General features: G+C 73.7%; 36 protein-coding genes and 2 pseudogenes. 28 read left to right on the forward strand and 10 right to left on the reverse strand.

The genetic code is table 11. From position 1 onward, the window contains the following. Window positions 1-337 (forward strand): amidohydrolase family protein (locus BU198_RS12045; RefSeq protein WP_188296838.1); only part of this gene is annotated, 337 nt, incomplete at its 5' end. A 74-nt stretch (window positions 338-411) separates the two neighbouring features. Here BU198_RS12045 and BU198_RS12050 read toward each other — a convergent pair. Next, window positions 412-1,464, reverse strand: coding sequence for an aldo/keto reductase (locus BU198_RS12050; RefSeq protein ID WP_317620080.1), 1,053 nt, complete (start codon window positions 1,462-1,464; stop codon window positions 412-414). A 94-nt stretch (window positions 1,465-1,558) separates the two neighbouring features. Between BU198_RS12050 and BU198_RS12055 the strand changes: the two genes are divergently transcribed. Further along, window positions 1,559-2,560 carry a methyltransferase gene (locus BU198_RS12055; RefSeq protein ID WP_188296840.1) on the forward strand — a complete coding sequence of 334 codons (1,002 nt, stop codon included), beginning with the start codon at window positions 1,559-1,561 and terminating at the stop codon, window positions 2,558-2,560. Next, complete coding sequence (locus tag BU198_RS12060) at window positions 2,557-3,300, forward strand: glucose 1-dehydrogenase (protein ID WP_317620081.1); 744 nt, start codon at window positions 2,557-2,559, stop codon at window positions 3,298-3,300. The genes BU198_RS12055 and BU198_RS12060 overlap by 4 nt, the downstream gene beginning before the upstream one ends. 63 nt (window positions 3,301-3,363) lie before the next feature. Here the strand turns inward: BU198_RS12060 and BU198_RS12065 are convergent, their stop codons facing one another. Together BU198_RS12065 and BU198_RS12070 are read right to left on the reverse strand one after the other, a co-directional pair. Beyond that, entirely contained in the window at window positions 3,364-4,128 is a 765-nt protein-coding gene (locus BU198_RS12065; RefSeq protein WP_188296841.1) for a GntR family transcriptional regulator, read from the reverse strand. A gap of 77 nt (window positions 4,129-4,205) precedes the next feature. Beyond that, on the reverse strand, window positions 4,206-4,961 hold the full coding sequence (locus tag BU198_RS12070) for an alpha/beta fold hydrolase (protein WP_188296842.1): 756 nt from the start codon (window positions 4,959-4,961) through the stop codon (window positions 4,206-4,208). 189 nt (window positions 4,962-5,150) lie between these two features. Between BU198_RS12070 and BU198_RS12075 the strand changes: the two genes are divergently transcribed. The 6 genes and pseudogenes from BU198_RS12075 (at window position 5,151) to BU198_RS12100 (ending at window position 11,630) form a co-directional block, all read left to right on the forward strand. Further along, on the forward strand, window positions 5,151-6,620 hold the full coding sequence (locus BU198_RS12075; protein ID WP_188296843.1) for a fumarylacetoacetate hydrolase family protein: 1,470 nt from the start codon (window positions 5,151-5,153) through the stop codon (window positions 6,618-6,620). A 44-nt stretch (window positions 6,621-6,664) separates the two neighbouring features. Next, window positions 6,665-7,585 carry a 4-hydroxy-tetrahydrodipicolinate synthase gene (gene dapA / locus BU198_RS12080; protein ID WP_188296844.1) on the forward strand — a complete coding sequence of 307 codons (921 nt, stop codon included), beginning with the start codon at window positions 6,665-6,667 and terminating at the stop codon, window positions 7,583-7,585. A gap of 26 nt (window positions 7,586-7,611) precedes the next feature. Further along, the gene (hpaE, locus tag BU198_RS12085) at window positions 7,612-9,135 is read left to right on the forward strand and encodes a 5-carboxymethyl-2-hydroxymuconate semialdehyde dehydrogenase (RefSeq protein ID WP_188296845.1); all 1,524 of its coding nucleotides are present in this window, start codon (window positions 7,612-7,614) and stop codon (window positions 9,133-9,135) included. 24 nt (window positions 9,136-9,159) lie between these two features. After that, complete coding sequence (gene hpaD / locus BU198_RS12090; RefSeq protein WP_188296846.1) at window positions 9,160-10,182, forward strand: 3,4-dihydroxyphenylacetate 2,3-dioxygenase; 1,023 nt, start codon at window positions 9,160-9,162, stop codon at window positions 10,180-10,182. A gap of 181 nt (window positions 10,183-10,363) precedes the next feature. Then, window positions 10,364-10,933, forward strand: a pseudogene (locus BU198_RS12095) (MarR family winged helix-turn-helix transcriptional regulator); the annotation flags it as partial. 106 nt (window positions 10,934-11,039) lie between these two features. Then, window positions 11,040-11,630, forward strand: coding sequence for a polysaccharide deacetylase family protein (locus BU198_RS12100; protein ID WP_317620082.1), 591 nt, complete (start codon window positions 11,040-11,042; stop codon window positions 11,628-11,630). 1 nt (window position 11,631) lies between these two features. On the opposite strand, the gene BU198_RS12105 is transcribed toward BU198_RS12100, so the two are convergent. Next, window positions 11,632-12,882, reverse strand: coding sequence for a class I SAM-dependent methyltransferase (locus tag BU198_RS12105; RefSeq protein ID WP_188296848.1), 1,251 nt, complete (start codon window positions 12,880-12,882; stop codon window positions 11,632-11,634). A 249-nt stretch (window positions 12,883-13,131) separates the two neighbouring features. Here BU198_RS12105 and groES point away from each other — a divergent pair, with 249 nt between their 5' ends. The 3 genes from groES (at window position 13,132) to BU198_RS12120 (ending at window position 16,358) form a co-directional block, all read left to right on the forward strand. Further along, on the forward strand, window positions 13,132-13,437 hold the full coding sequence (groES, locus tag BU198_RS12110) for a co-chaperone GroES (RefSeq protein WP_014136232.1): 306 nt from the start codon (window positions 13,132-13,134) through the stop codon (window positions 13,435-13,437). A gap of 135 nt (window positions 13,438-13,572) precedes the next feature. Continuing rightward, window positions 13,573-15,198, forward strand: coding sequence for a chaperonin GroEL (groL, locus tag BU198_RS12115; RefSeq protein WP_188296849.1), 1,626 nt, complete (start codon window positions 13,573-13,575; stop codon window positions 15,196-15,198). 161 nt (window positions 15,199-15,359) lie between these two features. Then, window positions 15,360-16,358 carry a LysR family transcriptional regulator gene (locus BU198_RS12120; protein WP_188296850.1) on the forward strand — a complete coding sequence of 333 codons (999 nt, stop codon included), beginning with the start codon at window positions 15,360-15,362 and terminating at the stop codon, window positions 16,356-16,358. Between the two features lie 99 nt (window positions 16,359-16,457). On the opposite strand, the gene BU198_RS12125 is transcribed toward BU198_RS12120, so the two are convergent. After that, window positions 16,458-16,784, reverse strand: a complete 327-nt coding sequence (locus BU198_RS12125; RefSeq protein ID WP_188296851.1) for a WhiB family transcriptional regulator — start codon at window positions 16,782-16,784, stop codon at window positions 16,458-16,460. Window positions 16,785-17,346: 562 nt separating this feature from the next. On the opposite strand from BU198_RS12125, the gene BU198_RS12130 reads away from it, so the two are divergent. The 4 genes from BU198_RS12130 (at window position 17,347) to BU198_RS12145 (ending at window position 22,156) form a co-directional block, all read left to right on the forward strand. Beyond that, on the forward strand, window positions 17,347-17,958 hold the full coding sequence (locus BU198_RS12130; RefSeq protein ID WP_014136228.1) for a response regulator transcription factor: 612 nt from the start codon (window positions 17,347-17,349) through the stop codon (window positions 17,956-17,958). A 338-nt stretch (window positions 17,959-18,296) separates the two neighbouring features. Further along, entirely contained in the window at window positions 18,297-19,013 is a 717-nt protein-coding gene (gene shbA, locus BU198_RS12135) for an RNA polymerase sigma factor ShbA (RefSeq protein WP_188296852.1), read from the forward strand. A gap of 277 nt (window positions 19,014-19,290) precedes the next feature. Beyond that, window positions 19,291-20,793 (forward strand): IMP dehydrogenase, encoded by a 1,503-nt coding sequence (gene guaB / locus BU198_RS12140; protein WP_188296853.1) that lies wholly within the window; start codon window positions 19,291-19,293, stop codon window positions 20,791-20,793. A gap of 235 nt (window positions 20,794-21,028) precedes the next feature. After that, complete coding sequence (locus tag BU198_RS12145; RefSeq protein ID WP_188296870.1) at window positions 21,029-22,156, forward strand: GuaB3 family IMP dehydrogenase-related protein; 1,128 nt, start codon at window positions 21,029-21,031, stop codon at window positions 22,154-22,156. Window positions 22,157-22,542: 386 nt separating this feature from the next. On the opposite strand, the gene BU198_RS12150 is transcribed toward BU198_RS12145, so the two are convergent. Beyond that, window positions 22,543-23,106, reverse strand: a complete 564-nt coding sequence (locus BU198_RS12150; protein ID WP_188296854.1) for a hypothetical protein — start codon at window positions 23,104-23,106, stop codon at window positions 22,543-22,545. 253 nt (window positions 23,107-23,359) lie between these two features. On the opposite strand from BU198_RS12150, the gene BU198_RS43320 reads away from it, so the two are divergent. Then, window positions 23,360-25,279, forward strand: a complete 1,920-nt coding sequence (locus BU198_RS43320; protein ID WP_188296855.1) for a serine/threonine-protein kinase — start codon at window positions 23,360-23,362, stop codon at window positions 25,277-25,279. A 2-nt stretch (window positions 25,280-25,281) separates the two neighbouring features. On the opposite strand, the gene BU198_RS12160 is transcribed toward BU198_RS43320, so the two are convergent. Beyond that, complete coding sequence (locus BU198_RS12160; RefSeq protein ID WP_188296856.1) at window positions 25,282-25,803, reverse strand: SHOCT domain-containing protein; 522 nt, start codon at window positions 25,801-25,803, stop codon at window positions 25,282-25,284. Window positions 25,804-25,860: 57 nt separating this feature from the next. On the opposite strand from BU198_RS12160, the gene BU198_RS12165 reads away from it, so the two are divergent. The 8 genes and pseudogenes from BU198_RS12165 (at window position 25,861) to BU198_RS44230 (ending at window position 38,463) form a co-directional block, all read left to right on the forward strand. Next, the gene (locus BU198_RS12165) at window positions 25,861-26,991 is read left to right on the forward strand and encodes a protein kinase domain-containing protein (RefSeq protein WP_188296857.1); all 1,131 of its coding nucleotides are present in this window, start codon (window positions 25,861-25,863) and stop codon (window positions 26,989-26,991) included. 161 nt (window positions 26,992-27,152) lie between these two features. Next, the gene (locus BU198_RS42050; protein WP_223244278.1) at window positions 27,153-28,925 is read left to right on the forward strand and encodes a serine/threonine-protein kinase; all 1,773 of its coding nucleotides are present in this window, start codon (window positions 27,153-27,155) and stop codon (window positions 28,923-28,925) included. A 97-nt stretch (window positions 28,926-29,022) separates the two neighbouring features. Next, the gene (locus tag BU198_RS12175; protein ID WP_188296858.1) at window positions 29,023-30,654 is read left to right on the forward strand and encodes a succinic semialdehyde dehydrogenase; all 1,632 of its coding nucleotides are present in this window, start codon (window positions 29,023-29,025) and stop codon (window positions 30,652-30,654) included. A 117-nt stretch (window positions 30,655-30,771) separates the two neighbouring features. Beyond that, window positions 30,772-32,619: a GMC oxidoreductase gene (locus BU198_RS12180; RefSeq protein ID WP_188296859.1), complete on the forward strand. Its 1,848-nt coding sequence runs from the start codon at window positions 30,772-30,774 to the stop codon at window positions 32,617-32,619. Between the two features lie 119 nt (window positions 32,620-32,738). Then, window positions 32,739-34,652 carry a hypothetical protein gene (locus tag BU198_RS12185; protein ID WP_188296860.1) on the forward strand — a complete coding sequence of 638 codons (1,914 nt, stop codon included), beginning with the start codon at window positions 32,739-32,741 and terminating at the stop codon, window positions 34,650-34,652. 989 nt (window positions 34,653-35,641) lie between these two features. Beyond that, window positions 35,642-37,237 carry a glutamine-hydrolyzing GMP synthase gene (gene guaA / locus BU198_RS12190; RefSeq protein WP_188296861.1) on the forward strand — a complete coding sequence of 532 codons (1,596 nt, stop codon included), beginning with the start codon at window positions 35,642-35,644 and terminating at the stop codon, window positions 37,235-37,237. Window positions 37,238-37,452: 215 nt separating this feature from the next. Then, window positions 37,453-37,968, forward strand: a pseudogene (locus BU198_RS44225) (DoxX family membrane protein); the annotation flags it as partial. A 210-nt stretch (window positions 37,969-38,178) separates the two neighbouring features. Further along, a complete protein-coding gene (locus tag BU198_RS44230; protein WP_411293179.1) occupies window positions 38,179-38,463 on the forward strand; it encodes a Rieske (2Fe-2S) protein in 285 nt (94 codons plus the stop codon). A gap of 47 nt (window positions 38,464-38,510) precedes the next feature. Here the strand turns inward: BU198_RS44230 and BU198_RS12200 are convergent, their stop codons facing one another. After that, on the reverse strand, window positions 38,511-38,720 hold the full coding sequence (locus BU198_RS12200; RefSeq protein ID WP_188296863.1) for a hypothetical protein: 210 nt from the start codon (window positions 38,718-38,720) through the stop codon (window positions 38,511-38,513). Next, the gene (locus BU198_RS12205) at window positions 38,717-40,174 is read right to left on the reverse strand and encodes a PspC domain-containing protein (protein WP_188296864.1); all 1,458 of its coding nucleotides are present in this window, start codon (window positions 40,172-40,174) and stop codon (window positions 38,717-38,719) included. Before BU198_RS12205 ends, BU198_RS12200 begins: the two co-directional genes overlap by 4 nt. A gap of 263 nt (window positions 40,175-40,437) precedes the next feature. Between BU198_RS12205 and BU198_RS12210 the strand changes: the two genes are divergently transcribed. From BU198_RS12210 to BU198_RS12220, 3 genes are all read left to right on the forward strand, one after another. Then, window positions 40,438-41,769 (forward strand): PspC domain-containing protein, encoded by a 1,332-nt coding sequence (locus tag BU198_RS12210; protein ID WP_411293180.1) that lies wholly within the window; start codon window positions 40,438-40,440, stop codon window positions 41,767-41,769. Next, complete coding sequence (locus BU198_RS12215; protein WP_188296866.1) at window positions 41,762-42,466, forward strand: LuxR C-terminal-related transcriptional regulator; 705 nt, start codon at window positions 41,762-41,764, stop codon at window positions 42,464-42,466. Before BU198_RS12210 ends, BU198_RS12215 begins: the two co-directional genes overlap by 8 nt. A gap of 95 nt (window positions 42,467-42,561) precedes the next feature. Beyond that, on the forward strand, window positions 42,562-45,243 hold the full coding sequence (locus tag BU198_RS12220) for an ATP-dependent DNA helicase (protein WP_188296867.1): 2,682 nt from the start codon (window positions 42,562-42,564) through the stop codon (window positions 45,241-45,243). 4 nt (window positions 45,244-45,247) lie between these two features. Here the strand turns inward: BU198_RS12220 and BU198_RS12225 are convergent. After that, the coding region (locus BU198_RS12225; RefSeq protein ID WP_188296868.1) for a M23 family metallopeptidase at window positions 45,248-45,735 on the reverse strand (488 nt) is incomplete at its 5' end.

Here is a 45,735-nt window from a genome sequence, read left to right on the forward strand (position 1 = left end):
GCTGGCCGCCGGGGTGCGGCTGTGCCTGAGCAGCGACGCGCCGGTGCTGGCGCCGGACTGGCGGGCGTCGGTGGCCGCCGCCGTCACCAGGGCCGGGGTGGACGGCACCGTCCACGGCCCCGGGCAGCGGATCGCGCTGGCCGAGGCGCTGTACGCCTGCACGGCGGCCCCGGCCCGGCAGGACGGGGCGGAGGCGTGGAAGGGCACCCTGGAGGCGGGCAAGGTCGCCGACCTGTGCGTGCTGGGCGCCGACCTGCGCGGGGTCGAGCCGGCGGCGCTGCCCGAGGTGCCGGTGGTCATGACGGTGGTCGACGGGACGGTGGTGCACGAGGCCTGACGCCGGGCCGGCCGCCGCACGCGGCGCGCCCCGGGCCCCGCCGCGTGCGGGGTCCGGGGCGCGCCCTCGGCGTGTCAGGCGGGGACGTCGGTGCCCCAGGAGGCGCCGGGGGCGACCACGTCGCGGTCCAGCCACAGGTGCTCCACCGCGGCGCGCAGTTCGTCGCCGTGCCGGGCCAGCAGGTCCAGCGCTCCCAGGTTGCTCTCGAACTGGGCGGCGCTGCTGGCGCCGAACAGCACGCCGGCGGCGGCCGGGTGGGTGAGGCAGAACGCCACCGCGAGCTGGGCGGCGGTGGCGCCGAAGCCCTGGGCGATCCGCAGCACCTCGGGGTGGCTGGCGCGGATCGCCTCCCGGATGCCGCCCGGGTCGGCGCCGATCTTGCGCTGCGGGTGCAGCCGGCCCGCCAGGATGCCGCCCTCGAAGACGTCCGAGGCCTGTAGCCCGAGGCCGTCGGCGAACAGCCGGCCGTACGGTTCGCCCTCGGGCACCGAGCGGCGCGCCAGGCTGTACTTGAGCTGGGCGAAGACGGGTTCGGGCATGCCCTCGGCGCGGGCGAAGCGCACGGCCTCGCCGAGGGCCCGCGCGGACCAGTTGTTGACGCCCCAGGCGTCGAAGCGCCCCGCCCTGATCAGCTCGGCCACGTCGGTGACCACGGCGGCCACGTCCAGCTCGCCGACGTAGTCGCCGGCGACCATGAGGTCCGCCCGGTCGGTGCCGATCCGTTCCAGCGAGACGTCGGTCTGCCCGGCGAAGGAGGCGGCCGGGTAGTCCCAGAGCCACAGCTTGCCGCAGAGCAGGTAGTCGGAGCGCTTCAGGCCCGCCCCGCGCACCGCCTCGCCGAACAGGATGTCGGTGACGGCGTTCTCGGCGTGCGGGCCGAAGTTGTAGTGCGCGACGTCGAACAGGTGGACCCCGTGCGCCACCGCCCGGTGCACCAGCTCGGCGGCCTCCTCGGTGGTCATCCGGTCCCAGGTGTTCCAGGAGCCGAGCCCGAGCACGGGCACCTCGGGGCCGCGGGCGCCGAGCCGGCGGCGCGGCACCGCGGCCGCGGTGCCGGGGGCCGTGCCGTCCGCTCCCCCGCCGTCCGCCGCCGCACCGTCGGGGGACACCGTCTGCGAGAAATCCACGCCAACCTCCTCGGATGGGATGCCGTACGGCCCTGGCCGCCGACCCCCGAATCGTATAGCATCCAGCATATTCTTTTCGTCAAGGAGGCATGCGATGTCCCTGCACCCGGACTCCCCGCCGGCGGCCGACCCGACCCCCATCATCGGGACGGCCATCGGATACATGGCCGCCAAGCAGCTGTTCGCCGCCGCCGACGCGGACCTGTTCGCCGCGCTGGCCGACGGCCCGCTGGACGTTCCCGGCATCGCCGCCCGCACCGGGCTGCCGGAGCGCACCGGCCGCATCCTCGCCGACGCGATGGCCGGCCTCGGCCTGCTGGAGCGGGTCGAAGGACGGTACGCCAACTCCCCCGCGACCGCCACCTACCTCGCCGGCACCGGCACCGGCGTCGACCTGCGCCCCTTCCTCGGCTTCCTCGACTCGATCAGCTACGGCCACTGGCTGGGCTTCGGCGAGACCAGCCGCACCGCCGAACCGGCCGCCCTCGACCTCTCCGGCGACCGGATGCCCGCCTTCCTGGCCGGCGTGATGACCTACAACGCGCTGCACGCCCGGCAGCTGGCCGAGCACTTCGACTTCACCCGCTACCGGCGGGTGCTGGACCTCGGCGGGCTGTCCGGCTCGTTCCTGGCCGAGGCGCTGGCCTCGGCGCCCGGGCTCACCGGCACCTTCCTGTCCGCCGGGGAGCTGGTCGGGCACGCCCGCGGCGTCCTGGAGGCGGCCGGGGTCGCGGACCGGGTGGAGATCGCCGAGGGCGACGCGACCGCGGGCGAGGTGCCCGGCGGCTTCGACCTGGTGCTGCTGGAGCACGTGGTGCACCGCTTCGACGCCGAGCAGAACCGCGCCATCGTCCGCCGGGCCCGCCAGGCGGCGGCCGAGGGCGCGACCCTGGTGCTGCTCGACTTCTTCCTGGACTCCGACGAGCACCAGCGCACCATCGACGCCCTGCACGCCGGCGAGTACCTGGTGATCGACGGCACCGTGGTCTACCCCGAGGACGAGGTGCGCGGCTGGCTGCGCGAGGCCGGCTGGGAGCCGGTGGAGACCCGCGCGCTGCCCGGCAGCCCGCGGATCATCATCGCGGAGGCCCGGTGAGCACCGGGCGCGTGGTCCTGGTCACCGGGGCCGGCAGCGGGATCGGCCGCGCGGTCGCCGAGGCCTTCGCCGCGGCCGGCGACCGCGTGGTGGTCGCCGACCTGGACGGGGCGGCGGCACGGCGGGTGGCGGCGGGCATCGGCGCGGCGGCGCTGGCCGTCACCATGGACGTCGCCGACCGGGCCTCCGTGGTCGCGGCGGTGGCCGAGGCCGCCGACCGCTTCGGCCCGGTCGAGGTGCTGGTCAACAACGCCGGGCTGGCGGGCGGCGGCGGGCCACTGATCGACCTGCCGGCGGAGGTCTTCGACCTGGTGCTCTCGGTCAACCTGCGCGGCACCTTCCACGTCACCCAGGTGGTCGGACGGCAGATGGCCGACTCCGGCCGGGGCCGGGCCATCGTCAACATCAGCTCCATCGGGGCCCGCCAGCCCACCCCGGGGCTCGGCCACTACGAGGCCACCAAGGCCGCCGTGGACGCGCTGACCCGCACCGCGGCCCTGGAGCTGGCCGGCCACGGCATCCGGGTCAACGGCGTGGCCCCGGGCCCCGTCCACACCCCGATGACCGCCCCGCTGATGGACGACGCGGCGGCCCGCGCCGCCTGGGAGGCCCGCATCCCGCTGGGACGGATCGCCGAGACCGCCGACCTGACGCCGCTGGTGCTCTTCCTCGCCTCCGACCAGGCCCGGCACATCACCGGCGCGGTGGTCCAGGTGGACGGCGGCCAGCTGCTGGTCTGACCCGGACGGCGCAGGGGGCGGGGAGCCGGTGGCTCCCCGCCCCCTCCTCGTGCGACGGCCTTGTCAGCTACCGGACTTGGCCTGGTGCAGCGCCTCGGCGGTGGCCGTCTTGTGGGCGCAGGCGACCCGCTCGATCTCGGCCGCGTCCGCGCCCTGCTCGATCAGGTCGAGGATGTTCTCGTGCTCCACCACCGAGAGCCGCGCCCGGCCCGGCACGTAGGTGAAGGTGGAGCGGCGCATGTGGTCCAGCCGCGCCCACTCCGCCTCCAGCAGGGAGCGCAGGTGCGGGTCCGGGCAGTGCTGGTAGATCGAGAAGTGGAAGGTGCGGTTGAGCGCGGTGAACGCGGCCGGGTCGAACCCCTCCAGCGCGGCCACCATCCGCTGGTTGATCTCGCGCGAGGCCGCGATCTGGTCCGCCGTCAGCAGCGGTGCGCTGACGGCCGTCGCGTACCCCTCCAGCCTCGCCAGGATCTGCAGGGAGTGCTCGACCTGCACGGCCTCGAAGACCGCCACCCGGGCGCCGATGTTGCGCACCACCTCGACCAGGCCGTCCGACTGGAGGCGGCGCAGCGCCTCGCGCAGCGGGATGGTGCTGACCCCGGCCTCCTGCGCCAGCTGGTTGATCACCAGCCGGTAGCCGGGGCCGTACGTGCCGTCGAGGATGCGCGCGCGGAGCAACTCGTAGCTCTGCTCGGCCTTCGAGCCGGCCGCCTTCGAGGCCGCCCGTTTCGAAGCCGCCTCTTCGGATGCGGTCTTTTTCGAGGCGGCCCGCTTCGGAGCCGCCGTCTTGGAGCCGGCGGCCCCGGACTGTTCCTTCGCGGAACCCAACGCCCTTCCCTCACTTCTCCTCGCCGCGCTGCCCGCCCCCGTCGCGGGCCGCAGCGCGGCCCGCGCGCCCGGGGCTGTCAACGTTCCAACGCCTTCCGCACGGTGTCACGGAAGGCGGTCCCCGTCAGAGCGCCGAGGTGGTCTCCGGGAACGGTGACCAGCTCCGCCCCGTCAAGGGAAGCAACGATACCGTCGATGCCCCGGGTCATCGCGTCGTCCGCGCCGACCACCACCAGGGGCGCCGCCGCGCGGGCCCAACTCCCGGGCGCGAAGGGGGTCCTGGCCAGGCCCTCGACCAGACGGGCGAGTCCGGCGGCGCGTTCGCCGTGCGTGCGGACCAGGCCGGCGACCATCGCGGTGAGCGGGTCGGCGGGCTCGGTGCCGTCGGCCACCGCGCGGTGCAGGGCCTGCGTGTCGAGCGCCGCGAAGGGGTCGGCCGGGCTCAGCCCGCCGAGCACCACCCGGCCCACCCGCTCGCCGGCCACGGCCGGGAACTCCCAGGCCAGCCGGGCGCCCAGGGAGTAGCCGACCACGTCGAACCCGGCCACCCCGGCGGCGTCCAGCGCGGCCAGCAGCCTGGTCACCAGTGCGGTGGCGCCGGCCTCGGCCGGGTCCTCGGGCGCCGGGGAGGCGCCGTGGCCGGGCAGGTCGGGCACCAGCACCGTGCGTCCGGCGGCGGCGAGTTCGGCGGCGGTGCCCGGTGCGATCCAGTCGCGCTCGCCGTCCGAGGCGAAGCCGTGCAGCAGCAGCACCGCGGGCGCGCCGTCCACGGCCTGGCGGCCGACGTCGGACGGCGTGACGATCCGTACGGCCAGGCCGGTCAGCTCTCTCATGCCCGGTACACCTCTCCCTGTTTTCGCATACGATTTTTGATAGTACGGCACGCGCCCCTGCTCGCCGGACTCCCGCCGAGGGGTGCTTGCGCCAGCAGATCATGTACGAAGTCGTATCGGATAGACCATGGTCAGCTCTTCTTCGCTCCGCTATCGTGCATGATTGCGTATACGATTATGGAGGGCAACATGGCGCACCCCCTCGGCCTCGCACCGGGAAAGATCGTCGCGGTCCATCTCAACTACCGCAGCCGCGCCGCCGAACGCGGCCGCACCCCCGAGGTCCCCTCCTACTTCCTGAAGCCGCCCTCCTCGCTGTCCTGGGACGGCCGGCCGGTGGTCCGGCCCGCGAACTGCGAACTGCTCGCCTTCGAGGGCGAGATCGCCGTCGTCATCGGCCGCCGGGCGCACCGGGTCGGCCGCGAGGAGGCGCTCTCCCACGTGGCCGGCTACGCCGCCGCCAACGACTTCGGCGTCTACGACCTCAAGCACGCCGACCTCGGCTCCAACCTGCGCGCCAAGGGCCGCGACGGCTACACCCCGGTCGGCCCGGTCCTGCTCACCGACGTGGACCCCGCCCGGCTGCGGCTGCGCACCTGGGTCAACGGCGAACTGGTCCAGGACGCCTCCACCGAGGAGCTGCTGTTCCCGATCGACCTGCTGATCGCCGACGTCTCGCGCTCCACCACCCTGGAGCCCGGCGACCTGCTGCTGGTGGGCACCCCGGCCGGCTCCACCGTGGTGCGCCCCGGCGACGTGGTCGAGGTCGAACTGGCGGACGGCGGACGGCTGCGCAACGAGGTCGTCGCCGAGGAGCCGGGCGTCACCGAGTACGGCGTGCTGCCGCGCGTCACCGAGGAGGTCCGCCGCGCCGCCCACGGCTCCGCCCGCCCGGCCCCGGCCGCCGGGGACGCCGCCGGGGAGGCCTCGGAGGACGCCGCCGGGGAGCCCGTGCCGGTCCCCGGGCTGGACGCGCGGACCGCCGAGCTGCTGCGCACCGTCTCCACCGCCACCCTCTCCGCCCAGCTGCGCAAGCGCGGCATCGACCACCACTTCGTCGAGGGCGTCCGCCCGGCCCGCCCCGACCTGCGGATGGTCGGCACCGCCCGCACGCTGCGCTACCTGCCGCTGCGCGAGGACGTGTTCGCCGCCGTCGGCGGCGGGATGAACGCCCAGAAGCGGACCGTCGAGGAGCTCCAGCCCGGCGAGGTGCTGGTGATCGAGGCCCGCGGCGACCACGGCGCCGGCACCCTCGGCGACATCCTGGCGCTGCGCGCGCTGCGCCGCGGCGCGGCCGGCGTGATCACCGACGGCGGGCTGCGCGACAGCCCCTCCTTCGCCGGCCTGGACCTGCCCTCCTACTACGGGGTGCCGCACGCGGCGGTGCTCGGCCGCCGCCACGTGCCGGTGGACTCCCAGCTGCCGGTCGCCTGCGGAGGCGTCCTGGTGTGCCCGGGCGACGTGCTGGTCGGCGACGCCGAGGGCGTGGTGGTGATCCCGCCCGCCCTGGCCGCCGAGGTCGCCCGCGACGCCGCCGCGCAGGAGGACGAGGAGCGCTTCGTCCTCCGCCAGGTCGACGCCGGCGCCTCGGTCGACGGCCTCTACCCGATGGCCCCGCACTGGCGCGCCCGCTACGAGGAACAGCGCCAGGACTCCTGAACCACCCCCGCTCCCCCGTCCCGCCCCACCCCGACGGAGAACCGATGAAGTTCCGAAGCGACCCGGCCGCGATCCGCGGCTCCCTGGCCCCCGTGGTCACCCCCTTCACCGAGGACGGCGCGGTCGACCACGACTCGCTGCGCTCCCTGGTGCGCTGGCAGCTCGACTCCGGCTCGCACGGCATCTCGCTGGGCGGCTCCACCGGCGAGCCGAGCGCCCAGAGCACCGCCGAGCGGATCGCCGCGATGCGCACCGTCGCCGAGGAGGTCGGCGACCGGGTCCCGTTCCTGCCCGGCACCGGCTCCGCCAAGCTCGACGAGACCCTCGAACTGACCGCCGCGGCGGCCGAACTGGGCGCCGACGCGGCCCTGGTGATCACGCCCTACTACGCCCGCCCCACCCAGGAGGGCCTCTACGACTGGTACGCCACGGTGGCCCGGGAGTTCCCCGACCTGCCGCTGGTGGTCTACAACGTGCCCTCGCGCACCGCCGTGGACATCGACCCGGAGACGGTGCGCCGGCTGTTCACCGACTTCGACAACGTCGTCGGCGTCAAGGAGACCACCAAGGACTTCGAGCACTTCTCCCGGGTGATCCACGCCTGCGGCCCCGACCTGCTCGTCTGGTCCGGCATCGAGCTGCTGTGCCTGCCGCTGCTGGCGCTCGGCGGGGCCGGCTTCATCAGCGCGGTCGCCAACCTGGCGCCCGCCGCGGTGGCCCGGATGTACGAGCTGTGGGAGCAGGGCGACCACGCCGGCGCCCGGGAGCTGCACTACCGGCTGCACCCGCTGGTGGACCTGCTCTTCGTCGAGACCAACCCGGCCCCCGCCAAGTGGGTGCTCGCCGAGCAGGGCCGGATCGCCTCCGCCCGCGTCCGCCCGCCGCTGTCCTCCCCCACCGAGGCCGGCCTCACCCGGATCCGCGCCCTGCTCGCGCAGGGCGGCGACCTCACCCGGCAGCCGTGACCCCCCACCGCAGCACAGGAGACGAGATGACCACCACCGCCGAGGCCCCCGCCGCCTCCCCCGCCCGCCCGGCCGCGCTGCCGGACCGGATCGACCACTGGATCGGCGGGCGCACCGCCGCCTCCGCCGACGGCCGCACCTTCGAGGTCGCCGACCCGGTCTCCAACACCGTCTACGCCACCGCCGCCGCGGGCGGCGCCGCCGACGTGGACCGCGCCGTGGCCGCCGCGCGGGCCGCCTTCCCCGCCTGGTCCGCGCTCGGCAACCGCGAACGGGCCACCGTGCTCAACCGGATCGCCGACGCGGTGGAGGCCCGCGAGGAGCAGCTCGCGGCCTTCGAGTCCTTCGACACCGGGCTGCCGATCACCCAGGCCCGCGGCCAGGCCCGGCGCGCGGCCGAGAACTTCCGCTACTTCGCCGACGTGATCGTCGCGCTCGGCGAGGAGTCCTTCCGGGTCGGCACCCAGCAGCTGAACTACGTGGTGCGCACCCCGGTGGGCGTCGCCGGGCTGATCACCCCGTGGAACACCCCGTTCATGCTGGAGAGCTGGAAGCTGGCCCCCGCCATCGCCTCCGGCTGCACCCTGGTCCTCAAGCCCGCCGAGTGGACCCCGCTGTCGGCCTCGCTGTGGCCGGACATCCTCGCCGAGGCGGGCCTGCCGGCCGGCGTCGTCAACATCGTCCACGGCATCGGCACCGAGGCCGGGCAGGCCCTGGTCGACCACCCGGACGTGCCGATCCTGTCCTTCACCGGCTCCACCGCCACCGGCCGGCACATCGTGCGCTGCTCCGCGGACCGGCTCAAGACGGTCTCCATGGAGCTGGGCGGCAAGTCCCCGGTGGTGGTCTTCGCCGACGCCGACGTGGAGGCCGCGCTGGACTCGGTGGTCTTCGGGGTCTTCTCGCTGAACGGCGAGCGCTGCACGGCCGGCTCCCGGGTGCTGGTCGAGCGCCCGCTGTACGAGGAGTTCACCCGCCGCCTGGCCGAGCGCGCCGAGCGGGTCCGGGTGGGGCTGCCGGGCGACCCGGCCACCGAGGTGGGCGCGCTGGTCCACCCGGCGCACTACCGGCGGGTGCTGGACTATGTGGAGGCCGGGCGCGCCGAGGCCCGGCTGGTGGCCGGCGGCACCCGCCCCGCCCACCTGCCCGAGGGCAACTACCTCCAGCCGACCGTCTTCGCCGACGTGCCCAGGGACGCCCGGATCTTCCAGGAGGAGATCTTCGGCCCGGTGGTCGCGGTGGCCCCCTTCGACGACGAGCACGAGGCCGTTGACCTGGCCAACGCCACCGAGTACGGTCTGGCCGCCTACGTGTGGACGTCCGACCTCAGGCGGGGTCACCGGGTCGCCCACGCGGTGGAGTCCGGCATGGTCTGGATCAACTCCCACAACGTCCGCGACCTGCGCACGCCGTTCGGCGGTGTGAAGGCCAGCGGTCTCGGCCGCGAGGGCGGTGCCCACAGCATCGACTTCTACACCGAGTCCAAGATCGTTCATGTGATGCTCGGCGAGGTCCACACCCCTCGCTTCGGCGCCGACGGGCAGCACTGAACCCGCACGAAGGAGGTCACGGACATGCTCACACCGCCGGACGTCGTACGGTCCGCCTACGCCCAGCTCGTGGTCACCGACCTGGCCCGGGCCCGCTGGTTCTGGGTCGACATGCTCGGCTTCCACGTCCAGCACGAGGACGCCGCCACGCTCCACCTGCGCGGCACCGACGAGCTCACCCACCACAGCCTGGTGCTGCGCACCGGCGACGCCCCCGCGCTGGACCACCTCGCCTACCGGGTCCGCACCCCCCGGGACCTGGACCGCGCCGAGGAGTTCTTCGCCGCCCTGGGCTGCCCGGTGCGCCGGGTGCCGGCCGGCGCGGGCACCCTGGGCGTCGGGGACGCGGTGCGGGTCGTGGACCCGCTCGGCTTCCCGGTCGAGTTCTTCCACGCGATCGACCGGGCCGAGCGGCTGATCCAGCGCTACGACCTGCGCCGGGGCGCCGAGGTGGCCCGCCTGGACCACTTCAACATCGTGGTGCCGGACATCCCGGCCGCCTACGAGCACTACCGCTCGCTGGGCTTCGGCTGCTCGGAGACCATCGAGGGCGACGAGCACGAGATGTACGCCGCCTGGATGTACCGCAAGCAGACCGTGCACGACGTCGCCTTCACCAGCGGCGCCGGACCGCGGCTGCACCACGTCGGGGTGTTCGCCCCCGAGGCGCACCAGGTGCTGCGCACCGCGGACATCTTCGGCTCGCTGCGCGCCGAGCACCACATCGAGCGCGGCCCCGGGCGCCACGGCGTCTCCAACGCCTTCTACCTCTACCTGCGCGACCCCGACGGGCACCGGGTGGAGATCTACACCTCCGACTACTACACCGGCGACCCGGACCACGAGACGTACCGCTGGAACGTCAACGACGACCGCCGGCGGGACTTCTGGGGCAACGCCGTGATCGAGTCCTGGTACAAGGAGGCGGTGCCGGTGCTGGACCTGGACGGCAGGCCGCAGCCGGTGGTGTCGGCGGCGCTGGACGAGTCGGCCGTGAAGGTCGGCGCGGACGGGCTGGGCATCGTCCCGGCGGCCCGCGAGGGCTGAGCCCCGACGGGCGGCGGATCCGCCCCGGGCCGCTCCCGGGACGGCCCCGCCGCCCCTCGGTCCCTCCCCCGCCCAAGATCGTACGGATGCAAATGGCCTGGTCGGCACGCTAGATTCGGCCCACGACAGCCGACGACGGCGCACGGCGGGCCCGCCCGCCGCAACGGGGAAGGGACAACCGGTGACCGGCAGGCATACCGTCGAGGAGACCGAACGCGCCGTGCTGGCGAGACTGGGCCAAGTGCCGCTGCTGCGCGCCCGGATGGCCGCGGTGGCCAACATCCACCGGGCCGCGGCCTCGGTGCGCCAGCACCTGGAGAACTCGGTGCTGCGCAGCGCGCAGCTCAGCTGGACCTCGTTCGTGGTGCTCTGGGTGGTGTGGATCTGGGGCGAGCTGGAGACCCGTCACGTCGCCGAGGAGGCTGGCATCTCCAAGGGCACGCTCACCGGGGTGGCCAGGACGCTGGAGTCCCGCGGTCTGGTGGAGCGCTCCGGGCACCCCTCGGACGGGCGGCTGGTGCTGCTGCGGCTGAGCCCGGCGGGCGAGGAGCTGATGGCGGAGCTCTTCCCCCGCTTCAACCAGGAGGAGGCCTTCGTCTCCGGCGCGCTGTCCGACGAGGAGTGCGAGCAGCTGGCCGGGATGCTGCGCCGGATCGTCGGCACCCTGGAGCGCGACGGCGAGGCCCGCAGGGCGGAGCTGGCGCAGGACGCTCCCCCGCCGCCGCGCCCCGGCGGCCGGCGCCGGCGCGGCGGCCTGGGCCAAGTGGAACCTCACCCCGCTCGCCCCCGCTCCCGCGCCGCCCGCCGACAAGCCCGTCAAGCTCGAACGGACCGGCCCGGTACCGGTGTTCAGCGAGGTGAAGACGAACGACAAGGTCGTCTTCATCACCATCGACGACGGTGCCGAGAAGGACCCGAAGTTCGTCGAGATGCTGACCGACCTCAAGGTGCCGATCTCGATGTTCCTGACCCGGGACATCGTCAAGAACGACTACGGCTACTTCAAGCCGCTCCAGGCGCTGGGCAACCACGTCCAGAACCACACCGTGGACCACCCGGTGATGAGCAAGATCCCGGCGGAGAAGCAGAAGTCCGAGATCTGCGACGCGCAGTCCGCGCTCACCCAGCAGTACGGCACCGCCCCGCTGCTGTTCCGGCCGCCCTTCGGCGACGGCGCCAACACCCCGACGCTCAACACCTCGGTCCAGCAGTGCGGCCCGCGCGCGATGGTGCTGTGGCGCGAGTCGATGCAGATCCACGACATGCAGTACCAGTCGGGGGACAAGAAGCTGAAGTCCGGCGACATCATCCTGGCGCACTTCCGCGGCCCCAAGGAGCTCAAGGGCGCCACGATGACCCAGATGTTCGGCGACCTGCTGGCCCGGATCCAGGAGCAGGGCTTCGCGGTGGCCCGGCTGGAGGACTACATCCAGGCGCCCGCGTCGTAGCTCAGACCGGCTGCCCCAGCATCATCAGCGGGCCGCGGTCGGTCCGGCTGAGGATCACCGTGACGGTGTTCGGTCCGGAGGGCTTGAGCTGGCGGCGCAGCTCCTCCGGGGTGATCGCCATCCCGCGCTTCTTGATCACCACGGTGCCGACCGCCCGCTCGCGCAGCAGCGCCTTCAGCTTCTTGATGCCGAACGGGAGCACGTCGGTCAGCTCGAAGGCGTGCGCGTACGGGGTGGCGACCAGCTCGTCCGAGGTCAGGTAGGCGATCTTCGGGTCGATCAGCCGGCCGCCGACCTGCCCGGCCACCTCGGCCACCAGGTGGGCCCGGATCACCGCGCCGTCCGGCTCGTACAGGTAGCGCCCGACCGGGCCGGCCGGCGGGTCGGGCAGGTCGCCCCCGGTCAGGCCGGCGCCCTGCGGCAGCAGGGTGGCGCGGTGCGGGTGTGCGGCCCGGGTGCCGAACCAGAGCACCGCCTCCTTGACGTCGCCGTGGTCGGAGACCCACTCGGCCTCGGCGTCCTGCGGCACGGCCTCGTGCGGGATGCCGGGGGCGACCTTCAGGGCGCCGACCGGGGTCCGCCGGGCGGCCTCGATCGCCCAGGAGAGCGGTGGGGCGTACGCCTCCGGGTCGAACACCCGGCCGCGCGAGGTGCGCCTGGCCGGGTCGGTGAACACCGCGTCGTAGCCGGTGACGTCCACCTCGGCGACGTCCGCGCAGCGCACCTCCACCAGCTCGGCCAGCCCCAGCGCGGCGGCGTTGGCCGCGGTGGCAGCGCAGGCCGCCGGGTCCTTGTCGACGGCCAGCACCTCGATGCCCGCCCGGGCCAGCGCCAGCACGTCCCCGCCGATGCCGCAGCACAGGTCCGCCAGCCGCCGTACGCCCAGCGCGGCGAACCGCTGCGCCCGCCACTCGGCCACGCCGCGCCTGGTGGACTGCTCGACCCCGTTGGGGGTGAAGTACATCAGGTCGGCGTCCGCCCCGAACTTCGCCCGGGCCCGCTGCCGCAGCCGCGCCTGGCCGAACGCCGCGGACACCAGCTCCGCCGGGTGCTCCCGGCGCAACCGGGTCGCCAGCGCCAGCTCCTCCTCGGGGGTGAACTCGCGCAGCTCGGCGAGCAGGGCCTGGCCCTCGGGCGTCAGCAGGGGCTGGAGGTTCTCGGTGTCCACGGGGCCATTCTCGCGGGTCGGGCGGTCGGCCGGAGCATCGGCGACCGGTGCTACCGCGGCCGCGCGGGCCGGGATCGGCGTCATGACGGGGAGTCTGTCCGGGCCGGCATCGGTCGCACATGAGTACGACTACTCATCCCGGAACCAGGGATCTCAGGGCGCGCCGTTGGCACTCTGGTTGACTGAGTGCTAACCCGGCCCTATGGTCGTCCTTGGCACTCCCCACCGGGAGAGTGCTAATGCGACGACGTGTGTCTGACCCCCGCGACGGCAGGCCCGCAGGATCGCCCTACCCGTTAGAAAACCCCGTAATCTCCGAAGGGGAGCTCGGACGTGACCACCAGCAGCAAGGTTGCCATCAAGCCGCTCGAGGACCGCATTGTGGTCCAGCCGCTCGACGCCGAGACCACCACGGCCTCCGGCCTGGTTATCCCGGACACCGCCAAGGAGAAGCCCCAGGAGGGCGTCGTCCTGGCCGTCGGACCGGGCCGCTTCGAGGACGGCCAGCGTCTGCCGCTCGACGTCGCCGTCGGTGACATCGTCCTGTACTCGAAGTACGGCGGCACCGAGGTGAAGTACCAGGGCGAGGAGTACCTCGTCCTCTCGGCTCGTGACGTTCTCGCCATCATCGAGAAGTAAACGCAGCATCGAGAAGTAAGTCGTTCCGACCCGCCCCGGATCCGTGTCCCAAGTGACAGGGGCCCGGGGCGTGGTTGTTGGTTCACGTAGTTCGGCGGCCGGTGGGCCGGCCGCAGCCCCGAGGGAATAGGGAACATGGCGAAGATCCTGCAGTTCGACGAGGACGCCCGCCGCTCGCTGGAGCGCGGTGTCAACAAGCTGGCCGACACCGTCAAGGTGACCATCGGCCCCAAGGGCCGCAACGTCGTCATCGACAAGAAGTTCGGCGCCCCGACCATCACCAACGACGGTGTCACCATCGCCCGCGAGGTCGAGCTGGACGACCCGTACGAGAACCTTGGCGCGCAGCTCGTCAAGGAGGTCGCCACCAAGACCAACGACGTCGCGGGCGACGGCACCACCACCGCCACCGTGCTGGCCCAGGCCCTGGTCAACGAGGGTCTGCGCAACGTCGCCGCCGGTGCCGGCCCGGCCGCCCTGAAGAAGGGCATCGACAAGGCCGTCGCCGCGGTCTCCGAGCACCTGCTGTCCGTCGCCCGCGAGATCGAGGGCAAGGACGACGTCGCCGCCGTCGCCTCCCTCTCCGCGCAGGACACCCAGGTCGGCGAGCTGATCGCCGAGGCGATCGACAAGGTCGGCAAGGACGGTGTCATCACCGTCGAGGAGTCGAACACCTTCGGCGTGGAGCTGGACTTCACCGAGGGCATGCAGTTCGACAAGGGCTACCTGTCGCCGTACTTCGTCACCGACGCGGAGCGGCAGGAGGCGGTCCTGGAGGACCCGTACATCCTGATCAACCAGGGCAAGATCTCCTCCATCCAGGAGCTGCTGCCGCTGCTGGAGAAGATCCTCCAGGGCGGTGCCTCCAAGCCGCTGCTGATCATCGCCGAGGACGTCGACGGCGAGGCGCTGTCGACCCTGGTCGTGAACAAGATCCGCGGCACCTTCAACGCCGTCGCCGTCAAGGCCCCGGGCTTCGGCGACCGCCGCAAGGCGATCCTCGGCGACCTGGCCACCCTGACCGGCGGCACGGTCATCTCCGAGGAGGTCGGCCTCAAGCTCGACCAGGTCGGCCTGGACGTGCTGGGCACCGCCCGCCGCGTGACCATCACCAAGGACGAGACCACCGTCGTCGACGGTGCCGGTGACGCCGAGGCCGTGGCCGGCCGCGTCGCCCAGATCAAGGGTGAGATCGCCGCCACCGACTCCGACTGGGACCGCGAGAAGCTGCAGGAGCGCCTGGCCAAGCTGGCCGGCGGCGTCTGCGTCATCAAGGTCGGCGCCGCCACCGAGGTGGAGCTGAAGGAGCGCAAGCACCGCCTGGAGGACGCCATCTCGGCGACCCGCGCCGCGGTCGAGGAGGGCATCGTCGCCGGTGGTGGCGCCTCCCTGGTGCACGCCGCCAAGGTGCTGGAGGACGGCCTGGGCCTGTCGGGTGACGAGGCCACCGGTGTCGCCGTGGTCCGCAAGGCGCTGCACGAGCCGCTGCGCTGGATCGCCCAGAACGCCGGCCTGGAGGGCTACGTCATCACCTCCAAGGTCTCCGAGCTGGAGATCGGCCAGGGCTACAACGCCGCCACCGGCGAGTACGGCGACCTGGTGAAGGCCGGCGTCATCGACCCGGTCAAGGTCACCCGTTCCGCCCTGGAGAACGCCGCCTCGATCGCCTCCCTGCTCCTCACCACCGAGACCCTCGTGGTGGAGAAGAAGGAAGAGGAGGCCGACAGCGGCCACGGCCACTCGCACGGCCACTCGCACTGAGGCCCCACCGCCTGACCGGAGGCCCGGTCCGCTCCCCTCGGGAGGCGGGCCGGGCCTCCGGCCGTTGTCACGCCGCCCCGGCCCTTCGGCCCGGGCGGTGTGCCGACGGTCAGCTATCAGTAGAATTTTGCAGAATGCAAAGATTGCCTTATAACTGAGGCATGATCGAGGCCCGCCATCTGCGCGTCCTGCGTGCCGTCGCCCGCACCGGCTCCTTCTCCGCCGCCGCCCGTGAGCTGGGGTGTACCCAGCCCGCCATCAGCCAGCAGATGAAGGCCCTGGAGAAGTCGGTGGACACCCCGCTGGTGGTCCGTTCGGGCCGCGGGATGCAGCTCAGCGAGGCGGGCCGGGTCCTGCTCAAGCATGCCACCGGGATCCTGGCCGGGCTCTCCGCCGCGGAGGAGGAGGTGGCCGCGATCGCCGGGCTGCGGGCCGGACGGGTACGGCTGGTCTCCTTCCCGACCGCCAGCTCCACCCTGGTGCCGCCCGCGGTCGCCCGGCTGCGGGACGGCCATCCGGGGGTGTGCGTGTCGCTGGTCGAGGCGGAGCCGCCGGAGTCGCTGGCGATGCTGCGCGGCGGCGAGTGCGAGATCGCGCTGGCCTTCCGCTACCCCAGGGCCGACGGCGGCGCCGCGCTGCCCGCGCCCGCCCACGGCACGCCGCGCGAGGCCAGGGCCGAGGCCAACCTGGAGGCGCAGCAGCTGACCGCCGGGACCGACTGGTCCGACCTGGTGGTCACCCCGCTGCTGGACGACCCGCTGGTGGGCCTGCTGCCCGCCGGCCACCCGCTGGCCGGGCGGGGCGGGGCGGTGGAGCTGGCCGAGCTGGCGCAGGAGCAGTGGATCGCCGGCTGCCCGCAGTGCCGGGGGCACCTGGTGGAGCTGTGCGCCGGGGCGGGCTTCGAGCCCCGGATCGACTTCGCGACGGACGACTACCCGGCGGTGGTCGGCCTGGTGGCGGCCGGGCTGGGGGTGGCGGTGCTGCCCGGGCTGGCGCTCCGCTCGGTGCGCCCTGACGGCGTGTCGACGGTGCCGGTGCGGACGGCCTCCGGAGCGTCCGCGGTGCGCCAGGTGGTCGCGCTGACCCTGCCGGACCTGGCCGAGGTGCCGGCCGTGGCGCTGATGCTGGAGCGGCTGGCTGGGGCGGCCGCCGACCGCTGACGGTGGGTGACCAGGGCGCGGTGGTCCGGAACTCGCCGTGAGCGGGCAGGCTGAAGCGCCGCGAAAAAACGTTTCCTCACGGCGCATCGGAAGGCAGGGCTAGTGCTGGGCCACCGCGGGCGGGGCCAGCGGGACCTCGACCAGGCGGTGCCGCGAGCGCCCCAGCATCTCCTCGCGCTCGTCCTCGGTCATCCCGCCCCAGACGCCGTACGGCTCCCGGACCGCCAGCGCGTGCGCCGCGCACTCGGCGATCACCGGGCAGCGCATGCAGACCTCCTTGGCGCTGGCCTCGCGCGAACTGCGCGCGGCCCCGCGCTCGCCCTCGGGGTGGAAGAAGAGCGAGCTGTCCACGCCACGGCAGGCTGCGGAGAGCTGCCAGTCCCAGAGGTCCGCGTTGGGACCGGGAAGGCGGGAGAAATCTGCCATGGCTCATTCCCTTCAGAGGCTGTCGGCCGTCCGCCGGGCGTTCGGCGGGGCTGCTGCCGAGCGGTGCGGCGGGGCTTCGATGCACTGGTGTGGACACCTGGAAATATGACTTAAGGCAACTCCATGGACAAGTCACCCACACACTGGCACAACAGTCAATGACCATACGAAAGCTATAAAAACGGGCATAGTGGGCAAGGGCTCCGCCGGGCGCGGGCGTGGCAATCGGGTGGCCGCCGGGCGCGCGACGCGGCGAATCGGTGTGCGGGTCGTGCGCCCACCGCGCGCGAGCTGCGGAAAAGTGCGGCGTGTGCACCGCGATGCGGCTGATCGGTAATGGGTTGGCCACGTACAGTGGTGGAGATGGCCCCGAAGGCCGTAACTCATTCGAGTGACGGTCGTTGGAAGTGCGGAGGCGGTTAGCGGGCGCCGGACGTCGGGAAAGATCGCGGGCAGGTTGGGGCGATCAGCACGGAGTCTGTCGCCGATCGGCCGTGTCGGAGAGGTTCGTACCAGCCAGGAGGCTCAACGTGACGCGGATCAGCTGCGGAGGACGACGGTCATGACTTCCGTTCTCGTTTGCGACGATTCCCCGCTTGCCCGCGAGGCGCTTCGCCGCGCGGTCGCGACCGTACCCGGTGTGGACCGGGTCACCACCGCGACGAACGGGGAGGAGGTCCTCCGCCGTTGGGTGGCAGACCGCTCCGATCTCGTTCTGATGGACGTCCGGATGCCCGGCCTCGGCGGGGTCGAGACGGTCCGGCGGCTGCTGTCCGCCGACCCGGGCGCGCGGATCATCATGCTCACCGTCGCCGAGGACCTCGACGGTGTCGCGCTCGCGGTGGCCGCGGGTGCCCGCGGGTACCTGCACAAGGACGCCTCGCGCGCCGAGCTGCGGGCCACCGTCACCCAGGCCCTCGCCGACCCGACCTGGCGGCTCGCCCCGCGCCGGCTGCGCAGCCCCGACATGGGTGCGGCGCCGACGCTGACGGCGCGTGAGATCCAGGTGCTGGAGGGCATGAGCCACGGTCGCAGCAACGCCGAGATCGGTCGCGAGCTGTTCCTCTCCGAGGACACCGTCAAGACCCACGCCCGGCGGCTGTTCAAGAAGCTCGGTGCCTCCGACCGGGCGCACGCGGTGGCGCTGGGTTTCCGCTGGGGCCTGGTCCGCTGACCACCGGCGGCGCCGCCGGGTGCGGCGTGCCGCCGGCGGTTCCCGGAGCGGCTGCCGCACGGGCGTGTGACGTTACGGTCCCGAGGTTGCACCATGGAGGAGTGGAGCACCTCGGGGACCAGCGGACAGGCACTGCGGCGGACCACGCAGCCGCAGGACACTCGGCGGACGGCGCGACGGACGGGACCACCACCGACGGCGACGGGGCGGGAGGCGGCACGGTGCAGGAGGGGCCGGTGGTGCGCGGTACGTCGCACGGTGCCGCAGCGCATAACGTTCCGGTGCACAACTCCGGACGCGGTGCCGCGTTTTCCCGCTCGACCAGGCACCATGGACCGATGCGCGACGACGTCGCCGGTGCGCCCGGCCAGGCGGACCCGGTGGAGGCCGAGCCCTCCGGCCCGGGCCACGATCCGTCGTACGCGGAACCCGGCGACTCCGCCGGCCAGGCGGGGCCGGGCCGCCCGCCGGTGCTCGGCACGGGCGGCTCGCCGCTGGTGGGCGAGCTGGTCGCGGCCGCGGTGCGCGGCGAGGGCCCGGCGATCGACGCGCTGCTGGCCTACGTCCACCCGCTGGCACAGCGGTACTGCCGCGCCAGGCTGGTCCGGCTGCCCGGCGGTGCCAGGCACCACGTCGACGACGTCGCCCAGGAGGTCTGCGTCGCGGTGCTCTGCGCGCTGCCCAGGTACAAGGACCAGGGGCGTCCGTTCGAGGCCTTCGTGTACGGGATCGCCGCGCACAAGATCGCCGACCTCCAGCGGGCCGCGATGCGCGGGCCCGGTTCGACCGTCGTGCCCCAGGACGACCTGCCCGAGGTGCCGGACGAGGCGCTCGGCCCCGAGGAGCAGGCGCTGCTGAGCAGCGACGCGGCCTGGGCGAAGGAGCTGCTCTCCAACCTGCCGGCCCGTCAGCGCGAGCTGGTGTTGCTGCGGGTGGCCGCGGGGCTGTCGGCGGAGGAGACCGGCGAGGTGCTCGGGATGTCACCGGGTGCCGTCCGGGTGGCCCAGCACCGGGCGCTCAGCCGGCTGCGGGCGCTCGCGGAGGAGTCCTCCTGACGAGTCCTCCTGATCCGTGCCGTTTCCCGCCGATTGTGGAGGAATGATCCACGGGGTGGGGTTGTTGTCAAGGGCACACGAGGACACATTCGCGGTGCCAGTACCATGGGGTATCGGCGCCTGGGCGGGTCACCAAAGTTTCACGGGTGCGCGCGGGGTCCCCTTGGAGGATCCTCCCATTGCACCCGGCTTCGGCGGTCTGCGCGAGTGAGCGATGAATGCGCCCCCACCCTCAGGGCGTGAGCGGATTAGGCCGGCCACGGAAGGTACCCCCCAAATGTCTTACAACGCCGCAGGCGTACCCGAGAAGTTCGCCATGCTCGGGCTCACGTACGACGACGTCCTGCTGCTGCCCGGGGCCTCCGAGGTGCTGCCGAACCAGGTGGACACGTCCTCGCGGGTCTCCCGGAACGTGCGCGTCAACATCCCGCTGCTCTCCGCGGCGATGGACAAGGTCACCGAGTCGCGAATGGCCATCGCGATGGCGCGCCAGGGCGGCGTCGGCGTGCTGCACCGCAACCTGTCGGTCGAGGACCAGGCCAACCAGGTCGACCTGGTGAAGCGCTCCGAGTCCGGCATGGTCACCGACCCGATCACGGTCGGCCCGGAGACCACCCTGGCCGAGGCCGACGCGCTGTGCGCCAAGTTCCGCATCTCCGGCGTGCCGATCGCCGACGAGGCGGGCAAGCTGCTCGGCATCGTCACCAACCGCGACATGGCCTTCGAGTCGGACCGCAGCCGCCAGGTCCGCGAGATCATGACCCCGATGCCGCTGATCACCGGCAGGGTCGGCATCTCCGGCGTGGACGCGATGGCCCTGCTGCGCCGCCACAAGATCGAGAAGCTGCCGCTGGTCGACGACGAGGGCCGGATCAAGGGCCTGATCACCGTCAAGGACTTCGTCAAGGCCGAGCAGTACCCGAACGCCGCCAAGGACTCCGAGGGCCGGCTGCTGGTCGGCGCCGCCGTCGGTGCCAGCGCCGAGGCGTTCGACCGGGCCCAGGCCCTGGTCGAGGCCGGTGCGGACTTCCTGGTGGTGGACACCTCGCACGGCCACAGCCACAACGCGCTGGCCTGGATCGCGAAGATCAGGTCGGCCGTCAAGGTCGACGTGGTCGGCGGCAACGTCGCCACCCGTGACGGCGCCCAGGCGCTGATCGACGCCGGCGTGGACGGCGTCAAGGTCGGCGTCGGCCCCGGCTCCATCTGCACCACCCGCGTGGTCGCCGGCATCGGCGTGCCGCAGATCACCGCCATCTACGAGGCCGCGGTGGCCTGCCAGGCGGCCGGCGTGCCGGTCATCGGCGACGGTGGCCTCCAGTACTCGGGCGACATCGGCAAGGCGCTGGCCGCCGGTGCCGACACCGTGATGCTCGGCTCGCTGCTGGCCGGCTGCGAGGAGTCGCCGGGTGAGCTGATGTTCATCAACGGCAAGCAGTTCAAGTCCTACCGCGGCATGGGCTCGCTGGGCGCCATGCAGTCCCGCGGCCAGGGCCGCTCGTACTCCAAGGACCGCTACTTCCAGGCCGAGGTGGCCTCGGACGACAAGCTCGTCCCCGAGGGCATCGAGGGCCAGGTGCCCTACCGCGGCCCGCTGTCGGCCGTGCTGCACCAGCTGGTCGGCGGCCTGCGCCAGACCATGGGCTACGTCGGCGCCGCCACCGTCGCCGAGATGGAGAGCAAGGGCCGCTTCGTCCGGATCACCTCGGCGGGGCTCAAGGAGAGCCACCCGCACGACATCCAGATGACCGTCGAGGCGCCGAACTACTCGACCCGCTGATCCGCTGAACGCCGGAGGGCCCGCCGACGCGGGCCCTCCTCGCGTGTCCGGACCCTCCGCGTGTCCGGACCCTCCGCGTGTCCGGACCCTCCGCGGGTACGGGCCGTCCGGTGGGGCCGGGCCGGCCGGCGGGGCCGGGTACGGGCCGTCGGGGCGGGACCAGCGGCAGTACGGGATACTGGGGTGCGGCCGGGGTGACCCGGCGGGCATGAGCAACACAGCAGAAGGGCTCGAAGTGACCGAGATCGAGATCGGGCGTGGCAAGCGCGGCCGCCGGGCGTACGCCTTCGACGACATCGCCGTCGTCCCCAGCCGTCGTACCCGGGACCCGAAGGAGGTCTCGATCGCCTGGCAGATCGACGCCTACCGCTTCGAGCTGCCGTTCCTGGCGGCCCCCATGGACAGCGTGGTCTCGCCGGAGCAGGCCATCGAGATCGGCCGCCTCGGCGGTCTGGGCGTGCTGAACCTCGAAGGCCTGTGGACCCGCTACGAGGACCCGCAGCCGCTGCTGGACGAGATCGCCGCGATCACCGACCCGTCCACCGCGACCCGCCGGCTCCAGGAGATCTACGCCGCGCCGATCCGCGCCGAGCTGATCAAGCAGCGGATCCAGGAGGTCCGCGACTCCGGTGTGGTCACCGCCGCCGCGCTCTCGCCGCAGCGCACCGCCGAGTTCTCCAAGGCCGTGGTGGACGCCGGTGTCGACGTCTTCGTCATCCGTGGCACCACCGTCTCGGCCGAGCACGTCTCCAGTGCCGCCGAGCCGCTCAACCTCAAGCAGTTCATCTACGAGCTGGACGTTCCGGTGATCGTCGGCGGCTGTGCCACGTACACCGCGGCGCTGCACCTGATGCGGACCGGCGCCGCCGGGGTGCTGGTCGGGTTCGGTGGGGGCGCGGCCCACACCACCCGCAACGTGCTGGGCATCCAGGTGCCGATGGCCACGGCCGTGGCCGACGTGGCGGCCGCCCGTCGCGACTACATGGACGAGTCCGGTGGGCGCTACGTGCACGTGATCGCGGACGGTGGGGTCGGCTACAGCGGCGACATCCCGAAGGCGGTCGCCTGTGGGGCGGACGCGGTGATGATCGGTGCCGCGCTGGCCCGGGCGACGGATGCGCCGGGCAAGGGGTTCCACTGGGGGATGGAAGCCGTCCACGAGGAGCTGCCGCGGGGCAAGCGGGTGGACCTCGGGACGGTCGGCACCACCGAGGAGATCCTGACCGGGCCCTCGTACACGCCGGACGGGACGATGAACCTGTTCGGGGCGCTTCGGCGGGCGATGGCCACCACGGGGTACACGGAGCTCAAGGAGTTCCAGCGGGTCGAGGTGACGGTGAACCCGGCGCTTGATCACCGCTGAGGTGAGTGTTGGTGAGGGCCCCTGCCGGGAACGGTGGGGGCCTTCGGGGTTTCTGTGGTTTGTGGGGGGCTTTCGGGAGGGTGGGGTGGCGGGGGCGGCTCCGGGGGTGGCCGCTCCGGGGGCTGGGTGATTTTCGGACTGCCCTGCTCGTGGGTGCGGTGCCCGACGGCGGTGGCAGTCTGAAAATCACCCGTCACGCCCCTCTCCGGGCCACCCCCTGCGCCGCCCCCGCCCGCAGCGCGTCCCTCTCGCCGGGGAGGGAGGGGCGGGCGGGTGGGGGGACAGGTGGGTGGGTGGGTGGGTGGGGACAGGTGGGCGGGTGGGTGGGGACATGTGGGTGGGCTGGGGGAGGGGGAAGGCGCTGGGGGCTGGGGGGCTGTGGGGGGTCAACTTCGGTTGGCGGTGCGGCGGGTGAGGAGGAAGCCGCCGATGAGGGCGATGGTGTAGAAGGCGGCGTCGAGGGGGCGGAGGTCGGTGCGCCAGGTGGTGAGGGTGTCGTGGAGGAGGCCGCGGGGGCCGGGGCCGTCGGCGTGGACCAGGCGGAGGTGTTCGGTCAGCTGGCCGAGGAGGAGGGAGCCGGCTGCGAGGAGGGCGCCGAGTGGGGGGAGTAAGCGGCTCTGGCCGCCGAGGAGGCCCAGGGGGAGGGCGACCAGGCCGGCGGGGGCGATGGCCAGCCAGCCGAGGCTGTCGGCGGCGCGCAGGGGGGCGCTTCCGTAGGCCAGGCCGCCGAGCAGCATGGCGAGGAGGGCGAGGGCCACGGCCAGGGCGGTGCGGCGGCGGGGGGTGGTCCGGGGGGTGGGCTCCGCGGGTTCGAAGCCGGGGACCGGGGCGCCTGGCATGCCGGGGGCGACGTAGCTTTCGGGGAAGACCGGGGGTGGTGCGACCGAGAAGTGCCGGGCGGTGTGCGGCCTGGTCGATGGGCCGTCAGCGCCCGGGGCGGGTGCGGTCATGGGCGTCGAATCCCCCCGGAAAGACGATGAGCTGCCGAACGGTAGCAGTGGCCCGGACAGATCTTGGCGAGTTTTCGATCACAGAACGGGCACGGAGCGCCGTACCCGTTCCGGTTCGTCCCAGGTTGGGGCGGGGGCCGGGTGGTCGCGGACCCTCGGGACAGGGGATGATGGAGGCTTGGGCGTTCGGGACCCAGGTCGGGCCGATGCGCCGTCACCACGACCGCCGGCAGCACATGGGGGAACGTTCCGTATGACCCAGGCGAAGGGTTCCACCGGCCGCCTCCTGGCCGGCCGCTACCGCCTGAACGGCGTGCTCGGGCGTGGCGGCATGGGCACCGTGTGGCGCGCCGAGGACGAGATGCTGGGCCGGACCGTCGCGGTCAAGGAACTGCGGATGAACGCCAGCGTCGACGAGGAGGAGAAGCACCGGCTGATCACCCGGACGCTGCGCGAGGCGAAGGCGACGGCGCGGATCCGGCACAGCTCGGCGGTGACGGTCTTCGACGTGGTCGACGAGGACGACCGGCCGTGGATCGTCATGGAGCTGGTCGAGTCCCGCTCGCTGGCCGACGTGGTGCGGGAGGACGGGCCGCTGGCGCCCGCCCGGGCGGCGGAGATCGCGCTGGACGTGCTGGGCGTGCTCAGCGCGGCGCACGCGCTGGGCATCCTGCACCGGGACGTCAAGCCGTCCAACGTGCTGATCGGCGAGGACGGGCGGGTGGTGCTGACCGACTTCGGCATCGCCAGTGTGGAGGGCGACGCCTCCGTCACCTCCACCGGGATGCTGGTCGGCGCGCCCTCGTACATCTCGCCGGAGCGGGCGCGCGGGCAGAAGCCGGGGCCGCCGGCCGACCTGTGGTCGCTGGGCGGCACGCTGTACGCGATGGTCGAGGGCCGGCCTCCGTACGACCGGGGCTCGGCGCTGGCCACGCTGACCGCGGTGATGACCGAGGACCTGGCCACACCGGCGAACGCGGGGTCGCTGGGGCCGGTGATCGAGGGGCTGCTGGCGAAGGACCCGGCCGAGCGGCTGGACGCCTCGCAGACCCGGTCGATGCTCAAGCGGGTGGTCGCGGAGGCGACCGCGCGGGCCGAGTCGACCACCGAGCACGCGGTGCCGGTGGAGACGTCGGCGGAGAAGCCGGGGAAGCCGGCGGAGGCGGAGAAGTCGGCGGAGGCTTCGGAGCCGGCGGGGGAGAAGCCCGGGGACGGCCGCAAGCGGACCGCGGGCGGGTTGCTGGGGACGGTCCGGGTGGGGAGCCGGGCCAAGGACGCGGAGCCGGTGGCGGAGCCCGCCGAGGCCGAGTCCGCCGCGGCGGGGCCGGAGCCGATCCGGCCGGTGACCAGTGAGTGGACGATGGGCGCGACCCAGGCGGCCGGGGCCGACCCGCGCACCGGACGGCGGCGGCTGGCGATCGCGACCGTGATCGTGGTGCTGCTGCTGATCGCGGGAGTGGTCGCGTTGCTCCAGGCGGTCGGTGACGGGGACGGCGGCTCGAACGGCGCGGCCTCGCAGAGTGCGGGGGCCACCGCTCCGGTGGCGGCCGACACGGATCCGGTGCCGAGCGGGAGTGCGACGGCTCCGCCCAGCGGGCCCGCCCCCGCGCCGGCGCCCGAGCCCGTCCGGACGACCGATCCGGCCGCGGAGCCGGACGCGCCCGCGCAGTCCGCCTCCGTGCCGGCGGCCCCCGTGGAGCCCCCGGCGCAGCCCACGCCGGGCGGGTCGGTGCCGGCCGGGTACCACGAGTACAAGGACCCGAGCGGCTTCTCGGTGGTGCTTCCGGACGGTCTTCAGCCGACCGGGTCGGACGCCAACCGGCGGATCTTCAAGAACGCGGCGGACGGCAGCCAGCTGCGGATCGAGTGGACCACCTCGCCGGGTGCGAGCGCGGTCGCCGACTGGCAGGAGTCCGAGCCGAACGTCCGCGGGCAGGTCACCAACTACCAGCGGCTGAACCTGTCGGCGATCAGCTACCGCCAGTGGAGCAACGCCGCGGACTGGGAGTGGACCAACGGCACACCCAAGACGCACTCGCTCAACCGCGGCTTCGTGACCGGGACGCCGGCCAAGTACGGGTACTCGATCTACTGGATAGTCCCGGACTCCGAGTGGGCCGCGCAGGCCCCGGTCCGGGACGTCGTCTTCGACAGTTTCCAGCCCGCGCCCTGAGGTCAGCCGATCAGGCGCTGCTTGGCGCGGGTGAACTCGTCCTCGGTGAGCGCGCCGGAGGCGCGCAGGGCGGCCAGCCGCTCCAGCTGGGTGATGAGCTGTTCGCCGGTGCCGGGTCCGGCGGCGGCCACGGCCTTCGGGGCGTTCCCGGCGGCCCGGGCGGCCGCCCGGAGCTGCTCGGCGAAGAAGTCGGCCTTGACCACGTCCTCGAAACGGTGCGAGCCGGTCATCGCCACCACCAGGAGCACTTCGCCGTTGAGCTTGGTGCGGGTCACGGAGACGTCGCTGACGGCGGCGAGCGGAACCGGTACCGGCGGCTTCCCGTCCTTCAGGAAGAGCAGCCGGTGGGTGGTCAGCACGAGCACTCCCTTGCGGAAGTGGTCGGGGTGGCGACCGGCAGTGGAGGCGACCGGCTTCTCGCCGTCGATCACGGTCGCCTCGACGGCGCGTACGGCCTCGGCCTTGGCTTTGCCGCTGTTTCCCGCGGCCTCGAAGGCGGTGTCGATCAGATCGGTCCAGTCCATGGGGCCGAGCCTAAAGGAGCCGCTCAGTAGGCTGCTCGGTGAGTGAGAGGAACTGGCATGCGAGGCGGCCCCGGGGAACTGCTGGCGGGACGGTACCGGCTGACGGACCGTCCCGGACCGCTGTGCGCCCACGCGGTGGACGATCGGACCGGTGAGTCGGTGCTGCTGCGCGCCCTGGAGCTGCCGGGGGTGCTGACGGCCGCTCAGGACCCGGAGGAGGCGTCCGCGGCACAGGCGGACCGGCTGGTGCGGCGGGTGGCGGCGGTCGGTTCGGCCGCGCCGGTCGCGCACCCGCGGCTGTTGCGCGGGGTCGGGGCGTTCGTCGAGGACGAGCTGCTGTGGACGGTGGAGGAGCGGCCGGCCGGGGTCACGGTGGCCGAGCTGCTCGCCGCCGGGCCGCTGGCGCCGTACCGGGCGGCCGAGCTGGCGGCGGACCTGGCCGGCGCGCTGCGGGCGCTGCACGCCGCCGGGCTGACCCACGGCAACCTGACCGCGGAGTCGGTGCTGGTGTGCGAGGACGGCGCGGCGATGCTCGGCGGGCTGCTCGCCGGGGTGGCCGAGGAGGCGCTGTCCGAGGAGCTCGGCGGGCCCGGCGGGCGGCGCCGGTACGAGGTGCGGGCCACCCTGGTCGGCCCGGTGGCGGAGCGCTGGCCGTTGGACGGCGGCCCGGCCGGCGACTGCTGGGCGCTCGGGGTGCTGGTGCAGCGGCTGGTCGCCGGCCGCTCGCCGTACCCGGAGCGGAGCGTGCCGGAGCTGGTGACGGCCGTACGGGACGGGCGGCGTGAGCCCTCGGTGGTGTGCGGGGCGCTCGGACCGCTGGTGGAGGGGCTGGTGCAGCCCGATCCGGCGCTGCGGCCGACGGCGGAGGCGGCGCGCGGGGAGCTGGCGGAGCTGCTGGCGGGGGCGCCGGAGCCGGTCGACGAGGAGCGCGCGGCGCAGCGCCGGACGGACGGGGTTCCGGTGCTGAAGCCGGAGGCGCCGCTGGTGCCGCGCACGCGGGGCGGGAAGGCGAGGGGCTCCAGGGTCGGGAGGAGTGTCCGGAAGGGCGGCGACACCGGGGACCCGGGGGCGGGAAACGGGGCGAAACCGCCGCGGATACCCCCCGCCCTGCTGGGCCCGCTGTTGGTGGGCGGGGTGTTCGTGCTGCTGGTGCTCGGAATCGCCGCCGTGGTGCTGTTCGCGGGCTGACGGTCCGCCTGGATTCCGGCCTTCGGGTCCAGCGGGCGGGCGCGGTTACCGGGGGCGGCAAGGTGCGCTTAATGTGTGCGTGGGATTTGTTCGAACAGTGGTCTGCACCAGGCCCTCCGTCGCGGTGACGGCAGGCGGAACGTGTGGGGGAGCGGGCGCAGATGGGTGTGCAGGACGGGCCGGAGGCGGCCGAGGCGGAGCGGTTGCTGGCCGGGCGGTACGAGCTCGGCGAGCGGCTCGGCCGGGGCGGCATGGGCACCGTCTGGCGGGCCTGGGACCGGATGCTCGACCGCGAGGTCGCGGTCAAGGAGCTGACCGTCAACCACCTGCCGGAGGAGGACCTCCAGATCCTGCACACCCGGATGAAGCGCGAGGCCAGCGCGGCCGCGCGGATCAAGCACCCCGGCGTGATCACCGTGCACGACGTGCTGGAGCAGGACGGCCGGCCGTGGATCGTGATGGAACTGGTCGACGGCCGCTCGCTGGCCGACGTGATCAGCCAGGACGGCACCCTGCAGCCGCGCGCCGCCGCCGAGGTCGGCAGCCAGGTGCTGGCCGCGCTGCACCGCGGCCACCAGCTGGGCGTGCTGCACCGGGACGTGAAGCCGGCCAACGTGCTGCTGGAGCGCGGCACCGGCCGGGTGGTGCTGCTGGACTTCGGCATCGCGAAGTACGAGGGCTCGACCGAGCTGACCCGGCCGGGCGACCTGGTCGGCTCGCCGGACTACCTGGCGCCGGAGCGCGCCCAGGGCGAGCGGCCCGGGCCGGCCTCCGACCTGTGGGGCCTCGGGGCGACGCTGTACGCGGCGGTCGAGGGCCAGTCGCCGTTCCGCCGGGACTCGCCGATCAGCACGCTCGCCGCGGTGGTCGACGAACCGCTGCCGGAGTCGCGGCGGGCCGGGCCGCTGGGGCCCGTGCTGTCCGCGCTGATGGCCAAGGACCCGGCCGAGCGGCCCACCGCGGACGAGGCGTCCAGGATGCTGGCCGAGGTGCAGGCCGGGCACACCATGGGCCTCAAGTCGGTCGCGGCGGGGCGGGTGCCCACCCAGTCGGTGCCGGTGGTGGACCGCAGCGAGGGTTCGGAGGGCGTGGCGGAGCCGGTCGAGGGCTCCGAGGAGCCGACCGAGCCGAAGGCCTCCGGGCCGGCCGGCCCCGCGGCTCCCGCCGTCCCCGTCAGCTCCGCCGTCCCCGCCGGACCGGACACGGACGGGGGCGCGCAGGCAGCCGCCCGGGCGCACACCGGTCCCGTCGCGCCGGTGCCGCACTCCCACACACCCGCGCGCGGACCGGCGAGACGCCGCAACCTGCTGAAGATCGTCGGCATCGCGGTGGCCGTCGGACTGCTGGCCGCCGCGGGCACCTTCCTCACCACCCGGAACGTGCTGGGCGGCGGCGGCAACGACGACCCGACGCCGACCGCGCCCGCCGAGTCCACCGGGCCGGAGCCCACCAGTGACGCCGGCCCCGCGCTGGCGGCGCCCAGCGGCTACCACTGGGTCGACGACCCGGCCGGCTTCCGCTTCCCGCTGCCGAACGGGACCCCGTCCTGGCAGCGGATCAGCTCGGGTGACAACCAGATCTTCTACAGCCCCGACGCCAAGGTGCACTACCTCCAGTTCGCCGTGACCGTCGGGCAGTCGGTCAAGCCGCTGGAGCACATGCGGCAGATGGAGACCAGCGTCTCCAAGTCGCTCAGGGACTACAAGCAGCACCGGATGGCCGGTACGGCGGTGAAGGGCCAGGAGGCGGCGGTCTGGGAGTTCAGCTACGCGGCCAAGGAGGGCGGCCGCCGGCGCGCGATCGAGACCGAGTTCATCGGCCAGGACGGCACCAGCTACGCCATCTACTCGTCCAGCCCGGACCGGGGCAGCGAGTGGAACGAGGCCGAGCAGCGCTTCTACGCGGTGCTCAACAACTTCAGCCCGACCCGCTGACCGGTGGCGGGCGAAGGCGTCCGCTTTCGCCCGACTGCGGCAGATTCTTGTTACCGACGGGTACCGGACCGGCCGTCGAGCGCCTAGGCTGCGCCGTATGTCGGACCTCACAGCAGACGCAGTGGCCACCGAACACCCCGGCGCCGGCAACCCGGCGGCCCCCGGCGGCGGCAGGACCGTCGCGGCGGCCGTCCCGCCGGCCCTGGTCACCAGGCTGGCCGCCGGCGTCACCGCCACCGGCGAACCCGACCTGGTGGAGACCGTCGCCCCGCTGACCGGGGAACGGCTGGCCAGCCTGCCGCGGTCCACCCCGGCCGACGTCGAGGTCGCCTTCCAGCTGGCCCGCCGCGCCCAGGCCGCCTGGGCCGCGCTGCCGGTGCGCCGCCGCGCCGCCGTCCTGCTGCGCTTCCACGACCTGCTGCTCAAGCGGCAGGACGAGGTGCTGGACCTCATCCAGGCGGAGACCGGCAAGGCCAGGCTGCACGCCTTCGAGGAGGTGCTGGCCGTCGCCATGGCCGCCCGGCACTACGGGCGGGCCGCGCACGGGTACCTCAGGGACAAGCGGCGCGGCGGTGCGCTGCCGGTGCTCACCCACGCGGTCGAGGCCCGCCGCCCCAAGGGCGTGATCGGCCACATCTCGCCGTGGAACTACCCGCTGGAGCTGTCCGTCGGCGACGCCCTGCCCGCCTTCGTGGCCGGCAACGCGGTGGTCAACAAGCCCGACACCCAGACCGCGCTGACCGCGCTGTGGGCCCGCGGGCTGCTGGTCGAGGCCGGGCTGCCGGCCGACCTGTGGCAGATCGTGATCGGCGACGGCCCGGTGATCGGCCCCGCCGTGGTCGAGCAGGCCGACTACGTCTCGTTCACCGGCTCCACCCGCACCGGCCGCGACGTCGCTCAGCGCGCCGCCGCCCGGCTGGTCGGCGCCTCGCTCGAACTCGGCGGCAAGAACGCCATGCTGGTACTCGCCGACGCGGACCTCGACGCGGCCGCCGCGGGCGCCGTCCGGGCCTGCTTCTCCTCCGCCGGGCAGCTGTGCATCTCGATCGAGCGGCTGCTGGTGCACCGCTCGGTGGCCGACGAGTTCCTGGAGCGCTTCGCCGCCCGCACCCGGGCACTGCGCCTCGGCGGCGGCCTCGCGTACGGCGCGGACATGGGCTCGCTGGTCTCCGTCCGCCAGCTGGAGACCACCACCCGGCACGTGGAGGAGGCGGTCAAGGCGGGCGCCACCGTGGTGGCCGGCGGGCGCGCCAGGCCGGACCTCGGCCCGTTCTTCTTCGAGCCGACCATCCTCGACGGCGTCACCCCGGACATGGCGGTCTGCGCCGAGGAGACCTTCGGCCCGGTCGTCTCCCTCTACCGCTTCGACACCGAGGACGAGGCGGTGGCCGCCGCCAACTCCACGCCGTACGGCCTGAACTCCAGCGTCTGGACCAGGGACCCGCGGCGCGGCCGGACGGTCGCGGCCCGGTTGCGCACCGGCACGGTCAACGTCAACGAGGCCTACGCGGCCGCGTACGGCTCGGTCGGCTCCCCGATGGGCGGCATGGGCGACTCCGGGCTCGGCCGCCGGCACGGCGCCGAGGGCATCCTGCGCTTCACCGAGGCGCAGACCATCGCGACCCAGCGGCTGCTGCCGATCGCGCCCTCGTTCGGCCTGGACGACAAGCAGTTCGCCGCCGTGATGACCGGCGGGCTGCGGGCGCTCAAGGCGCTGCGCTTCAAGTAGGCCGCCGGCCGGGCAGGCCCCCCGGCCGGGCCCCGGCGGCACGCGGGCCCCGCGCTCCGGCGGGGCCGGGACCGCGGCACCCACAGGCAGGTTCACCCGGCGAAGGAGCGGTGGCAGATGGTGCAGTCCGGCGGTGCGGCGGAGTTCGACTACGACGTGGTGGTGGTCGGGTCCGGCTTCGGCGGTTCGGTCGCGGCCCTGCGGCTGACCGAGAAGGGCTACCGGGTCGCCGTCCTGGAGGCCGGGCGGCGCTTCGACCGGGACGAACTGCCCAGGAACTCCTGGGACCTCCAGAACTACCTGTGGGCACCGCAGTTCGGGCTGTACGGCATCCAGCGCATCCACCTGCTGGCCAACGTGCTGATCCTGGCCGGCGCCGGGGTCGGCGGCGGTTCGCTGAACTACGCCAACACCCTGTACGTGCCGCCGAAGGCGTTCTTCGAGGACCGCCAGTGGCGCCACATCACCGACTGGCAGCAGGAGTTGTCGCCCTTCTACGACCAGGCGCAGCGGATGCTCGGGGTCCGGCTCAACCCGACCCTGACCCCCTCCGACGTCCACCTCAAGGCGGCCGCCGAGCGGATGGGTGTCGGCGACACCTTCCACATGGCGCCGGTCGGGGTCTTCTTCGGCGACGGCGGGGACGCCGGGGGCAGTTCCAGGACGGAGTCCGGGGGAGGCGGTGCCGGGGCGGCGCCCGGCGGCGAGGTCGCCGACCCGTACTTCGGCGGGGCAGGCCCGGCCCGCCGGGCCTGCGTGGAGTGCGGCGAGTGCATGACCGGCTGCCGGCACGGCGCCAAGAACATGCTCACCGAGAACTACCTCCACCTGGCCGAGCGGGGCGGCGCGGAGATCCACCCGCTCACCACCGTCGCCCGGATCCGGGAGATCGGCGGCGCCGGCGGCAACGGCGCCGACGGGACCCGGGGCTTCGCGGTGGACGTGCGCCGCACCGACTCGCGTTCGAGGACCGACCCGGTGAAGGCGGGCGCGCGGACCATCACCGCGGCCCGGGTGATCGTCGCGGCCGGCACCTACGGCACCCAGTCGCTGCTGCACCGGATGCGCGACGCCGGCCACCTGCCCCGGATCTCCGACCGGCTGGGCGAGCTGACCCGCACCAACTCCGAGGCCCTGGTGGGCGCGCAGACCACCGACCGGCGCTACGGCACCCGGGCGGACTTCACCAAGGGCGTGGCGATCACCTCCTCGATCCACCCGGACGCCAGCACCCACATCGAGCCGGTCCGCTACGGCAAGGGCTCCAACGCGATGGGCGCGCTGTCCATCGCCCAGGTCAGGGGCGGCGGGAGGACACCGCGCTGGCTGCGCTACCTGGGCAACTCGGCGCTCCACCCGGTGAACTTCGTCCGCTCGATGAACCAGCACCGCTGGTCCGAGAAGACGATCATCGGCCTGGTGATGCAGTCGCTGGACAACTCGATCACCGTCTCGCTGAAGAAGGGACCGCTGGGCAAGGCGCGGCTGACCTCCTCCCAGGGCCACGGCGCCCCCAACCCGACCTGGATCCCGGCCGCCGAGAAGGGCGCCCAGGCCCTGGCCGACGAGATCAACGGCTTCGCCGGCAGCACCGTCGGCGAGATCTTCGACATCCCGATGACGGCGCACTTCCTCGGCGGCTGCCCGATCGGCGACACCGCGGATACCGGCGTGGTGGACCCCTACCACCGGCTGTACGGGTACCCGGGGATCAGCGTGGTGGACGGTTCGGCCGTCTCCGCCAACCTGGGCGTCAACCCCTCGCTCACCATCACCGCGCAGGCCGAACGCGCCATGTCGATGTGGCCCAACAAGGGCGAAGCGGACCCGCGGCCGGACCAGGGCGGGGAGTACCGGCGGGTCGCGGCCGTGGCACCGGTGCGGCCGGCCGTGCCCGAGGGTGCGTTCGGCGCGCTGCGGCTGCCGTTGCTGCCCGTCCCCGAGGTCCCGAAGAAGGGCGGCTGACGCCTCCGTCCCGGCCGATCCGCTTGCCCCTGCGACCGGTTGACATCCGTTCGGATCCGATGGGATAAACGGGCTCCCGGGGGCACCCAGGGGCTCGTCGAGCGGGGGGAACGCGGTCCATGGCCAACTGCACATCGTGCGGGGCGACTTCGGGGGAGGGGGCGGCCGCCTGCGGTTCCTGCGGCCGGCCGTTCGCGCCTCCCGCGCCGCCGCAGGCCCCGCCCGCCGTCCCGCCGCCTCCGCCGGGTGCGGCTCCGTCCGTCCCGCCGCCCGGGTACGGCCCGCCGCCCGGCCTGCCACCAGGGGGTGCGCCGGAGTACGGTCCCGGCGGATCCGCGGTCGCCCCGCCCGCCCCGCCCGCCCTGGGCAGCTGGGGCGCCGGGCAGCCGTACGACCGGGAGCCGGCGCTCCGGCGCCTGCTGACCGGGGCGGACTGGCGCCCGGCGGTCAGGGCGGCCGTCGCGCCGACCCTCGTGCTGCTGGCCGCGGCGCTGATCGCGGCGGTCCCGGGCGACTACCGGTACGAGTACTGGTTCCCGTCGGCGGCGGGCTTCGGCGAGCGCTTCGGCGCGTCGCTGTCGATGGCCCTGAACGCGCTCGGCGCACCGTTCCGGCTCGGCCTCCAGGGCCCGATGGCCCGGGACGGGGCCGGCCGGATGGAGGTCGCGTACCGGGTGCTGCCGATGACCGTCACCGCCCTGTGGTGCCTGGCGCTCTGGCTCGGCCTGCGGGCCGGGCTGCGCCGGCGCAAGGCGCTGGAGGGCCAGCTCAGCCGGGGCCGGGCCGCCGGTGAGGCGCTCCGCACCGCCCTGGTCCTCGCGGCGGTGAGCGCGGTGATCGGGCCGGCCGCCGGTACCCGGTGGCACCCCTCGGGCCGTACCGGCGGGCTGACCTTCGTCGACCCTGGCAGCGGGAAGCCCGGCGGGCCGCTGATCACCGCGGGCTCCGGCTGGCCGGAGGCGGTCGCCTGGACCGCGGTGCTGGCCGGCCTGCTGGCCTTCGTCGTCTACGGCACCGACGCGCTGCGCTGGGCCGCCTGGCGCAACCGCGCGGTGCGCGGCTGGGCGGTGGCCGCGCTGACCGCCGGGCAGGCGATGGCCGTCACGGTGGGACTGTCCTCGCTGGCGGCCTTCGTCCTGGTCGCGGTGAACGGCGAGAGCGGGGCGCGGACCGGCATCTCGCTGGCCTTCCTGCCCAACCTCGGTCTCACCCTGCTCGGCTTCGGCTCGGGGGCGACCTTCCGCTCGCAGTCCGGACTGTTCGAGGACGGCGAAGCCGCCGGGGACTCCTGGCAGGACGGCGACACCGAGACGGAGTTCTCCTTCTTCGACCTCCAGGACCAGACCGCGGACTGGCGGTGGGCCGGCCTGCTCGCACTCCTCGCGGCGGGCCTGCTCGGCTGGGCGGCGTTCCGCCGGCGGCTGGACACCGTCGACCGGCTGCGCCTGGCGGCCGTGCAGGCGGGGGCGCTCACCCTGCTGATGACCTTCGCGGGCACGCTGGTGACGCGGACCACGTCCACCACGGGCTGGGCCGGCTCCGCGCGGACGGAGCTCTCCCAGGAGGAGTCGTCCGGGCTGGTGTTCCTGAGCGTGCTGGTGGCCAACGCGCTCTGGGCGCTGGCCGGTGTGCTGCTGGTGCCGCCGCTGCTGGCGGCCGTCCGGGGCCGGGGCGCGGGAGCGCCGAGCGGCGCCGTCCCGTACGCCGAGTCCCCGTTCGCCCCGTCGCGGGGCTCCGCGCCGCAGGGCCCCGGGCCGCAGGGTTTCCCTTCGCAGGGCCCCGGGCCGTATCCGGCGGTGCCGCCGGAGGTGCCGTACGCAACGCCGGCGCGCGGTGTCCCGGCGCAGGGTGCTCCGGCGCAGGCCATGGCGGCGCAGGACGCGCCGTTCGCCACCGGCGGCGGGGTGAGCGAGGTGCTCGCCTCGCACGAGGTGCCGCCCGGCCCGGCCGGCGGGACGCCGGTGTCCGGTGCGGTGCCGCCGCCTCCGGCCGAGGAGCCGGTCGATCCGAGCGTCTGGCGCGAGCACCCCTGAGCCGGGGCAGGACGGCCGGAGCAGGACGGTCCGGAAAAGGGCAAAGGGCCCCGCGGGGGAACGGGGCCCTTTGTCGTTCAGCACTCGGCGTCAGGGCCGCGCCGGTGCTGGGTGACGGCGCCGGGGGAGGGGCGCCGTCGTGTCGGTCGGCTTCGGGGCGCGCCGTGCGGCTCCGGCGTGGGTGGCCGGCCGCGCGGGGCGCGCACGCTCGTGCGCGGGGGTTCGGCGCGCAGGTCTGCGCCGGTTCCATCGCTCACGGAGCGTGAACTGTAAACCGCTGCCACGGCCCTGCGGCGCGGCTGCGGAGAACGCCGTCGCGGTCTCCTCGGTGAGCCGTGAGGCGCCGGGAGAACCGCTTACAACGAGCATCGTGCTGGACGAAGGGCTCGCTCTGCAACCGGTTCGGCACAGTTCGACGCAGAGCATTTCCTGTCAGGACCGTCGTCGATGATCACGGTGTGTAGCGGCCTGGATGGTTGCGGCGCACGGAGACGCGCGTAGCGGTGCGAGGCGGCGGGGAGTGCGCCTGGGCGTGCGCCGGATCGGACCGGGGGTGCGACGGCCGGTCCCGGGCGTCCCCGGATCCCGGCCGTCCCACCTCTCGGCCCAGTCGCGGCCGGGGTCGCTGTCCCCTGCTGGCCGGCCGCGGCACCCGCGCACGGTCCCACGGAGCCGCGCCCGGCGGGCCGGGCGGCGGCACCACGTGCGCCGGTGGACTGGGATGGAACTCCACGCGTGGTCCTGCATCCGTACGGCGGTGCCCCCGCGGGGGCGGGCGGCGCGTCTGGCGGACGCGCCGCGGCCGTACGTTCGTCAGGAGCAACGAACCGCCGCCCCGCCCGGTCACGGTCCACCGGACGGGCAGACGAGTGAAACCGGACAGCCCGGTAGAATCGGTGTCCAGACACCCCACACCGTCCGCCGCCGCAGCCCCCCGACGGGGAGACGGCCGTGTGCGACACCTCGATACCGCTGCCGGAAGGCCGTCCGTGTCCTCTGCAATTCCCGTCCAGTCCGCGCCGGACAACGACCCCGTCCTGGTGGTCGACTTCGGTGCCCAGTACGCCCAGCTCATCGCCCGTCGGGTGCGTGAGGCGCGGGTCTACAGCGAGATCGTGCCGAGCAGCATGCCGGTCGCCGAGATGCTCGCCAAGAACCCCAAGGCGATCATCCTCTCCGGCGGCCCGTCGTCGGTCTACGAAGAGGGCGCGCCGCAGATCGACCGCGCGATCTTCGAGGCCGGTGTCCCGGTCTTCGGCATGTGCTACGGCTTCCAGCTGATGGCCAAGAGCCTCGGCGGCACCGTCGACAACAACGGCGCCCGCGAGTACGGCCGCACCCCGCTGAGCGTCTCCCGCGCCGGCTCCACCCTGTTCGAGGGCGTTCCGGCGCAGCACTCGGTGTGGATGTCGCACGGTGACGCCTGCTCCGCAGCCCCGGAGGGCTTCGCCGTCACCGCCTCCACCGACCTGGTCCCGGTCGCGGCCTTCGAGAACGACGAGGCCCGGCTCTACGGCGTCCAGTACCACCCCGAGGTGCTGCACTCCGACCACGGCCAGCAGGTCCTGGAGCACTTCCTCTACCGCGGCGCCGGCATCTCCCCGACCTGGACCACCGGCAGCGTGGTCGACGAGCAGATCGCCCTGATCCGCGCGCAGGTCGGCAACAAGCGCGCGATCTGCGGCCTGTCCGGCGGCGTGGACTCCGCGGTCGCGGCCGCCCTGGTCAACAAGGCCATCGGCGACCGTCTGACCTGCGTCTACGTCGACCACGGCCTGATGCGCAAGGGCGAGACCGAGCAGGTCGAGAAGGACTTCGTGGCCGCCACCGGCGTCCAGCTGAAGGTCGTCGACGCCTCCGAGCGCTTCCTGAACGCGCTGAAGGGGGTCAGCGACCCCGAGGAGAAGCGCAAGATCATCGGCCGGGAGTTCATCCGGGTCTTCGAGCAGGCCCAGGCCGAGATCGTCGCCGAGGCCGGCGAGCAGGGCGAGTCGGTGGACTTCCTGGTCCAGGGCACCCTGTACCCGGACGTGGTGGAGTCCGGTGGCGGCGAGGGCACCGCCAACATCAAGTCCCACCACAACGTCGGCGGCCTGCCCGAGGACCTCCAGTTCCAGCTGGTCGAGCCGCTGCGCAAGCTGTTCAAGGACGAGGTCCGGATGGTCGGCCAGGAGCTGGGCCTGCCGGAGGAGATCGTCCAGCGCCAGCCGTTCCCGGGCCCGGGTCTGGGCATCCGGATCGTCGGCGAGGTCACCAAGGAGCGTCTGGACCTGCTCCGCGACGCCGACGCGATCGCCCGCGAGGAGCTGACCGCGGCCGGTCTGGACCGCGAGATCTGGCAGTGCCCGGTCGTGCTGCTCGCCGACGTCCGCAGCGTGGGCGTGCAGGGCGACGGCCGCACCTACGGTCACCCGATCGTGCTGCGCCCGGTCTCGTCCGAGGACGCCATGACCGCCGACTGGTCGCGCCTGCCGTACGACGTGCTGGCGAAGATCTCCACCCGGATCACCAACGAGGTCCGCGACGTGAACCGCGTCGTCGTCGACGTCACCAGCAAGCCGCCGGGCACCATCGAGTGGGAGTGATCACTCCCGCCGGCCGCCGGGGCCCTTCTTCGTCCTGAGGCCGATGCCTGAACGGCCGCGCCGTCGTTCCCGTACTGAAGGGAGCGACGGCGCGGCCGTTTCGCCGTACGGGCGCCGCTCCCCGGGTGGGACCTCCCACCGAAAGCGTGCGGGAGCGGGCAGAATGCGGACCGGACCTGTCAGGGAGTGGCAGGCGGCGAGGGAAGGTGTGAGCGATGTCGGAGGCCAGCAACTCGGTGCCGGCCGGCGGGGGAGCGACCGGCCGGACGGCGCGGTGGCGGGCGCTCGCGTCGAGGTACGCGCTGCTGCCCCTGCGGCTCTTCCTCGGTGTCACCTTCGTCTACGCCGCGCTCGACAAGCTCTCCGACGCGCACTTCCTGGCCGGGGCGGGCGACCCGGCCTCCTTTGTCTCGCAGACCCAGGCCGCCAAGGCGGGCGGCAGCCCGATCTCCTTCCTGCTCGGCCCCGCCCTCGACCACCCGACCCTGTTCGCGCTCTCCGTCGCCTTCGGCGAGCTGGCGGTGGGCCTCGGCACCCTGCTCGGCCTCTGGGGACGGGTCGCCGCGCTCGGCGGCGCGCTGCTCAACCTCAGCCTCTGGCTGACCGTCAGCTGGAGCGTCTCGCCGTACTACCTCGGCAACGACCTGGCCTACCTGATGGCCTGGATCCCGCTGCTGCTGGCCGGCACGCCGTACCTGTCGGTGGACGGCTACCTGGCCCGCCGGGCCGGGCGGGACCGGGCGCGCGGGCTGGGTGAGGACCACGTCAAGCGCCGGGCGCTGGTGGACGGCGGGATCGCGGCCGTCGCGATCGGCGGGGCCGGGCTGCTCACCGGCTCGCTGACCCGCACCTTCGGCAGGGACGAGGAGGCCGCGCCCAAGCAGTCGGCGGCTCCGGTCTCGGCCGTCCCGGCGCCGGCCCCCGCGGTGCCCGCCGCGAGCGTGCCGGTCGGCGGCTCGGCCCAGGTCAAGGACCCGGCCACCGGGGACGCCGTCTACATCGTGCAGCCCAAGTCCGGCCAGTACTGCGCCTTCTCCGCGGTGTGCACCCACTCCGGCTGCGCGGTGGACGCGCCGAAGGACGGCCGGCTGTACTGCCCCTGCCACGGCTCCAGGTTCGACGCCGCGACCGGTGCGGTGGTCAACGGCCCCGCGGTCAAGCCGCTGCCCAAGTACGCCGTGACCAAGGACGGGGACCAGCTGACCCTGGGCCCGCAGCAGAGCTGAGGACCCAGGGGTACGGCTGGGGGGGGCCGAGCGGCCGGCCCGCGCGGTCAGTCCTCGCGGTCGGGGCGGCCGCGCCTGGCCACCGCCGCGACCGCGCCGGCCAGGCCGCCGACGCCGAGCACGATGAAGGTGACCGGGATGACGATCCGCCCGTTCACCGACTGGTCGTTGAGCGCCGCGACCAGGTACAGCACCGCGATCACGGTGAACAGCGCGCCCGCGATCAGCGAGAACAGGTCGAGCCGGTGCTTCCTCACTGCTGGACCACCTTGATGTTGCCGAGCCCGATTCCGAGTTCGAGATTGAGCGTGCCCTTGGCCGGCTGCCCGTTGGCAGGGCTGATCAGGTAGCTGTGCCGCCCGGTGCTGTTGCTGCGGTCACCCGGGACGGTGACGTTGCCGAGGCCGACCCGGACCACCAGGTTCACCGTCACGTCGTCCGGCAGGGTGACGGTCATGTCGCCGGCGCCGAGGTCGGCCTTGGTGGCGAGGGTCTCGCCGGCCGGGTCGAGCCCGGACAGGTCCAGCCGGAGCTGCCCCGCACCCAGGTTGTACCGGTCGTGCAGCTCGGCCGCCGTGGTGACGGTCCAGTCGCGATCGCCGACGGCGTTGCGCATGGAGTCCGGCGAGTGGCCGACGAAGGCCAGCGCCAGGGTGAGCACCAGACCGGTCATCGCCAGCCTGCGGGCCCGGCCGAACTTCGCGCCGACCACCAGCGTCAGGCCCACCACCAGCAGCGCGGTGGCCAGCACCGTCGCGCTCAGCACCGTGGTGCTGCCGTGGCGTCCGGACGAGCCGGCCCAGACCGCGGCGGCCGCGCCGACCGCCAGCAGGAAGCCGAAGAAGCCGAGCGGCGAGCGCTCCTTGGGATGCCGGACGACGGCGGGCTCGGGGCGGCGCTTGGCGTGCTCCTTGCGCAGCGGGTCGCCCGCCGGCAGGTCGGCGCGCTGCCACCAGGGCTGGGCCGGGCCGCCGGCCGGCGGCACCGGGGTGCCGAACGGCGGGGTCGGGGTGGCCGAGGTGGTGGCGTACGGGTTGCGCTCGGGGTGCCGCGGGTCCCACAGGTAGCCGCCGGGGGCCGGGCCGTCGGCGGGGGCCTTCCCCGCCGTCCGGTCGGCGGCGGGCCCGGCGTGGGCCTGCTCGTCCTGCTCGGGCCGTGGCCAGCGGTAGGCCCCGGTGTCCGTGGCGTCGCCGGTGGACCCGCCGCCCTCGGTCTCCGGGAAGTGGCGGTCGTACGGGCCGCAGTGGCGGCGCTCGCGCCCCCGTCCGCGGCGGCGTTCCGGGTCGTAGCGCACCGCCAGGAAGACCAGGGCGGCGAGCAGCAGCAGCGGGAACATCTGGTCGCCGTCGCCCATCGAGGAGAAGAACACCCCGGTGCCGATCACGGTCAGCAGCACCGCGCCGATGGACTGGCCGTCCACCCGCCCGGTGAGCACCCGCTGGAGCTCGGTGCGTCCGCCGCGGCCCTTGGCGTCGTCGTCGGTGGGGACGATCAGCCAGGCCAGGCCGTACAGGAACAGTCCGAGGCCGCCGGAGAGGCACAGCACCACCGTGACGACCCGGAAGACCACCGGGTCGATGTCCAGGTGACGGCCGAGGCCGCCGCAGACGCCAGCCACCACACGGCGGTGCTCGGCCCTGGTCAGCGGCGGGCGGTCCGGTTCCGGCGGGGCGGCGGCCCCGGCCTCCTCGATGCGGGGGTCCTCGGTCATGGACACCATCCTTCCGGCAGGGGCCGGTCCGGCCCAACCGGGTGGACCCCTGTCCGTACCCTGACTTGTCCCTGATACGGGATGGGGACACACCCTGATGCGCCCGCGGGTGCCCGCGTGGAACCATCGGTGGCGTGGCAGCCCCCGGTACCGATCCCCGACCCATCGCCCCCGACGCCGCGTCGTCGGCCGGCGCCGACCCGAACGCGTCCGACGACGGGAAGCCGCCGTACCGGCGGCTCTACCGCAGCCCGCAGGGCCGGATGCTGGGCGGCGTCGCGAACGGCCTGGCGGTGCACCTCGGACTGCCGGTGCGGTGGGTGCGGATCGCCTTCGTCGTGCTGTTCTTCGCGCAGGGGATCGGCGCGCTGCTGTACGCCGCGTTCTGGTTCGTGGTGCCGATCGGCATCGGCGAGCCCTCGCAGCGCGGCGGCGCCCAGTGGGTGTACCTCAACGGGACGTTCGTGCCGGCCTCGTCCGGGGTGCAGGGCGGCCTGCTGAACAAGGTCCCGGCGGTCGGCGGCTGGCTCGGCCGGATGCGCCGGCTGCTCCAGCACACCCTCCAGGGCGAGCCGGTGACGGCCCCCGTCGAGGGCGGGGAGGACGGGCAGGCCGACAAGGGCGGGCAGGGCGGCCTGGGCCAGCTCGCCGCGCTGGTGATGACGGTGATCGGCCTGATCGCCCTGCTCAACGTGCTCGGCTGGCAGACCGCCAAGCCGTACACCTGGCCGCTGCTGGCGATCGGCGTCGGCGTGGCGCTGGTCTGGCGGCAGGCCGACGACTCGCGCTGGCAGCGCTGGTTCGGCATCGAGGAGGGCGAGAAGCGGCGCGGCGCCTACACCCGGGTCGGCGCGGGCGTGCTGCTCGCGGTGGCCGGCACCATCGCGCTGCTCGCCATGCAGGGCGGCTCCCCGCTCGGCTCGGTGATCGAGGCCTCGATCGCGGTGCTGGCCGGCGTGCTGGTGCTGCTCGGGCCATATGGGCTGCGGCTGTGGCAGGACCTCGGGGCCGAGCGCACCGCCCGCATCCGGGCCCAGGAACGGGCCGAGATCGCCGCGCACATCCACGACTCCGTGCTGCACACCCTGACCCTGATCCAGCGCCGGGCCGAGGACCCCAAGGAGGTGCTGCGGCTGGCCCGCTCGCAGGAGCGGGAGCTGCGGCTGTGGCTGTACCGCCCGGAGGCCGCCGCCGAGGCCGCGCCGGACACCATGGCGGAGAGCCTGCGGGCCGCCGTCGCCGAGGTCGAGGACCGGCACGGCGTCCCGGTCGAGGTGGTGATCGTCGGCGACTGCCCGATGGACGAGAGGATCGCGGCACAGATACAGGCCGCGAGGGAGGCGACCGTCAACGCGGCCAAGTACGGTGGCGGGGGACCGGTCCAGGTCTACGCCGAGGTGGAGGGGAGGACGGTGTCGGTGTTCATCCGTGACCACGGCCCCGGCTTCGACCCCGACACGGTGCCCGAGGACCGGATGGGCGTACGGGAGTCGATCATCGGCCGGATGAAGCGCAACGGTGGCACCGCTCGGGTGCGGCCCGCGGCGGGCGGCGGTACCGAGGTCGAGCTGGAGATGGAGAGAGCGGATGACTGAGGAAGCGCCGACGGCGGTCCCCCCGGCCGGAGGCTGGGGGAGGACCGCGCGGGTCGTGCTGGTGGACGACCACCGGATGTTCCGGACCGGGGTCAGGGCGGAGATCGGCCGTACCGAGGTGACCGGCATCGACGTGGTCGGCGAGGCCGACGACGTGGACTCGGCGGTCCGCGTGGTCGCCGAGACCAGGCCCGACGTGGTGCTGCTCGACGTCCACCTGCCGGGCGGCGGCGGTGTCGAGGTGCTGCGCCGGTCGGTCGGCGTGATGGGCGAGCAGGGAGGGGTGAAGTTCCTGGCGCTGTCGGTGTCGGACGCCGCCGAGGACGTCATCGGCGTCATCCGCGGCGGCGCGCGCGGCTACGTCACCAAGACCATCACCGGCACCGACCTGGTGAACGCGGTCTTCCGGATCGCCGACGGCGACGCGGTGTTCTCGCCCCGGCTGGCCGGCTTCGTGCTGGACGCCTTCGCCGCCACCGACACCCCGCCGGTGGACGAGGACCTGGACCGGCTCACCCAGCGCGAGCGCGAGGTGCTGCGGCTGATCGCCCGCGGCTACGCGTACAAGGAGATCGCCAAGCAGCTCTTCATCTCGGTGAAGACGGTCGAGAGCCACGTCTCCGCCGTCCTGCGCAAGCTCCAGCTGAGCAACCGCCACGAGCTGACCCGCTGGGCCACCGCGCGCCGGCTGGTCTGACCCGCCCCCGCCGGCCGCGCGCCGTCGAGGCCGCCCGCCCCGGTTCCTCCGGGGCGGGCGGGGTTGTCGGCGGGTGGCCATAGACTCGATGTGCCATGAGTAGCCTCTTTGACGACCTTCCGCTCCCCGGCTTCGAGGCACCCGCCGCCGGGTCGAAGCAGCCCGCCGCACCCGCCGAGGAGGAGCCTCCGCCGTACGAGGACGACGTCCCGTACGACGCGTACGAGGAGTCCATCCCGGAGGGGCTGTTCCGGACCGACCACGCCGCCGAGACCGAGCGGGACGCCTGGTACCGCAACGGTGCCGCGCGGACGGCGGTGGATCCGGCGCAGCTGCTGGAGGGGATGAACGACCCGCAGCGCGAGGCGGTGCTGCACGCGGGCTCACCGCTGCTGATCGTGGCCGGTGCCGGCTCGGGCAAGACCCGGGTGCTGACCCACCGGATCGCCTACCTGCTGGGTGCCCGCGGCGTGCAGCCGGGCGAGATCCTGGCGATCACCTTCACCAACAAGGCCGCCGGCGAGATGCGCGAGCGCGTCGAGGCGCTGGTCGGCCCGCGCGCCCGGGCGATGTGGGTCTCCACCTTCCACAGCGCCTGCGTGCGCATCCTGCGCCGCGAGTCCAAGCAGCTGGGCTTCACCTCCAGCTTCTCGATCTACGACTCGTCCGACTCGCAGCGGCTGATGTCGCTGGTCTGCCGCGACCTCGACCTGGACCCGAAGCAGTTCCCGCCGAAGTCCTTCACGGCGAAGGTCAGCAACCTCAAGAACGAGCTGATCGACGAGGAGACCTTCGCCGACCAGGCCGCCAACCCGACGGAGAAGAAGCTCGCCGAGGCGTACGCGCTCTACCAGCGGCGGCTGCGCGAGGCCAACGCGCTGGACTTCGACGACATCATCATGACGACGGTGAACCTGCTCCAGGCCTTCCCCGACGTCGCCGAGCACTACCGGCGCCGGTTCCGGCACATCCTGGTCGACGAGTACCAGGACACCAACCACGCCCAGTACATGCTGGTCCGGGAGCTGAGCGGGGGGTCGGTCGGGGCCGCGCCGAAGCGCACCGCGGACGGCGACTTCGTGAACCCGGCCGCCGGGCAGCTCGCCGAGGTGCCGCCGGCCGAGCTGTGCGTGGTCGGTGACGCGGACCAGTCGATCTACGCCTTCCGCGGCGCGACGATCCGCAACATCCTCCAGTTCGAGGAGGACTACCCGAACGCGACCACGATCCTGCTGGAGCAGAACTACCGCTCCACCCAGACCATCCTGAGCGCCGCCAACGCCGTCATCGAGCGCAACGCCAACCGCCGCGAGAAGAAGCTCTGGACGGCCGGGGACCACGGCGAGAAGGTCGTCGGCTACGTCGCGGACGACGAGCACGGCGAGGCCCAGTTCATCGCCGACGAGATCGACCGGCTCACCGACCGGGGCGAGACCAAGCCCGGCGACGTCGCGATCTTCTACCGGACCAACGCCCAGTCCCGGGTGTTCGAGGAGGTGTTCATCCGGGTCGGCCTGCCGTACAAGGTGGTCGGCGGAGTGCGCTTCTACGAGCGCAAGGAGGTCAGGGACGTCCTGGCGTACCTGCGGGTGCTCTCCAACCCGGAGGACACCGTGCCGCTGCGCCGGATCCTCAACGTGCCCAAGCGCGGCATCGGTGAGCGGGCCGAGGCGATGGTCGACGCGCTGGCCGCGCGGGAGCGGATCTCCTTCGCCCAGGCGCTGGTGCGGGTCGACGAGGCGTACGGGATGGCCGCGCGCTCCGCCAACGCGGTGAAGAAGTTCAACATCCTGATGGCCGGGCTGCGCCAGGTGGTCGAGTCGGGCGCCGGCCCGGCGGCGGTGCTGGAGGCCGTCCTGGAGGAGACCGGCTACCTGGCCGAGCTCCAGGCCTCCACCGACCCGCAGGACGAGACCCGGGTGGAGAACCTCCAGGAGCTGGCCTCCGTCGCCCTGGAGTACGAGCAGGACCCGGGCGAGCGGCCGGACGCCGGGGAGGAGGGCACGCCGCCGGTCGGCTCGCTGGCCGACTTCCTGGAGCGGGTCGCGCTGGTCGCCGACTCGGACCAGATCCCGGACGCGAAGCAGTACGGGACAGAAGGGGGAAGCCCGGACGCGAAGCAGTACGGGGCCGAGGGAGGCCCGGCCGAGGAGGAGCAGGGCGTCATCACGATGATGACCCTGCACACCGCGAAGGGCCTGGAGTTCCCGGTGGTCTTCCTGACCGGCATGGAGGACGGGATCTTCCCGCACATGCGGGCGCTCAACCAGGTCAAGGAGCTGGAGGAGGAGCGCCGCCTCGCGTACGTCGGGCTCACCCGGGCGCGCGAGCGGCTCTATCTGACCCGCTCGGTGCTGCGCAGCGCCTGGGGGCAGCCGGCCTACAACCCGGCCTCGCGGTTCCTGGAGGAGATCCCGGAGACGCTGGTGGAGTGGAAGCGCACCGGGGCCGCCCAGGCGCCGGTCCAGCGCGGTTACTCCTCGGGCTCGTCCTGGGGCAAGTCCTCGTCCGGGGGCGGGAGTTCGAGGAATTCCGGGTCGGCCTCGGCCGCGCCGAAGGCGGGCTGGGGGCAGTCCGCGCGGCGCGCCGGCAAGCCCGTCGTGGAGCGCGACGCCGTCTCGCTCGCGGTCGGCGACCGGGTCACCCACGACAGCTTCGGGCTGGGCACGGTGGTCGGCGTCACGGGCTTCGGCGACCGGGCGCAGGCCACCGTCGACTTCGGCACCGAGGGGCGCAAGCAGCTGCTGCTGCGCTACGCGCCGGTGGAGAAGCTGTAGGACCTCAGCGGGGGTCCAGTCCGTTCGAGAGGAACCAGGGCAGCGGGTCGACCGGCCCGCTGCCCTGCGGCCGGATCTCGAAGTGCAGGTGCGGGCCGGTGCTGTTGCCGCTGCTGCCGACGAAGGCGATCACGTCGCCCTGCTTCACCGGGCCCTTGCGCACCTTGTACGCCCGCAGGTGGCAGTACCAGGCCTCGGTGCCGTCGGGCATCTTGAGGATCGTCATGTAGCCGTAGAACGCGTTCCACTGGGTGCGGACGGTGCCGTCGGTCACGGCGCGGACCTCGGAGCCGCCGTCCACCGGGAAGTCGATGCCGGTGTGCCGGTTGGCCCAGTGGGTGCCGGCCTCGCCGAACAGTTCGCCGAGGCCGTGCCGGGCGACCGGCATGACCACCGCGGGCCTGACCGGCTCGGGCGCCGGTTCGGGGGTGGGCTGCGCGGTGGGGGCCTCGGTGGGCTGGGTGCCGGCCAGCGGCTGCCGGGCGTCGCCGC

It is taken from the genome of Streptomyces sp. CBMA156 (genome assembly GCF_014596515.1).
GTDB lineage: Bacteria > Actinomycetota > Actinomycetes > Streptomycetales > Streptomycetaceae > Kitasatospora.

What these genes read in the sequence shown, in the direction of transcription:
- BU198_RS12055 (WP_188296840.1), top strand. Translation starts at nt 1,559, where the DNA reads ATGTCCCTGCACCCGGACTCCCCGCCGGCGGCCGACCCGACCCCCATC.
- BU198_RS12070 (WP_188296842.1), bottom strand. Translation starts at nt 4,961, where the DNA reads ATGAGAGAGCTGACCGGCCTGGCCGTACGGATCGTCACGCCGTCCGAC.
- BU198_RS12075 (WP_188296843.1), top strand. Translation starts at nt 5,151, where the DNA reads ATGGCGCACCCCCTCGGCCTCGCACCGGGAAAGATCGTCGCGGTCCAT.
- dapA (WP_188296844.1), top strand. Translation starts at nt 6,665, where the DNA reads ATGAAGTTCCGAAGCGACCCGGCCGCGATCCGCGGCTCCCTGGCCCCC.
- hpaE (WP_188296845.1), top strand. Translation starts at nt 7,612, where the DNA reads ATGACCACCACCGCCGAGGCCCCCGCCGCCTCCCCCGCCCGCCCGGCC.
- hpaD (WP_188296846.1), top strand. Translation starts at nt 9,160, where the DNA reads ATGCTCACACCGCCGGACGTCGTACGGTCCGCCTACGCCCAGCTCGTG.
- BU198_RS12105 (WP_188296848.1), bottom strand. Translation starts at nt 12,882, where the DNA reads ATGACGCCGATCCCGGCCCGCGCGGCCGCGGTAGCACCGGTCGCCGAT.
- groL (WP_188296849.1), top strand. Translation starts at nt 13,573, where the DNA reads ATGGCGAAGATCCTGCAGTTCGACGAGGACGCCCGCCGCTCGCTGGAG.
- BU198_RS12120 (WP_188296850.1), top strand. Translation starts at nt 15,360, where the DNA reads ATGATCGAGGCCCGCCATCTGCGCGTCCTGCGTGCCGTCGCCCGCACC.
- BU198_RS12125 (WP_188296851.1), bottom strand. Translation starts at nt 16,784, where the DNA reads ATGGCAGATTTCTCCCGCCTTCCCGGTCCCAACGCGGACCTCTGGGAC.
- BU198_RS12130 (WP_014136228.1), top strand. Translation starts at nt 17,347, where the DNA reads ATGACTTCCGTTCTCGTTTGCGACGATTCCCCGCTTGCCCGCGAGGCG.
- shbA (WP_188296852.1), top strand. Translation starts at nt 18,297, where the DNA reads ATGCGCGACGACGTCGCCGGTGCGCCCGGCCAGGCGGACCCGGTGGAG.
- guaB (WP_188296853.1), top strand. Translation starts at nt 19,291, where the DNA reads ATGTCTTACAACGCCGCAGGCGTACCCGAGAAGTTCGCCATGCTCGGG.
- BU198_RS12150 (WP_188296854.1), bottom strand. Translation starts at nt 23,106, where the DNA reads ATGACCGCACCCGCCCCGGGCGCTGACGGCCCATCGACCAGGCCGCAC.
- BU198_RS43320 (WP_188296855.1), top strand. Translation starts at nt 23,360, where the DNA reads ATGACCCAGGCGAAGGGTTCCACCGGCCGCCTCCTGGCCGGCCGCTAC.
- BU198_RS12160 (WP_188296856.1), bottom strand. Translation starts at nt 25,803, where the DNA reads ATGGACTGGACCGATCTGATCGACACCGCCTTCGAGGCCGCGGGAAAC.
- BU198_RS12165 (WP_188296857.1), top strand. Translation starts at nt 25,861, where the DNA reads ATGCGAGGCGGCCCCGGGGAACTGCTGGCGGGACGGTACCGGCTGACG.
- BU198_RS42050 (WP_223244278.1), top strand. Translation starts at nt 27,153, where the DNA reads ATGGGTGTGCAGGACGGGCCGGAGGCGGCCGAGGCGGAGCGGTTGCTG.
- BU198_RS12175 (WP_188296858.1), top strand. Translation starts at nt 29,023, where the DNA reads ATGTCGGACCTCACAGCAGACGCAGTGGCCACCGAACACCCCGGCGCC.
- BU198_RS12180 (WP_188296859.1), top strand. Translation starts at nt 30,772, where the DNA reads ATGGTGCAGTCCGGCGGTGCGGCGGAGTTCGACTACGACGTGGTGGTG.
- BU198_RS12185 (WP_188296860.1), top strand. Translation starts at nt 32,739, where the DNA reads ATGGCCAACTGCACATCGTGCGGGGCGACTTCGGGGGAGGGGGCGGCC.
- BU198_RS12205 (WP_188296864.1), bottom strand. Translation starts at nt 40,174, where the DNA reads ATGACCGAGGACCCCCGCATCGAGGAGGCCGGGGCCGCCGCCCCGCCG.
- BU198_RS12210 (WP_411293180.1), top strand. Translation starts at nt 40,438, where the DNA reads ATGCTGGGCGGCGTCGCGAACGGCCTGGCGGTGCACCTCGGACTGCCG.
- BU198_RS12215 (WP_188296866.1), top strand. Translation starts at nt 41,762, where the DNA reads ATGACTGAGGAAGCGCCGACGGCGGTCCCCCCGGCCGGAGGCTGGGGG.
- BU198_RS12220 (WP_188296867.1), top strand. Translation starts at nt 42,562, where the DNA reads ATGAGTAGCCTCTTTGACGACCTTCCGCTCCCCGGCTTCGAGGCACCC.